The 57,199-nt window shown below is 65.6% G+C and carries 52 protein-coding genes; 15 read left to right on the forward strand and 37 right to left on the reverse strand.

The window, feature by feature from the left end:
* The 9 genes from V5F77_RS00005 to V5F77_RS00045 all read right to left on the reverse strand — a co-directional run.
* Nucleotides 1–394, reverse strand: a 394-nt coding sequence (locus V5F77_RS00005) for a DUF4142 domain-containing protein (protein ID WP_429003260.1), incomplete at its 3' end; no start/stop codon positions are given.
* A gap of 137 nt (nt 395–531) precedes the next feature.
* Nucleotides 532–1,209 (reverse strand): hypothetical protein, encoded by a 678-nt coding sequence (locus V5F77_RS00010; RefSeq protein ID WP_429003261.1) that lies wholly within the window; start codon nt 1,207–1,209, stop codon nt 532–534.
* Nucleotides 1,206–2,342, reverse strand: a complete 1,137-nt coding sequence (locus tag V5F77_RS00015; protein ID WP_429003262.1) for a hypothetical protein — start codon at nt 2,340–2,342, stop codon at nt 1,206–1,208. The genes V5F77_RS00010 and V5F77_RS00015 overlap by 4 nt, the downstream gene beginning before the upstream one ends.
* An 85-nt stretch (nt 2,343–2,427) precedes the next feature.
* Nucleotides 2,428–5,544, reverse strand: a complete 3,117-nt coding sequence (locus tag V5F77_RS00020; protein WP_429003263.1) for an efflux RND transporter permease subunit — start codon at nt 5,542–5,544, stop codon at nt 2,428–2,430.
* 11 nt (nt 5,545–5,555) lie between these two features.
* Nucleotides 5,556–6,209, reverse strand: a complete 654-nt coding sequence (locus V5F77_RS00025) for an efflux RND transporter periplasmic adaptor subunit (RefSeq protein WP_429003264.1) — start codon at nt 6,207–6,209, stop codon at nt 5,556–5,558.
* Entirely contained in the window at nt 6,137–6,646 is a 510-nt protein-coding gene (locus V5F77_RS00030) for a biotin/lipoyl-binding protein (protein ID WP_429003265.1), read from the reverse strand. Before V5F77_RS00030 ends, V5F77_RS00025 begins: the two co-directional genes overlap by 73 nt.
* A 103-nt stretch (nt 6,647–6,749) precedes the next feature.
* Nucleotides 6,750–7,361, reverse strand: coding sequence for a TetR/AcrR family transcriptional regulator (locus V5F77_RS00035; protein WP_429003266.1), 612 nt, complete (start codon nt 7,359–7,361; stop codon nt 6,750–6,752).
* A gap of 126 nt (nt 7,362–7,487) precedes the next feature.
* A complete protein-coding gene (locus V5F77_RS00040) occupies nt 7,488–8,057 on the reverse strand; it encodes an invasion associated locus B family protein (RefSeq protein WP_429003267.1) in 570 nt (189 codons plus the stop codon).
* 353 nt (nt 8,058–8,410) lie between these two features.
* Entirely contained in the window at nt 8,411–8,878 is a 468-nt protein-coding gene (locus V5F77_RS00045) for a hypothetical protein (protein ID WP_429003268.1), read from the reverse strand.
* 49 nt (nt 8,879–8,927) lie between these two features.
* Here V5F77_RS00045 and V5F77_RS00050 point away from each other — a divergent pair, with 49 nt between their 5' ends.
* The 5 genes from V5F77_RS00050 to V5F77_RS00070 all read left to right on the forward strand — a co-directional run bounded on the left by V5F77_RS00050 (nt 8,928) and on the right by V5F77_RS00070 (nt 15,936).
* Nucleotides 8,928–10,268: a lipopolysaccharide biosynthesis protein gene (locus V5F77_RS00050; RefSeq protein ID WP_429003269.1), complete on the forward strand. Its 1,341-nt coding sequence runs from the start codon at nt 8,928–8,930 to the stop codon at nt 10,266–10,268.
* A 191-nt stretch (nt 10,269–10,459) separates the two neighbouring features.
* Nucleotides 10,460–12,577 (forward strand): exopolysaccharide transport family protein, encoded by a 2,118-nt coding sequence (locus V5F77_RS00055; RefSeq protein ID WP_429003270.1) that lies wholly within the window; start codon nt 10,460–10,462, stop codon nt 12,575–12,577.
* A gap of 167 nt (nt 12,578–12,744) precedes the next feature.
* On the forward strand, nt 12,745–13,605 hold the full coding sequence (locus V5F77_RS00060) for a polysaccharide biosynthesis/export family protein (RefSeq protein WP_429003271.1): 861 nt from the start codon (nt 12,745–12,747) through the stop codon (nt 13,603–13,605).
* 109 nt (nt 13,606–13,714) lie between these two features.
* Nucleotides 13,715–14,557, forward strand: a complete 843-nt coding sequence (locus V5F77_RS00065; RefSeq protein ID WP_429003272.1) for a WecB/TagA/CpsF family glycosyltransferase — start codon at nt 13,715–13,717, stop codon at nt 14,555–14,557.
* Nucleotides 14,554–15,936, forward strand: coding sequence for an O-antigen ligase family protein (locus V5F77_RS00070; RefSeq protein WP_429003273.1), 1,383 nt, complete (start codon nt 14,554–14,556; stop codon nt 15,934–15,936). Before V5F77_RS00065 ends, V5F77_RS00070 begins: the two co-directional genes overlap by 4 nt.
* 8 nt (nt 15,937–15,944) lie before the next feature.
* Here the strand turns inward: V5F77_RS00070 and V5F77_RS00075 are convergent, their stop codons facing one another.
* The 15 genes from V5F77_RS00075 to V5F77_RS00145 all read right to left on the reverse strand — a co-directional run bounded on the left by V5F77_RS00075 (nt 15,945) and on the right by V5F77_RS00145 (nt 33,642).
* Nucleotides 15,945–17,588: an FAD-dependent oxidoreductase gene (locus tag V5F77_RS00075; RefSeq protein WP_429003274.1), complete on the reverse strand. Its 1,644-nt coding sequence runs from the start codon at nt 17,586–17,588 to the stop codon at nt 15,945–15,947.
* 286 nt (nt 17,589–17,874) lie between these two features.
* Nucleotides 17,875–19,026, reverse strand: coding sequence for an AGE family epimerase/isomerase (locus V5F77_RS00080; RefSeq protein ID WP_429003275.1), 1,152 nt, complete (start codon nt 19,024–19,026; stop codon nt 17,875–17,877).
* On the reverse strand, nt 19,023–20,261 hold the full coding sequence (locus V5F77_RS00085) for an HAD-IIIA family hydrolase (protein WP_429003276.1): 1,239 nt from the start codon (nt 20,259–20,261) through the stop codon (nt 19,023–19,025). Before V5F77_RS00085 ends, V5F77_RS00080 begins: the two co-directional genes overlap by 4 nt.
* A 34-nt stretch (nt 20,262–20,295) precedes the next feature.
* Entirely contained in the window at nt 20,296–21,336 is a 1,041-nt protein-coding gene (locus V5F77_RS00090; protein ID WP_429003277.1) for a GHMP family kinase ATP-binding protein, read from the reverse strand.
* A 332-nt stretch (nt 21,337–21,668) separates the two neighbouring features.
* Nucleotides 21,669–22,643 carry a glycosyl hydrolase family 18 protein gene (locus tag V5F77_RS00095; RefSeq protein ID WP_429003278.1) on the reverse strand — a complete coding sequence of 325 codons (975 nt, stop codon included), beginning with the start codon at nt 22,641–22,643 and terminating at the stop codon, nt 21,669–21,671.
* Complete coding sequence (locus V5F77_RS00100) at nt 22,643–24,085, reverse strand: exopolysaccharide biosynthesis polyprenyl glycosylphosphotransferase (protein WP_429003279.1); 1,443 nt, start codon at nt 24,083–24,085, stop codon at nt 22,643–22,645. Before V5F77_RS00100 ends, V5F77_RS00095 begins: the two co-directional genes overlap by 1 nt.
* 572 nt (nt 24,086–24,657) lie before the next feature.
* Complete coding sequence (locus V5F77_RS00105; protein ID WP_429003280.1) at nt 24,658–25,974, reverse strand: aspartate aminotransferase family protein; 1,317 nt, start codon at nt 25,972–25,974, stop codon at nt 24,658–24,660.
* 49 nt (nt 25,975–26,023) lie between these two features.
* Nucleotides 26,024–27,013: a phosphotransferase enzyme family protein gene (locus V5F77_RS00110; RefSeq protein ID WP_429003281.1), complete on the reverse strand. Its 990-nt coding sequence runs from the start codon at nt 27,011–27,013 to the stop codon at nt 26,024–26,026.
* 99 nt (nt 27,014–27,112) lie between these two features.
* Nucleotides 27,113–27,829 (reverse strand): cysteine hydrolase family protein, encoded by a 717-nt coding sequence (locus V5F77_RS00115; protein ID WP_429003282.1) that lies wholly within the window; start codon nt 27,827–27,829, stop codon nt 27,113–27,115.
* The gene (locus V5F77_RS00120) at nt 27,826–28,725 is read right to left on the reverse strand and encodes a proline iminopeptidase-family hydrolase (RefSeq protein ID WP_429003283.1); all 900 of its coding nucleotides are present in this window, start codon (nt 28,723–28,725) and stop codon (nt 27,826–27,828) included. Before V5F77_RS00120 ends, V5F77_RS00115 begins: the two co-directional genes overlap by 4 nt.
* 11 nt (nt 28,726–28,736) lie before the next feature.
* The gene (locus V5F77_RS00125; protein ID WP_429003284.1) at nt 28,737–29,549 is read right to left on the reverse strand and encodes a DeoR/GlpR family DNA-binding transcription regulator; all 813 of its coding nucleotides are present in this window, start codon (nt 29,547–29,549) and stop codon (nt 28,737–28,739) included.
* A complete protein-coding gene (locus V5F77_RS00130; RefSeq protein ID WP_429003285.1) occupies nt 29,546–30,346 on the reverse strand; it encodes an ABC transporter permease in 801 nt (266 codons plus the stop codon). The genes V5F77_RS00125 and V5F77_RS00130 overlap by 4 nt, the downstream gene beginning before the upstream one ends.
* 3 nt (nt 30,347–30,349) lie before the next feature.
* Complete coding sequence (locus tag V5F77_RS00135; protein ID WP_429003286.1) at nt 30,350–31,276, reverse strand: ABC transporter permease; 927 nt, start codon at nt 31,274–31,276, stop codon at nt 30,350–30,352.
* A gap of 3 nt (nt 31,277–31,279) precedes the next feature.
* The gene (locus tag V5F77_RS00140) at nt 31,280–32,368 is read right to left on the reverse strand and encodes an ABC transporter ATP-binding protein (RefSeq protein WP_429003287.1); all 1,089 of its coding nucleotides are present in this window, start codon (nt 32,366–32,368) and stop codon (nt 31,280–31,282) included.
* 125 nt (nt 32,369–32,493) lie between these two features.
* On the reverse strand, nt 32,494–33,642 hold the full coding sequence (locus tag V5F77_RS00145) for an ABC transporter substrate-binding protein (protein ID WP_429003288.1): 1,149 nt from the start codon (nt 33,640–33,642) through the stop codon (nt 32,494–32,496).
* 299 nt (nt 33,643–33,941) lie between these two features.
* Between V5F77_RS00145 and fabG the strand changes: the two genes are divergently transcribed.
* A complete protein-coding gene (gene fabG / locus V5F77_RS00150; RefSeq protein WP_429003289.1) occupies nt 33,942–34,724 on the forward strand; it encodes a 3-oxoacyl-ACP reductase FabG in 783 nt (260 codons plus the stop codon).
* A 67-nt stretch (nt 34,725–34,791) separates the two neighbouring features.
* Here fabG and V5F77_RS00155 read toward each other — a convergent pair whose 3' ends face one another.
* The 3 genes from V5F77_RS00155 to V5F77_RS00165 all read right to left on the reverse strand — a co-directional run bounded on the left by V5F77_RS00155 (nt 34,792) and on the right by V5F77_RS00165 (nt 36,943).
* Nucleotides 34,792–35,964: a site-specific DNA-methyltransferase gene (locus V5F77_RS00155; protein WP_429003290.1), complete on the reverse strand. Its 1,173-nt coding sequence runs from the start codon at nt 35,962–35,964 to the stop codon at nt 34,792–34,794.
* Nucleotides 35,965–36,152: 188 nt separating this feature from the next.
* Complete coding sequence (locus V5F77_RS00160; RefSeq protein WP_348844337.1) at nt 36,153–36,416, reverse strand: DUF2312 domain-containing protein; 264 nt, start codon at nt 36,414–36,416, stop codon at nt 36,153–36,155.
* A gap of 182 nt (nt 36,417–36,598) precedes the next feature.
* Nucleotides 36,599–36,943, reverse strand: a complete 345-nt coding sequence (locus tag V5F77_RS00165; RefSeq protein WP_429003291.1) for a DUF1244 domain-containing protein — start codon at nt 36,941–36,943, stop codon at nt 36,599–36,601.
* 135 nt (nt 36,944–37,078) lie between these two features.
* On the opposite strand from V5F77_RS00165, the gene V5F77_RS00170 reads away from it, so the two are divergent.
* The 3 genes from V5F77_RS00170 to V5F77_RS00180 all read left to right on the forward strand — a co-directional run bounded on the left by V5F77_RS00170 (nt 37,079) and on the right by V5F77_RS00180 (nt 40,258).
* Complete coding sequence (locus V5F77_RS00170; RefSeq protein WP_429003292.1) at nt 37,079–38,014, forward strand: DMT family transporter; 936 nt, start codon at nt 37,079–37,081, stop codon at nt 38,012–38,014.
* Between the two features lie 105 nt (nt 38,015–38,119).
* Nucleotides 38,120–38,674, forward strand: coding sequence for a DUF1036 domain-containing protein (locus V5F77_RS00175; protein ID WP_429003293.1), 555 nt, complete (start codon nt 38,120–38,122; stop codon nt 38,672–38,674).
* A gap of 105 nt (nt 38,675–38,779) precedes the next feature.
* On the forward strand, nt 38,780–40,258 hold the full coding sequence (locus tag V5F77_RS00180) for an FAD-dependent monooxygenase (protein WP_429003294.1): 1,479 nt from the start codon (nt 38,780–38,782) through the stop codon (nt 40,256–40,258).
* A 57-nt stretch (nt 40,259–40,315) separates the two neighbouring features.
* On the opposite strand, the gene V5F77_RS00185 is transcribed toward V5F77_RS00180, so the two are convergent.
* From V5F77_RS00185 to V5F77_RS00205, 5 genes are all read right to left on the reverse strand, one after another.
* Complete coding sequence (locus tag V5F77_RS00185; protein ID WP_429003295.1) at nt 40,316–40,462, reverse strand: hypothetical protein; 147 nt, start codon at nt 40,460–40,462, stop codon at nt 40,316–40,318.
* Nucleotides 40,463–40,491: 29 nt separating this feature from the next.
* Entirely contained in the window at nt 40,492–41,127 is a 636-nt protein-coding gene (locus V5F77_RS00190; protein ID WP_429003667.1) for a tetratricopeptide repeat protein, read from the reverse strand.
* A 189-nt stretch (nt 41,128–41,316) separates the two neighbouring features.
* On the reverse strand, nt 41,317–41,442 hold the full coding sequence (ykgO, locus tag V5F77_RS00195) for a type B 50S ribosomal protein L36 (protein WP_429003296.1): 126 nt from the start codon (nt 41,440–41,442) through the stop codon (nt 41,317–41,319).
* A 155-nt stretch (nt 41,443–41,597) separates the two neighbouring features.
* Nucleotides 41,598–42,302, reverse strand: a complete 705-nt coding sequence (locus V5F77_RS00200; protein WP_429003297.1) for a DsbA family protein — start codon at nt 42,300–42,302, stop codon at nt 41,598–41,600.
* A 114-nt stretch (nt 42,303–42,416) separates the two neighbouring features.
* On the reverse strand, nt 42,417–42,935 hold the full coding sequence (locus V5F77_RS00205) for a DUF721 domain-containing protein (RefSeq protein ID WP_429003298.1): 519 nt from the start codon (nt 42,933–42,935) through the stop codon (nt 42,417–42,419).
* Nucleotides 42,936–43,022: 87 nt separating this feature from the next.
* Between V5F77_RS00205 and mutY the strand changes: the two genes are divergently transcribed.
* The 5 genes from mutY (at nt 43,023) to nadC (ending at nt 49,155) form a co-directional block, all read left to right on the forward strand.
* Nucleotides 43,023–44,177 carry an A/G-specific adenine glycosylase gene (mutY, locus tag V5F77_RS00210; RefSeq protein ID WP_429003299.1) on the forward strand — a complete coding sequence of 385 codons (1,155 nt, stop codon included), beginning with the start codon at nt 43,023–43,025 and terminating at the stop codon, nt 44,175–44,177.
* A 156-nt stretch (nt 44,178–44,333) separates the two neighbouring features.
* Nucleotides 44,334–45,344 carry an NUDIX hydrolase gene (locus V5F77_RS00215; protein ID WP_429003300.1) on the forward strand — a complete coding sequence of 337 codons (1,011 nt, stop codon included), beginning with the start codon at nt 44,334–44,336 and terminating at the stop codon, nt 45,342–45,344.
* Nucleotides 45,345–45,737: 393 nt separating this feature from the next.
* Complete coding sequence (gene nadA / locus V5F77_RS00220; protein ID WP_429003668.1) at nt 45,738–46,700, forward strand: quinolinate synthase NadA; 963 nt, start codon at nt 45,738–45,740, stop codon at nt 46,698–46,700.
* A gap of 5 nt (nt 46,701–46,705) precedes the next feature.
* On the forward strand, nt 46,706–48,265 hold the full coding sequence (locus V5F77_RS00225; RefSeq protein ID WP_429003301.1) for an L-aspartate oxidase: 1,560 nt from the start codon (nt 46,706–46,708) through the stop codon (nt 48,263–48,265).
* A complete protein-coding gene (gene nadC / locus V5F77_RS00230; protein ID WP_429003302.1) occupies nt 48,265–49,155 on the forward strand; it encodes a carboxylating nicotinate-nucleotide diphosphorylase in 891 nt (296 codons plus the stop codon). The genes V5F77_RS00225 and nadC overlap by 1 nt, the downstream gene beginning before the upstream one ends.
* A 60-nt stretch (nt 49,156–49,215) precedes the next feature.
* Here the strand turns inward: nadC and V5F77_RS00235 are convergent, their stop codons facing one another.
* Nucleotides 49,216–49,971 carry a GntR family transcriptional regulator gene (locus V5F77_RS00235; protein ID WP_429003303.1) on the reverse strand — a complete coding sequence of 252 codons (756 nt, stop codon included), beginning with the start codon at nt 49,969–49,971 and terminating at the stop codon, nt 49,216–49,218.
* 387 nt (nt 49,972–50,358) lie between these two features.
* On the opposite strand from V5F77_RS00235, the gene V5F77_RS00240 reads away from it, so the two are divergent.
* Nucleotides 50,359–50,850, forward strand: coding sequence for an Lrp/AsnC family transcriptional regulator (locus V5F77_RS00240; RefSeq protein WP_429003304.1), 492 nt, complete (start codon nt 50,359–50,361; stop codon nt 50,848–50,850).
* A 194-nt stretch (nt 50,851–51,044) separates the two neighbouring features.
* Here V5F77_RS00240 and V5F77_RS00245 read toward each other — a convergent pair whose 3' ends face one another.
* The 4 genes from V5F77_RS00245 to V5F77_RS00260 all read right to left on the reverse strand — a co-directional run bounded on the left by V5F77_RS00245 (nt 51,045) and on the right by V5F77_RS00260 (nt 56,782).
* Complete coding sequence (locus tag V5F77_RS00245) at nt 51,045–52,235, reverse strand: xanthine dehydrogenase family Fe-S subunit (RefSeq protein ID WP_429003305.1); 1,191 nt, start codon at nt 52,233–52,235, stop codon at nt 51,045–51,047.
* Nucleotides 52,232–53,050: an FAD binding domain-containing protein gene (locus tag V5F77_RS00250; RefSeq protein ID WP_429003306.1), complete on the reverse strand. Its 819-nt coding sequence runs from the start codon at nt 53,048–53,050 to the stop codon at nt 52,232–52,234. Before V5F77_RS00250 ends, V5F77_RS00245 begins: the two co-directional genes overlap by 4 nt.
* Nucleotides 53,047–55,416 carry a xanthine dehydrogenase family protein molybdopterin-binding subunit gene (locus V5F77_RS00255; protein WP_429003307.1) on the reverse strand — a complete coding sequence of 790 codons (2,370 nt, stop codon included), beginning with the start codon at nt 55,414–55,416 and terminating at the stop codon, nt 53,047–53,049. The genes V5F77_RS00250 and V5F77_RS00255 overlap by 4 nt, the downstream gene beginning before the upstream one ends.
* Nucleotides 55,417–55,618: 202 nt before the next feature.
* Entirely contained in the window at nt 55,619–56,782 is a 1,164-nt protein-coding gene (locus V5F77_RS00260; protein WP_429003308.1) for an ABC transporter substrate-binding protein, read from the reverse strand.
* Between the last annotated feature and the right edge of the window lie 417 nt (nt 56,783–57,199).

The raw sequence follows: 57,199 nt of genomic DNA on the forward strand, positions 1-57,199 counted from the left end.
CGGCGCCGGTCTCACCCTTGAGGCGGGCGAGCGTCTTGTCGAAGTCGTCGCCGAGGCCGACGGGCAGAGTGAGGCCGGTACTGGCCTTGCCGAAGGCGGTGCCGAAATTCTTGCCTATCTTGGTATGATCCTTGATCATCTTCTTAGCAAAAGCGATGACTTGCTTGTTCTTGCTGTTCTGGAGCGCGACCTGGCTGGTCACGATTTCGAACTGGTTCGCGCGCGCGGCGGTGTCCACGAACGCCGCCGTGCTCGGCACGGTCGCCGCCTTGGCGATCTCGGCCGGTGCGGGCTGGGCGGCCGAGGCGGCCGGCATGTTCATGGTCTGAGCCGAGGCGCCTGGCAGACCTGCCAACAGGGCGGCGGCGACGAGGGCTATGGACAATTTAGACATCTTTGTGCGTCTCCCAAGAATACGGTCGTGCCGCAGACTGCCGGTGCAGCTTCACCGGCATATGACAGACTAGTCTTTTTTATATGTTTGCGCTGCCGCGCGCGCGGATAGCCAGGTGGAGCGCGTCGCCGCGAGTTCTAGGCGTTCGGTCCCGGAGCGGTTTCCAGCGGAAACGGCGTGCGCTCCCAGATCTTGCCGAGCTTGAGTTTCTCGACGCTATAGGCCTCCCATTCGTGCAGCAGGCCGGCGAGGGTGACACGATCCTCAAGCGAGAGCTTGTTGCCGAGCGCAAGCAGCTTCTCGTCCAGGCCGAGGCGCTTCAGATGCGGTAGCCAGACGTGGGCGGCGGACTCATACGTGGAGATCAGGTCTCGAGCGCTATCGAGGTCGCCAAGAGCTATATCGTCAAGCGCGTGCGCAGCGCCGTAATATTTTAGATATGCCTCCGACCTGGGCGTAGATTTGTCGATATAAGTATCAATATCATCCCCGCGACTCGACATTTCCTGAATCTGAACCTCAACTGCATCGCATAACATTTCAGATGTATCCGGAAGATCAAGAAGCCACGGCTTCTTGTCTTTTCTGAATAAATGCTGAGCAGGACTGAGTGAAATATCGTCATACCGACGATATAATTTCATCACAAGCCACCGAGGATCACAGGCTCGCGCATATACCGTCCGCTCCACAAAAACACCCCGAAGAAAATGACGGACCGGCTTGATGACAACGAGACGGCCGATGAGAGCAAGGTCATGGCGTCGATCCAGCAAAGGTGCGAGAAGTTGCTTGACTTCTTTTACATTCGTCATTTCTTTGGCCGTATTTCTGTTACGATAATTGTACGTGTATCTGGATAACGCGCAAAGACTGCCCGGGAAATTTCGGCCGAACGGCTGGCTGACAGACCGCGCTTCCCAGCCTTTATGTCATAAACACACGTGACCTGATCGCTTGCATGCTCCAGGACGTCAATGCGAATTGACCCCCTTTTGCCGTATTTTATTACATCTTCTTGTGACCTAATCGGTCTTGCCCCTACCTCTTCGACTGTTTTCAAGAAAGATACTTCGGTTCCGAAATTTGGATTGTTTTCTGCCTTTATCCGATCGCTCAATGCCCAATGGACTGCGGTTCCATAACTAGCGGTGGTGGAAAAGTTCGATCTATTTAGTGACGATGAAATGTCATCCGCATATTTCTGCACATCGCTTAGCCTACGGCACGCCTTCTCCACCTCCTCCTTCGTCAAAGCTCCGACATAAGACGGCATCATCTGAGGAGATTCGCCGGGAGCATATTCGCGCGTCGTAAAGGCAACCACCGGCTGCTCGCCTGTCAACGCCGCGCGCGAGGATAGCCAGGTGTAGAGGGCTGCCGCGAGTTCTATCGTCGTCGCCGCCGCCGCCCGGACGACCGGCGCCACGTAGGCCGGCTGGATGATCGCTTGCGGCTGTGGGCCGGTTTCGGTCCAGACGGTCTGGCCAAGAAGCCGGTCATCCCCGTCGTAGATTTCTTGCGTCGTGCCTCTGTTGAGAAACACGCCGGCGGTCCCGTCGGGGAGCACGACGCGGTGAACATCGGTCCATTGCGGGCTGTCGCCGGGTGCTGCGTAGCGCGAGACGATGAGGGTGCCGTCGGCCTGGGCCACCGATTGCTCGGCCAGACTGCCATCGGCACGATAGGTGCTTCGGTCAACGCGCGCGTGTTCACCGCTGCAGCTCACCCGCGTAACGGTTCGCGGCTCCCGGGCGAGACCACCCGAGCCACCCGCATCCGTCCACTGCCCGCCATCGGAATTGCCCGCGGGAACCCGCGGCTGTGCCGGGCTGAACCCTGCCTTTAGGGCAAGGCCATATCGCAACAATTGGACTTCGAACTTTAACGATGCCAACGCGCTGGCAATCCCCGCCAGCTCCAGACGATCTTCGCGAAAAGACGGCATTCCCCCACCCCCATGCGCAAGTGCCTGCGCGTGGGGTATAGGATTAAATACCTTTTATCAATTTATTCCTAGCTTGTCCTGCCGGTCACGCGGGCATCCCCGCCCCGTGGCCGGGCTGCGCCCGATCCGTGTCCGCAGCCGCACCAGAAGCCTCGGGCTCGGCCACCTTCACCCGGAAGAAGGCGGCATAGAGCGCCGGCACCACCAGCAAGGTCAGCGCGGTCGCCACCAGAAGGCCGCCCATGATGGTGATGGCCATGGGCCCCCAGAAGACGCTGCGCGCCAGCGGGATCATGCCCAGCACCGCCGCAAGGGCGGTCAGCACCACGGGCCGGGCACGGCGCAAGGTGGCATCCACGATCGCCTGCCCCGGCACATGGCCGGCCTTGATGTCGGTGTCGATCTGATCCACCAGGATCACCGTATTGCGCATGATCATGCCGGCGAGCGCGATCAGCCCCAACAGCGCCACGAAGCCGAACGGCTGATGCGCCGCCAGCAAGGCCCAGGTGGCGCCGATCACGCCCAACGGCGCCGTGCAGAGCACCAACACCAGGCGCGAGAAGCTCTGGAGCTGGATCATCAGCAAGGTCAGCATGACCACCAGCATGATCGGGAAAACCGCCGCCAGCGACTTGTTGGCCTTGGCGCTTTCCTCGATGGAACCGCCGGTCTCGATGCGATATTCGGGCGGCAGGTTGGCCTTGATGGCGGCGAGCTTGGGCAGCAGGCGGGTGGTCACGTCGGGGGGCTGGATGCCATCCTTCACGTCCGCCCGCACGGTCAGCACCAGGTCGCGGTCGCGCCGCCACAGGATCGGTTCTTCCGAGGCATAGACGACGCGCGCCACCTGCCCGAGCGGCACCGCGACGCCGTTGCGCATGCTCACCGTGAGGCCGGCGAGGTTCTGCAGGTCCGCCCGCTCCTCGGGCACCGCGCGCGCCATCACGTCGATGAGCAGATTGCCCTCGCGATGCTGGGTCACGGTGTAGCCGGAGAGCAAGGTCTGCAAGGTTTCCGCGACATCGCGCGGCGTGGTGCCGAGGGCGCGCGCCCGGTCCTGGTCCACCTGCAGGGTGACCGACTTCACCCGCTCGCCCCAATTGAGATGCGGATCGATGAGGGCGGGGTCGCCGGTCATCACGACACGCACCTGCTCCGCGATGTCGCGCACCTTCAGCGGGTCCGGCCCGATGACGCGGAAGTTCACCGGGAAGCCCACCGGCGGGCCGAACACGAAGCGATCCACCCGCACCCGCGCCTCGCTGAGCGCGCCGTCGGCGATCTGCTTCTCAAGCCGCGCCTTGATGCGCTCGCGGGCCTCGGTATCGCGCGCCACGATGACCACTTCGGCGAAGTTCGGGTTGGGGAGAACGGGGTTGAGGCCGAGCCAGAAGCGCGGCGTGCCCTGCCCGACGTAGGTGGTGGCGGTGGCGATGTCCGCATCCCCCGCCAGCATGGCCTCGGCCTTCTTGGCGGTCGCCTCGGTCACCTTGATGGAGGTGCCTTCGGGCAGGCGCATCTCAAGGAACAGCTCGGAGCGGGTCGAGTTGGGGAAGAATTGCTGCTGAACCAGCCCGAAGCCGGCGATGGACACGGCGAACAGGCCGAACGTGGTGCCGATCACGAGAAAGCGGTGCCGCAGGCAAAAATTCAGCATCCGCCGCAGCAGGCGGTAAAACCGCCCGTCATGGGCTTCGCCATGGGCATGCACCTTGAAGGTGGGCAGCAGCATGTAGCCGAGATAGGGGGTGAAGATCACCGCCACGAACCAGGAGGCGATGAGCGCGATGCCGACCACCCAGAATATGCCGCCGGCATATTCGCCCGAGCTGGATTTGGCAAAGCCCACCGGCAGGAACCCGGCGGCGGTGACAAGCGTGCCGGTCAGCATGGGAAACGCCGTCGAGTGCCAGGCGAAAGTGGCCGCGCTCGCGCGATCGAGCCCCTCCTCCATCTTCACCACCATCATCTCGATGGCGATGATGGCATCGTCCACCAGCAGACCCAATGCGATGATCAGCGCCCCGAGCGTGATGCGGTGCAGGTCCATGCCGGAGGAGAACATCACCAGGAACACGATGGCGAGCACCAGCGGCACGGAAAGCGCCACCACGATGCCGGTGCGAAAACCGAGCGAGAGGAAGCTCACCACCAGCACGATCACCAAAGCCTCGGCGAAGGTGTGCAGGAATTCGCCGACGGATTCGCCCACGATATGGGGCTGGTCGGCAATCTGCGTCACGTCGATGCCGACCGGCAGCTCGGCGATCGCCTTGTCCATTGCGCGTTTCAGATTTTCCCCGAGGGTCAGGATGTTGGCGCCGGCCGACATGGAAACGCCGATGCCCACGGCCGCATCGCCGTTCTGCCGCACGAGGAAGCTCGGCGGGTCCTCGTAGCCGCGCCGCACGGTGGCGACATCGCCGAGACGGAACACCGCGTTCCCGGCCAGCACCGGCACCGCCGCGATGGCATCGACGCCGGAGAACGCCCCTGATATGCGCAGGTTCACGCGGTCCGCATTGGTGTCGACGGCACCGCCGGAGACCACCGCATTCTGCCGCGCCACGCTATCGAAGATCTGCTGGGGCGTGATGCCGAGGGTGGCAAGGCGCGCGTGGCTGAATTCGATATAGATCCGCTCGGGCCGCTCGCCCACCAGATCCACCTTCTCCACATCCTGAACCCGCAGCAGATCCTGGCGGATGATCTCCGCCTGCCGCTTCAGCTCGGCCGGGGCGACATCCTTGCCGCTGAGCATGTAGAGGGCGGAATAGACATCGCCATATTCATCGTCGAAGAACGGGCCGATGACGCCAGACGGCAGGTTCCCTTTGACGTCGCCGACTTTCTTTCGCACCTGATACCAGAGGTCCTTCACGTCCTTCGCCTGGGTGGAATCGGCGAGATAGATCTGGATGAAGCTGACGCCAGGCCGCGAATAGCTTTCCACCCGGTCGAGATGCGGCAGGGATTGCAGCTTCTTCTCGATGGGGTCGGCGACCTGCTCCTCCATCTCGGTGGAGGTGGCCCCCGGCCACATCGCGTTCACCACCATCACCTTGATGGTGAAGGAGGGGTCTTCGGCCCGCCCGAGATTGAGATAGGCGAAGGTACCGGCGGCAGCCAGCATCAGGATTGCGAACAAGGTGAGCGTGCGGTGGGTGATCGCCCAGCGCGAAAGGTTGAAGCCGTCCATGCCAGCCCCCGTCACTTGGCCGCGACGGTGCGCACGACGCGCCCGGCATCCAGGGTCTGGGCGCCCATGGTGACCACCAGATCCCCATCGGCCACACCACGCGAGACCAACGCCGCATCGGCGGCATAACCGGCGATCTCCACCGGCCTGGCAATGAGCGCATTGGTCTTGGGATCGACCACATAGACATGCGGGCCGGCGCCCCGGTCGAACACGGCGGACAATGGCAGGCGCGCGACGTCAGTGGTTCCGGCGGGCCGCAGCCGCACGGTCGCGGTCATGCCCAGCGCCACCTTATCGTCCACATTCTCGAGCGAGAAACGGGCCGGATAGGTGCGGCTCGCGGTGTCGGCCTGGGGCGAGAGCTCGCGCAACTTGGCTTTGATCTTGCGGTCCGGCTCGGCCCACAGGGTCACACTCGCCTCGGCGCTGCGCGCGTCGGCGAGCGCCGTCTCGGGTAGCGCGACCAGCGCTTCCTTCTCGTCCAGGCGGGCGATGCGGGCGACCGTCTGCCCGGCGGAGACCACCTGCCCCGGCTCCGCAGCCGTGGTGGACACCACGCCGTCCACGGTCGAGAGCAGGTCGGTGTAAGTCAGCTTGTTGCTGGCAAGATCGAGCGCGCGCTTGGCCCGCTCCAGGCGGCCCACCGCCTCATCCTTCGCCACCGACTTACGGTCCAGATCGGCGGTGGAAGCAAACCCGCGCGCGGAAAGCGTACGATAGCGCCCGTCCCGGCCGTGGTCTGGGCAAGATTGGCTTGGGCGGCGGCCAGTTCCGCCTCCGCGCTTCCGAGTTCCAGCTTGAAATCCTCGGGATCGAGCTTGGCGATGACGTCGCCGGTCTTCACCCGCTGCCCGACCTCCACCAGGCGCTGCTGGACCTTGCCGGCGACGCGGAACGAAAGGTCGATCTCCCAGCGCGGCCGCACGATGCCGACGAACGTCTTGTCCGCCTCGACCGGGCGCAGGGCCACGGTCATGACCTGGACCGGGCGCGGCGGCGGCCCCGCCTGCTCGGCGGGCGCCGGGTCGCCGCAGGCGGAAAGAACCAGCGTACTGCCCAGAAGAGCGGACCAGGCCAGGATGCGAGGAGAGGACGACATGACTCAGATTCCAGGCTGTCGAGTTATGATTCAACACTGATGATTTTCAACTTTCGTCAGACAAAAGGCGCAAGATCACGCCTCGGTTGACGAAACCCAGGCATCACAACGGGCGGCGATTGACCTCGATAGCGCGGAGCATGAACCGAACCGTATCGCGCGCCTGGCCTTCCAGATCCTCATCGATGCATTGAGCCACAAGGATGGGATGGCAGAAGCGCACGCAGCAGCCGAGCAGCATGGCGCTGACCTGGTCGCAATCGTGGGGTTGGAACGTCCCGTCGGCTATGCCCTCGCGCAGCAGGGCGGCGAGATACCGGCGAATGCGCTCCTTATGGGCCTCTATGGCGGACCAATTGTGCTCGATCGCCACCAGGACCATGTCGTGCACGCGCCGTTCGACCAGAAAATTATCCCGATGATACCGCAGGATGGTGATGAACACCTGCTCGATACGCTCAGGTGCCGAGAGCGGCGCGCGCGCCACCGCGGCCACCTGCGCTTCCACTTCCGCGAGGCTGCGGTCGCAGATGGTCTCGACGATCGCGTTCTTGGACGAGAAGAAGCGATAGATATTGGCCGGCGACATGTCCAACTCGGCGGCGATGTCGGCCACCGCAGTCTTCGCGAACCCCAGGCGGCGGAACAATTCCTCAGCCGCGATGGCGATCCGCTCGCGGGTCTCGTCGATGGATTCTTTTGGGCGCACGCTCACGGATTTGGCTCAAATTCTGTTTCTGACGATTATCATAAATCATCAGAAATCAAATACAAGCGTTCTTCGCACGTCCCACCACCTCGTGCCATATACCTTCAAGGCATTGATATTAGAAGGTTTTTCTCACATCTTGTCGCGCGCCGCCAGGGCGGCGGAGAGACCATTGAAGGAGATCGGCAGCGAAATGGGGCTCTGGGCGCGATCGAGAAACTCGACTTTCCCGCTGCCCTTGGCATTGCCCAGGGCCGTGGCATCGGCGGCGCTCAGCTCGACGTCCGCGATGCAGGCGCGGATGCAGAACTTGTAAGCGGCGGCGACGGGCTTGGCCTTTTCGTCATAGGTGAAGCGGGTGCCGGCCGGAAGCCAGACGCCGGCCGGAAGTTGCAGCACCATCAGAAGCGGCGCGTCGGGCTTCAGCCGGCCGAACGCGATCTGCGCCATGAGGCCCTGCTGCTTGTCGCCGATCTGCAGGGTCTGGGAGACTTCGCACACCTTGGCGGGCGCGCCCTCGGGTCGCTCGCACCGCACCACCCAATCCTCATAGGTGGCGGTGGTGCGGCTGGGGCTGTCGTCGGTGGCGGGAGCGGCGGCGGCGGGGGCCGCCGGCTTGGCCGGAGCGGGCTTCTTCGGTGCCGCGGCAGCCGGAGGGGTGGCAGGAGCAGCAGCGCCCTGCGCCCACACGGGTCCGGTCATCGCGACAAAGACTAACCCCACCAAAGCATTGGTAGAGAACCTGCGCCGGCGCGGCGCGGCAGCGCGGACAGGGGAGGCGGAAGGCGACGATACACGGTCCGGCATGTCAGGCTCGCTCGGGAATGACTCTGGCCGGCCCCTGATAGCGTGGTGCCGCGCATCTGCCAACGGGGCGCCCGTTAAATGATACCCTTTCCGTCCGCAAAGGCCGCTCCGCCACCGCGACCGTTTCTCATGCCGTTTTCGGGTTCTCATGCCATTTTCGCGCCGGATTGGCGCGCGTGATACCGGCCAAACCGGCTGGAAAAGGGAGACCTGCGAGGCACCGCCGCAGCCGCCCGCCAGCGCACGCCTTACGGTCGGCAGGTCACGCCCGCCCATGTGGCATTCTTGTAATATGGCTGCAATTCGAGACGTTTGATGCCCTGCCAAAGTGTGCTATGCGCCTGCGGGCAGAGTCGCATAAGGGCCGATGTCGGATTGCCCTGCCAGCTCGCTGGAATGTGGACCGTGACAGTAAAGCCTTCGAGGCGGTATTCGGGCGCGCCAGACCACCAGAGAGTTGGAAGAACGCTTTGCAGATGCTTGTTGATTTCAAGACGGGCATCAAACGGGAACGGGTTGCTATCGCCGGTGATCCCGAGGCCGTGCGCCGATCCCTCATCCTGAGACAGGGCCGGGGCGGACACCAGCAGGCACGCGGCAAACGCGCAGGCCAAGGCAGGCACCAAGCCCACGGCAGGGACCGGGCGCAGGGCACGCGCCAAACCTGCCAAAGGCGTGCCCCCTGGACGGGCGGGACGATGGAACGCGGATTTCATTCGTGCAACGCTCTCCAGGTCCGATACGGCTGCGGCCCGAGGCCGGCGCGTGCGCATCATCATCAGTTCGCATCCGCGCCTCAAGGCAGAAGCGCATAACGGGGTGAAGCCGGTTTCCATGCGCCTCAGCCAGCTCGTCACCACTTATTGGGCCTATGCCGCCGCGCTCGTGGTGCGCGGGCTGGAACTGGTGGGAAAATTCGGCCTCTACATGCTGGCCGCGCGGATTCTCGGCGCGCATGAATCCGGCCTGTTCTTCTTGTGCATGACCTGGATCGGGCTTGTCGCCACCATCTCGCGGGCCGGCTTCGAGAAGGCCATCATCCGCCATATGGCCGGGGAAATGGCGCTCGGGCGAACCCGCGATGCCCGCCGCGCCATGCTGACGGGATTAGGCTGGACCACCCTTGGCGGTGTCCTGGCGACCGGCTTGACGATTCTGTTTGCCGAGCCGCTGTCCATCCATTTGTTCAGCGAACCCGACCTCGTGCTGCCCCTCAAGATCGCCGCCGCCGTCATCCTGCCACAGGCGCTCTGCGTGGTCGTCGGTAGCGCCCTGTCGGGCTATCATCGCGTGGTGGCGGCCCAGTTCATCCAGAACGGGCTCTGGCCGATCGTCACGCTGGCGGCCGTCGGGCTCGGCGCGCGTTCGCTGAACGCCATGCTGATGGCGCTCGGCGCCTCCTATGTGGTCGCCATCCTTGTAGGCGTCGGCCTGATCCTGATGCAAAAGCCGGCGGAGCAAGTGCAGGGAGACCTCGTGCCCGACGCCCTGCCCGCCCTATGGCGCACCGCCATACCACTCGGCATCGTCGAGGTGGTGCAGATGTCGCTGAACTCCATTCCCGTCCTCGTGCTGGGCGTGTTCGGCACGCCCACGGACGTGGGTGCGTTCAGCGTCGCAAACCGCATATCGCTGCTGATTTCGGTGCTCGTGGTGTCGATCGGCACCATTGCCGCCCCCTCCTTCGCCAGCCTGCACCGGCGCGGCGAGATCGTCGCGCTGCGCGCGCTCAACCGCCGGGTTCGCCTCGTGGTGGCTTTGTGCGGCGTTCCGGCCATCGCGGTGATGCTGCTGGCGCCGGTGCAATTGCTGCACCTGATCGGTCCCGGCTTCGAGATCGGCGCCAGCGCCCTGATGGTGATGAGCATCGGCCAATTGGTCTATTGCCTGTTTCCCAACCAGGACATCGTTCTCGCCATGACCGGGCACGGAAACGTGCTGCGGTGGCTCAACATCGCCCAGTTCGTCACCTGTTGCGCGCTCGCGTTCGCGCTGATTCCCCCGTTCGGCATGATGGGCGCTGCGGTGCTGGCCTGCATCGTGGTCTCGCAGGGCGCGCTCGGCACGGCCATCGCCTTGCGGCGCCTGCTGCCGGCGGCCTATTAGGCCGGACGGACCGCTCGGAACCGCCGCGCGCATGCCGGACACGAGGCATTAATGTTAAGATTTTTGCCGCTTTTTAGCGAATGGCCGCACCCGCATCCAGCAGCGACGCCCCGGCGTCCCGTGGGGCGCGCCGGGCGCGATGGTGAGAGCAAGCGGAGCGGCCATTGGCCGAAGTGGGACCGAGGATTGCGATGACGGTTACGCACGCCGCAGAAGTGGAAGGCACCGCTCCGATCTCGTGGAGCGATGTCCGCGCGCCCGCCTTTACCGTGCGCGACTTCCTGATCGCGACCGCATACCATATCCGCATCGTTCTCATCGCGGCTTTGCTTCCGCTCCTGGTGGGGCTCGCCGCCTCGCTTTCGGCAAAAACCGAATATACCGCCAGCAGCCTGCTGATGGTCCTGGTCAACCGCGAGGTGAATTCCCAGAACGTCACGGACAGCGGCCCGACCACCCTCTCCATCGAGGGCCTCAAGACCGTGGAATCCGAGGTCCAGATCCTCGAAAGCTCGGACGTGATCCGCGATACCATCGAGGCCATCGGTGTCGACCGGCTGTTTCCTCGCGGTCGGCTCGGATCGCTGCTCGCCTATCTGCGCTTCGGCAAGCCTGCCGAGGGTCCCTTGGACAAGGCCATCGAGCAGTTCCGCAAGAACATGCGCGCCTCGGTCCAGTCTGGCTCCAACATCATTCTGGTCACCTACACCTCCCCCGACCGGGCGCTGTCCATCGAGGCCACCGACACGGTCGTGAAGTTCTACATGCAACGGCGGCGGAGCATTTTCGACAATCCGACCGCGGCGATCCTCACCGTCGAGGTGGAGCGCTTCAAGCGGGATTTGCGGTCGGTCGATCTGGAAATCCAGGCGCTGAAGACCAAGAGCGACATCATCGATTTCACCCAGGACGCCCTGCTGGCGGCAAACCAGGTGGACAGCCTCATTCAACGCCGCCGTCAGGTCGCGGAACGGCGCGTTTCTGTCGTGGCGCAGTTGAGCGAGGCAGAGCGGCAGTTGAAGGGCCAGTCGGAGACGGTGTTCGACTTCAACCAGAAAAGCGACGTCACGCCCAATGACGAGGATCGCAACGTCCTCACCGGCCTGCTGGTGGAGCGCGACCGGCTGGTGCAGCAATATGCGCCGGGCAGCCCCTTGATCAAGGAAGCCGACCGCAAGATCGCCACCGTCCGCCGCGCCATGGCGGAGGCCGAGCTGCGCATGTTCTCGACCAATCGCGAGGTGCGCAATCCCTCCATCGCCTATCTCAACAACATGATCCTCAGCCTGCGGGTCGAGGCGGACGCGCTGCAGTTGCAGATCACCGAACTCGATGCGCAGCAGGCCACCGCGGAGAAGCGGCTGGCGGTGCTCCGCTCGACCGAAACCCGGCTCGTGGAGCTGACGCGCCAGCGCGATTCGCTGAACGAGGGGTACCGCGAATATCTGCGGCGGGCCGTTGCCGCCTCGATCGAGGAAACGGCAACCAAGGTCCGCGCGTCGAATGTGCGCGTGGTCCAGGATGCCAGCTCGGCGGTCACGAGCCGCAGCATGGCCATTCCCTTGCTTGCGGGCGGCATATTCGGCGGCCTGCTGTTCGGCGCGGCGGCCGGCGCGCTCGCCTCCGCCGTGCGCACGGTCTTCATCCAGCCGGGCGAAAGCGAGCGGGCCCTGCATCTGCCCGCTCTGGCGGAATTCTCCGACAAGCGCGACGCGCTCAATTCCGACCAGGACATCAGCGCGCTGGCGACCCTGCTGCTGGATACGGAGCTGGACGGCAAGCCGCTGCGAACCCTGCACTTCGTCACCCAGGAGCGGGACGACGACGTGCCGCTCCTGAGCCGCCGCCTGGCCGAGGAGTTCAGCATGCAGCGCGGCCTGCGCACCCTTCTGGTGGACTTGTGCTCGGCCACGCCCCATCCGCTCGAACCCGCCCAAACCGAGGTCCAGGGCGGCCTGATCGTCACCCCCACTTCGGTGCCGCTGCTCTGGTCGGTGACCGACGACACCGAATCACCCTTGTTGAGCGTGCGCCTGCCCCTGGTCGACGCGCGGCAAATGATGGAAGAGCTGGAGGAAACCTTCGATGCGATCGTCTTCTGCTCCATCGCACAAATGTCATCACCGGTCATCCAGCGCCTGAATCTTCTTGTGGATGCCAATATTCTGGTCATTCGCGCGGAGAGCACGCGAAAAGCAGCGGCGCTTCGACTGCGTTCAACCGTCCTCGAAAACGGTGGATTTATTCTCGGCTTGGTTTTCCTTGGCCGCAGATACTACCTGCCCGAATGGATTTACAAAAGAGCTTGAGGCGAAACTTTTCATTAACCATGGGGGTTTAGCGTTGCTTTACCACGTTGATCGGTTCAACGGTTCTGCTTCGCGCCTCCTTTTTCGCCGCATGGGACCTGTCGAAGGGCCCAAAGGGGAAGCGCGGTGGGGTCCTGGACCGGGTCGCCCATTAGGAGCCTTCCTCGATGCCCTCCCCCGCATGCGGAGCGACCCGTCGCGATCGCAGCCCGGTGCTGGGTGTGCCTCACGGCCTTTCCGTCGGGCCGTGGGCTGCCCTTCGGATGCCCCTGTTCCTGCTCCTCGGCAGTTGCGCTTTGGCCGGCTGCACCACCACGGCGAACCAGAAGCCCTTCCTGACCGGACAGGAAATCAGCTTCGCGGAAGTCAACCCGCAGGGCTTTCGCCCGTGGAACCCCATCGTGCCCGCCTATCGGATCGGGCCGGGTGACAAGATCAAGGTCAAGTATTTCCTCACGCGCGAGATGGACGAGGACCTGACCGTGACGCCCGACGGCACCATCGGGCTGCGGGCGGTCGGGCAGATCAAGGTGGAGGGGATGACGCTGACCGGTCTTCAGGAGACCATCCGCGTCGCCTCGCGGCGCGAGCTGACCGACCAGAAGGTGGTCGTCTCGCTTGAGGACGCGGCCTCCTCCAGCATCTATATCGGCGGCATGGTGGCCCATCCCGGCGCCTTCAAGCTTTCCAACATGCGCATGAGCGCCCTGCAGGCGATCCTGCTGGCCGGCGGCTTCAACGAGGAGGCGCGCCTCGGCGAGGTGGCGCTGATCCGCCGCGATCTGAACAACCAGCCGATGCTGCGCATCATCAACATGCTCGACATCATCGAGACCGGTTCGGATGAACGCGAGGCACCGCTGATGGCCGGCGACATCCTCTATGTCCCGCGCAGCAACATCGCCGAGCTGGACTTGTGGATCGACCAATTCATCAACAAGGTCGTGCCGTTCCAGCGCAGCTTCAGCTACACCATCGGCAGCTACACCACCGCGACCACCGGCGGCGCGGCGAGCATCATCCCCTGACCCCGCTTCAGGGCAGGCATCTTCGCGCATGCGGTTGCGGCTGGTATATGCAGCCCAAGCCGGAGCCGCTCGGGTGGCGGGCACCCGAGGACAGAGGGCGGAACACACCATGCAGACCCATGCCGATCCGGCCGCGGCGGCGCGGCCCTTCGACGAGATCACCTATCTCGGCGTGCCGTTCTCGCTCCTCGACGTGCCGGCCGCCGCCAAGCTGATCGCCGAGCGCCCGTTCGGGGCGCCGTTCGCCTATGTGGTCACGCCCAATGCCCAGAACCTGGTGCGGCACGGCCACCTCAAGGACCCGCGCTTCATCGACATCTACGCCCATGCCTGGCTGCGTCTGCTGGACGGCAAGGTGCCGCGCGCGCTGGCGCGGAAGGTGTTCGGCCTGCACATCCCGCTCGCACCGGGCAGCGATCTGACCGCCGATCTGCTGGACCACCACATCCGCCCGGAAGATCCCGTCACCATCATCGGCGGCGAGGACGAGATGCTGCGCCGGCTGAAGGCGAAGTACGGCCTGCAAACGGTCCATCATTACAATCCGCCCATGGGCTTCATCAACAAGCCGGCCGAGGTCGCCGCCTGCGTCGATTTCGTGCTGTCCCATCCCGCGCGGTACATCTTCCTGGTCGTCGGGTCGCCGCGCTCGGAATATGTGACGCAACTGATCTTCCAGCACGGCGGCGCCGTGGGCACCGCGCTGTGCGTGGGCAGCTCGCTCAATTTCGTCACCGGCCTCGCCAAGCGCGCCGGCCCGTTCTACCGCAAGCATGGCCTGGAATGGCTGCACCGGCTGATCGTGAGCCCGGAGACCCACATCCGCCGCGTGTTCGTGGAATCCATGCCGCTGCTGCTGATGGTGGCGAAGGCCAAGCTCGATCCGAAAGCCTTCGGCATGGATGGCGGCACACAGACCCGCACCGTGACGCGCGCGGAGACGCGAAAGTGAACCTTACCGGCGCACACGGCCTGCGCCGCGAGAGACTGTCCCCCGCCGAGCGCGCGGCCTCCCCCGCGCGGCTCGACGAAGGCGAACGCTTCCCCCCGCACGTCACATGGACGATCCTGCTGTGCACGCTGCCGATGTTCGGCCAGTGCTTCCATTATTACAACGAACTGCCGCCGACCTACCTGCTCTCCAAGGCCTGGCCGATCCTCACCCTGCCGCTGACGATCTACACCATCGCGCAGGTCAAGCTGCCGGCGAAGGGCATCTATCTGATCTTCCTCGCCTATGCGCTGGGGTTGACGCCGCTCATCTCGATCATCCACCTCGGCAACGATTTCATCGGCTCGATCGCGACGACGGTGAAGATCTGGCCCATCACCTATTATTTCGGCCTGTTCGCGATGCTCCTGTGGCTCGCGCCTACCGACACCCGCACCCGGGCCGCCTGCATCACGCTCGGCTATTCCACCTATGGCATCATGCTGATGCTTTGGCTGGTGATCCCGCCGTCCTGGTACAATGACGATTCCGCGCTCGGCAAATTGCTGCTCAACGAACAGGAGCGCGGAAACCGCATCTACATGCCGATGTTCTTCGGCATTCTGCTGCTGTTCTATCTGGTGCGGTCGTTCATGCAGAAACCGCAGGTGTGGAAAGTGGCGGCGGTGATCGTCGGTTTCATCCTGATGCTGTGGATCTACAAGCAGCGCACCGCGATCGCCGCCGCACTGCTGATCTGCGGCTACGGCATCGTCGCCTCCTCCCCCGACCGCATCCGCCGGCTGTTCATCGCCGTTGGATGCGTGCTCGCGCCGATCGCCGCCGTGGCCTTCTTCCTGTCCGCCGGCAACGTCACGGAATCCTTGGGCAACTCGCTCTCGGTGCGACAAAACTCGCTCAACATCGCCATCGAGTTCCTCGGCGACAATCCCTTGAGCTGGCTGTTCGGTGTCGGCGCCACCACGCGGTTCGGCACGGTCACGCTCAGCGACATCTTCCAGGATCGCAGCTTCTTCATCGCCGATCTGGGCTGGGCCGGAGAGATCTTCGAATACGGGCTGGTCGGCGCGCTGCTGATCTTCATCCTGCACGCCTGGGGCTTCTTTGCCGTGCATGCCGCCGCGCGGCGCAGCCGCGACCCCTTCGCCCAGGCCCTGGGGGACTACATCCTCTATCTGTTCGCCACCTCGGCCGTCTATCCGCTGGTGTTCACCCCCGGCGAGGTCGGCGTGGTGATGGCGGTTGGTGTCTATCTCGACCGGTATCGCAAAAAGCGACTGGAGGCTCCCCCGCAAGGCCCCCATCTGTCGCTGCGCACCGCCCGCAAGCGGGTGACGGTGGCGATCCCGCGCGCCGTGCGCGTCACCCGCTCCGGCTGAGGCCCGTTTCAGGCTCCCGGAAGCTCCTGCGCCAGGCGGCCGGCAAGGCGCATCGCGAGCGCCACGGCGGTGAGGGTCGGATTGGCTTCCGCCGAGGTCGGGAAGACGGCACTTCCGGCGACGAACAGATTGGCCGCGCCGAATACCCGGCAGTCCTTGTCGACCACGCCGGTGCCCGGCCCCTCGCCCATGCGCAGGGTGCCGATCTGGTGATGCCCGTCATAGCATTGCGACAGGATGTAATCGACGCGTTCCGCCTCCGGCACGAGCCATCGCATGGTGCCGGAGCCGCTGCTGCGGAGCCATGCGGCAAAGCAGTCGTGTCCCCGGATCAGCGGCTCCGCATCGGCCGCGCGATACCGCAGATCGATGGCGAGCCGCGGCACCCCATAGGCGTCGTGCTGATCGGAAAGGGTCACCCGCGAATCCGGATTGGGCAATTGCTCGGCATGGAAGCGAATGGCGTATCGGCGGCCGGCATTGCGCTGGAAGAAGCCGGGCTTGCGGTGCTTGGCGAGATACCGCCCATAGAGGAACGAGGGGATGAAGGCCGTGGTGCGCGGCAACTCCCGCAGCACGTTGAGGATGTGCGGCAGGCGCTGCACCGTGTCGCCGACATAATGCCGGCGGATCGATTCCGCGACGATCATCCGGCCCACCGGTGGCACGGAGAGCGCGAGATAGGCGAGGGACAGCACGCCGTTCCGGTGCGCGGGGTCGCGGATCAGCGGATAATCCGGCCACAGGGAGAAATTGGTCAGGCCCATGCGCGCCTGAAGGTCCGCGCTGGGGGTGAAGCGCCGGCGCACATAATAGCCCTGCGGGTCGGCGAAATAATCGATGCCGGCATCCAGCGTCTCGGACGTGAGGTCCATCTCGGCGGCGACGCCATAGAGGTGGCCCATGTAATAACGCCCGAGCGGACCCTCGGGACCGCCGAAGCGGCCAGGCGCATCGCGGCGCGCCAGAAGCAGCAGGCGCGTGGATTCCAGCGCCCCCGCCGCCAGCACGACGGCGCGCGCGGCAAATGACGCCTTGGTGTCGCCGGGTCCGCGCACGTGCACCCGCTCCACCTGCCCGTCGGCGGCGAACGACAGCCCGGTGACCGTCGCGCGCAGTCGCAGATCGATGGTCGCCGCCTCGCGCAGCTTGCGCTCATACATCACGGAGAAGCGCGGCTGCAGGCTCCAGCGCTCCAGCCGCTTGAAGTCGAAATCTCCATCGCCGCCGTCAAAGCCGGGCAGCGGGCTTTCGAACACCGGCGCGCCGCAGCCGATATAGTCGCAGGCGGCGGCCATGTGCGGCTCAACGTCGGCCATGGAAATCGGCCACCCGCTATGGGGAATGGCGGGGCGAACGGTGAAATCCACGGGATCAAACGAAACGCAGCGCCCGCCCCACAGGTTCGACGTGCCGCCGAGGCTGCGCTGAACCGCGATGTCCATCGCCACATGGGTCTTCGGATCGGCGATCTCGGCGTCCGAGAGGCGCTGCGCCTCGGCGGAGGCTTGAAGTTCGCCGGACTCCAGCAGCAGCACCGAACGCCCGGCCTTGGCCAATTCGAAGGCGAGGGAAATGCCCACCGGCCCCGTGCCGATGACGCAGACATCGTGGACCTTCCCGTCCAGCCCGGACACACCCGTCGTGATCATGGCTCGGAAGAACTCCGTGCTTCATCGGGCGCCCGCCCGGAAGGGTTGTCAGGATCGGCGCCGGAGCCCGGACAGGGTCGGACCGTGCAAGGCACGTCCCGAAAACCCGACGATGGGGCGAGGCCATGCCATAAGGGCTGCGGCTTGACAAGGCGATGGATCAACCCCGGAAAAACCGGCTTGCGCGCGCCCCGTGCCCCGGTCCTTGACCGGCACCGGAAGGGTTTCGCGCAAACGCCGCGCGGGCTGGGCCAACGGCCGATGTGCCGGTCATCGGCCGTTGGCTTCAGCCCTCGGTCATCACGTCGATCGCGCAGATGATGTGGTAGAGGCTGCTGGCGCGCGAGGGTTCGACGATGGGCTTGCCGTCGGCGCCGATATGCTCCCACCACGCGCCGGGAACCGGGTGCACGAAGAAGCGCATGAGGCCGCGCGCCGCCTCCGCCACCTTGGCCTCGGCGAAGGCGCGCTCCTGCGGGGTCTCGGCAATTCCGGCAAGGGCGGTGAAGGCCTTGATCCGCTCGGTCTGCGGCCACAGGCGGGCGCGGTCGTCGCGCACCGTGAGATCGGCATTCAGCTCGTTGATGGCGAGCCCGCGCGTGGTGTCCACGCCCTTGGTCTCGGCGAGATCGATCAGGCGGCGGGCCGCGGCGATGGCATCGCGGCGGCGGCGCAGCAGGCCCCAGCGGATCAGCAGCCATGCCCATTCGAACTGATGGCCCGGCTCGACCACGCTGCCCTCATGGTCGGTGAGCGCGGTCCAATCGCCGTCGTAGAATTCCCGGAGCGCGCCGGTTGCCGGATCGAGGAAGCGGGCGAGGCACAGTTCGGCGATCTCATCCGCCTGGGCGAGCCATTCCGGGTCGGGGCTGGTCTGGCTCCAGGCGAGGCTCGCCTCGAAGATGTGCATGTGCGGATTGGCCTTCAGCGGCAGCGTGCGCGGCTGGCTTTCCTCGAAACCCGCCGTCGGGTGGGCGAACTCCGACCGCATCCGCGCCAGCAAGGTCCGCGCCCGCGCCGCCAGCTCCGCCGGGCGCTCGCCGGCGGCATGGGCGGCGGCAAGGCCGAACAGGACGAAGGCGTGGTCATAAAGATCGAACGTGCCCACCAAGACCTTGCCGTCCGCATCGATCACCGAGCGCACGAGGCCGTTGGCGTCGAAATAGCGGGCTTCCAGCGCATCGAGCCCGTGGCGCACCAGATCGCGGGCGGGGCCATCCCAGCCCAGCTTGGCGGCCGTGGCGAAGGAGAAGATCTGGCGCCCCAGCACCCGGGCGCGGCGCGGATCCTCGGTGGGGATGCCGTCCGGCGTGAGCTTTTCGAAGAAGCCCCAGCGCGCCCGGTCCACGCCCACGGTGGACCACAGCGGCAAGGCCTGCTCGAACAGCCATGCGAGGAGCTGGCGACGCTCCTGCTCGCGCGGCGAAATGTCGGTCATGACTCCCCCTCAATCTGTGCCGTCGGATGGGCCGCGAGAAGCGGTGCGATGAAGGTGTCGAGATTGCCGCCGGGAAACAGGTGGCCGGGAATGCCGGCGGCCTCGGCGGCTTGGATATCGGTCGGCTGATCGCCGATCAGGAAGCTGTGGGCGGCATCCACGGGCCAGCGGCGCAGCAGGTCCAGCAGCATGCCAGGGCCGGGCTTGCGCCAGTCCGAGACCCGTCGATAGGCCGCGACGATGCCGTCGGGATGATCCGGGGCGAAGCGCTCGTCGTCGATGTGCGCGCCGATCTGCGCCAGCTCGTCCCGCATATGGGCGCGCACGACGCGATAGGCGGCTTCGTCATAATGGCCCTTGGCGATGCCGGCCTGATTGGTGACGATGAAGGCGTAATAGCCGGCCTGGTTGACCCGGCGGATCGCCTCCCGCGCGCCCGGCACCCATTCGAAGCGCTCCACCTGCCCGATATAGCCGTGGTCCAGGTTCAGCACCCCGTCGCGGTCGAAGAACACGGCGGGGCGACGGCGGCGGGCGGGAATCTCATATTGCGCGCGGGCATAATCGTCGGGAATGCCGATATCGATGAAATAGCCGCTGGCCGGCACGCCCCGCAGATGCCCCGCACGGGCAAGGCCGGGCAAGGCGTCCTGCTCCAGCGACCCCTTGGGTGTCAGGGCGGAGAGGATCGACCGGCGGAACAGATAGACCCCGGCGTTCACAAGGCCGGCGCCGGGATGCTCGGGGCGGGCTGCGAACTCGGTAATCACCTCGCCTTCCAGCCGGACAACGCCGAACCGGCCGGTATCCTCCAGGGCCCGCAGGCCGAGCACGCCGGCCACCGCCGCATCCGCAGGCAGGGCGGCCGCCAGACGCTCCAGCGGCACGTCGAACCAGGAATCCCCGTTCAGAAGGAAGAAAGTCTCGTCGAGATGCTCCCGCGCGTGCCAAAGCGCGCCGCCGGTTCCCGCCCGGTCGGGTTCGATGCACACCTCCACCTGGATGTCGGCTTCCAGCCGTCCCGGCAAGGTGGCCGCGAAGTCGCGCACCTGCTCGGATTCGAACGCGGCCAGCAACAAGATGCGATCGACCCCCTGCCGGACCAGCTCTTCCGACAGGATCTCCAGGAACGGCCGTCCGTCCACCGGCAGCAGGGGCTTGGGGCACTGGGCCGTGAGCGACCCGAGCCGGGTCCCGAGGCCACCGCACAAGATGGCCGCTTGACGTATTCTCATCGTTCAGCCCTTCGCTGCGCCATCCGGCCCGCGGTCAGAATTGCCATACCTCGCACCCGTTCTGGGTGAACTTGACCGGCGTCGCCGCGGCACCCGCGGCGGTGAGCTTTTCCACCAGGCGATAGCGGTTTTCCGGGTGCACCAGGAAGAACATGAAGCCGCCGCCGCCCGCGCCCGAAACCTTGCCGGCGATGGCGCCATTGGCCATGGCGAGGTCGAACAATTCATCGATCTTGTCGGTGGAAATGCCGGTCGCGGTGCGCTGCTTGGCCTTCCAGGAGGCGTTCAGCACCTCGCCCATGCGGTCGATATCGCCCACCAGAAGCGCGCGCTTCATCTCGCCGGCATCGGCCTTGAGCTTGTGGAGCGCGTCCAGGGTCTGCGGGCTGGCCGATTTGATGCCCTCGGTCTGCTTGTCGATGATGGCGGCGGAGCTGCGCGAGCGGCCGGAGAAGCAGACGATCAGCGAGGATTCCAGCTCGTTATTGACCGCGCCGCGCACCCGCAGCGGATTCACGATCACCCGGTCGGAGGGCAGGAACTCGATATAATTGATGCCCCCGAAGGCGGCGGCATATTGGTCCTGCCGCCCACCGGACAGGCCAAGATCATGGCGTTCGATTTCGAATGCGAGATGGGCGATGTCGTAATCGCCGAGCGGCGCGCCGAGCAGGGCGCCCATACCGCTGACCAGCGCCACCACCAGGGCCGAGGAGGAGCCGAGGCCGGACCCGGCCGGCGCGTCCACTGTGGTCTTGATGGTCAGGGGCAGGCGCACGCCCTCGTTGAACTCGGCGATCATGCGCTCATACACGCCGCGATGCAGGATCAGCTTGGCGGCGGAGAGGGGGGCATAGAGGCCGAACGTCTCGGTGGCGCCGGTATCGTCGGACTCGAAGGTGATGCCCTCATCGGTCCGGGGCAGGAACGAGGCGAACGCGAAGCGATCGATGGTGACGTTGAGCACCGCGCCGCCGAATTCGTCGCAATAGGGAGACAGGTCGGTGCCGCCGCCAGCGAGGCCAAGCCTCAGCGGCGCGCGGGCCCGGGTGCGTCGGAACGTCTGGGTGATCAAGGCTGGCTCCCGCGTGCGAATGAGCCCATCGACGATGTGGCTCGGACTGGTTGCGATCGGATGGGCCTGCTGGCGCCGACGAAACCGCCGGCCCCGGCCGACGCCGGCTGGAAAGGCTGGAGCACGATCCGGCCAGGTTGGTCCAACCTGACAGGTGAATCGCCCGCTCCGTCATTGATAGAGAACAGTTTCCGATCCGAATGCGATGCAATCCAACCGGACCGTCCTCTAGAGCGTTTTCCCCGTTTCATGGACTGGAGGAAAACGCCTTATCTCATAGTGCCGACGCGTTTTCTTTACGCGAACCGGTTTCCACTTCGCCCGAAAACGTCCTAGGGGATCGATGCGGCGCATCCCTCCCCGCCCAGGACCGAACAAATGGTGGCGGCAAGATAGCGGTCGTCCGGATTGTCCGGCCCGATGGGGCCGGGCGGCCGATCCAGCAGACCGTATAGCATCGCGCCGGCCTGCGGATCGCCGAGCACGGACAGCAGCACCTTACGGGTGGTGTCGACCGTGAAGCGGGGCCCGCCCGTGGTGTCTGGCAGCACCAGGATGCCCAGGGCCAGGGGCCCTTTCCACACCGCGCGATAGGCGCGGAACGCCTGGTCCGGCCGGAAGCGATTGCCGGCGTCATAGGCCATGATGGACACCAGATCGATGTCCGCCGCGACGCGGGACCGCAGCACCCCGAGCGAGGAGCCGGTGTAGCGGCTGCGCGGCTGGGCATCGGCGAAGGCGCCCTCGCCGAACGCGCCCACATGCTGGACCGCCAGAGTCACCACATAGGGTCGCGGCAGGCGCTTGCGGATCGCCTCGATCACCGAGATCACCTCCCGGTCCGCCGCGCAGGCGAAGCCGCCGGCGCTGGTGGTGATGCATCCCGGATCATGGGTTTCGAAATCCACATCCACGCCGTCCGCCCCGAGATCGCGCACCAGGCGCGCCAGGGCATCGGGGTCGAACCTGTCCCAGGCCACGTATCCGCCGCTGCCGACCGAGACCAGGACCTTCATGCCGGGATGGCGCGCCTTCAAGGCGGCGACCGCCGCCTTCAGCACCGCGCCGGAGAAGGGAAACAACAGGCCTGTGTCCTTGAGATCGAGATCGCCGGCATAGACGAGGTCGGGCTTCACGAAGCTGAGCGCCACGTGGGTGAAATAGCCCGGCAGACGGGCAAGGACGGTGCCTTCGCCGGTGGATGCGGGCACCTCGTTCCAGCTCAGATGATAGGCAAGAAAGGGCCGTTCCGGCGCCGCTGCAAAAGCGGCGGCGCTCCAGGACACCAGCCACGCCAGCGCGATCATCAGAAGACGTCGCGACCCGCCATGCCCTTGGTGATGGTGAGGAGCATGATCCTGATATCGAACCATATGGACCAGTTTTCTATGTAGAACAGGTCGAGCTTCGCCCCGCGCTCGGCCTTTTCCACGGTGTTGATGCCGCCGCGCATGCCGTTGATCTGCGCCCAGCCGGTGATGCCCGGCTTCATCCGGTATCTTGCCAGATATTCCCGGATCGCCTCATAGCGAACGTCCTCGGCCACCTGCATGTTGGGCACATGAGGGCGCGGGCCGACCACGGACATGTCGCCCTGCAGCACGTTCAGCAATTGCGGCAGTTCATCGATGGAGAGGCGCCGCAGCAGGCCGCCGATGCGGGTGATGCGGGGGTTGAACTTGGTGGTGCCGACCGAGCCGTCGTCATTGGGGTCCACGGTCATGGTGCGCAGCTTGAACACCGTGAAGACCTTGTTGTTCAATCCCACGCGCGGCTGGCGGAAGAAGATCGGCCCTGGCGAATCCAGCTTGATGGCCAGCGCCGCGAGCATCAGGATGGGCGAGACCAGGATCAACCCGATCACCGCCACGGAATAATCCTCCAGCGCCTTGAGCACGCCGAGCGACCCCTTGAGGGGCCGCTGCTGCACCTGCAGCGCCGGCTGGCCGCCGATGCTGGTGACCCGCGCGAAGCGCAGGTTGAAGCCGTCGGGATCCAATTCTACCAGCACGTCCGCGGCCACGCGGTGCAATTGCTCGGCGATGGCGCTGATCTTCAGAGGATCGTCCCAACTCTCGACGATCGCCACCACGTCCACGCGCGTGTTCTGCGCGAAGGTGAGGAAATCGGCGATGCCGCCCAGCACCGGGGGCGGGGCGGACGGGTCAGTGGACGGGTCAGCGGCCGCGCGAGGGGCGGCGTCGCCGGCGGCGGACACCTGCGCCTTGTCGTCGAAGATGCCGAGGAACACGAACAGCCCCTCGTCGTCCTCCTCCGCGCAGCGCAGGGCGAGGGCCCGCGCGCGTTCCACGTCGCCCACCAGCACCACCTGGCGCCGCAGCACCTCGTGGCGGCGCGCCAGCGACATGCCGAAGCGAACGATCACCAGGCGGCCGAAGATCAGCGCCACGCCGGTCACCATGCCCCAGGCGAGCAGGCCCCGCAGATTGGTGGTGTGGATCGGTACCAGGGCATAATAGAACACCACCACCAGCACCGCCGCGGGCACCCCGCCGACGATGAGATGGCCGATCTGGCGCAGCGAATGGCCATAGTGCTCGACCCGGTACGCACGCCCAAGTTGAAGTATCTGCGTGAAAACGGCGGCGCCGAACGCGCACAGAATCGCCACCTGACTCCAACTCGCGAAATGCCAGACAGAATAGGCCACGGCAGCCGCGAGCACGATCATTGCCACATCGCACAAAGTCACAAGGCGATTAATCAGGCCATGGGTCCAACGCGTCATAGCCACCAACCCCGAAAACTCGCGACGTCGCCGCGCACGCCGAGCCAGAACGGGTTCTGCGCAAGAAGCGCAGGGGGGTCAAGAGTGACTTTTGTGCCCAGCGTATCGCTGCATTTGTTTTGCCGCCGAATTAATCTAGCGACGCGCGCCTCCGCAGAGGAATGCCGCGCATCGCTGACGCCCCATGCTTTAATCATCCCCGCAGCCTTCAATAGAGCTTTGTCATTAGATGCGCCGCAGACCATTAACGGATGCTTGACTCAGCTCAATATTTGGCCGCAAGGGCATGCACAATTGCAGTCGAACTCTGCCCCCCTGTCGAGCCGATAAACGGGCACGCGATTCAGGCGGCCGGCACGCTCCCGCTTTCCCGTGACACGCGCCGCTCTGCCCGTCCAAAACCGGGCTTTGCAGGTTAAAAATCTCAAATCCGATCTATTAAACGCGTCATCTCAAATAGAAATATCGCGCACCCCTTGAATTGCGCCCTATCCCAAAGGCCCATCAATGTGCCTCAGCGCAACCCCTCTCCCCGTGGGGGAGAGGGGCATTTTCCAACCGCCTCTGAGGGATCAGGCTTGCAGGATCGCCTCCACCGCATCGACAAACACATCCGCCTGCGCCAGCGTGAGGCACAGCGGCGGGCGCACCTTCAGCACATTGCCGAGCGGCCCCGCCGCGCCGATGAGAATATGCTTGTCGCGCAGGGCGTTGATGAGCGCCGTCGCGCCCGCCGCATCGGCGACGCCGTCCGCGACGATGTCCACCCCGAGATAGAGCCCCGCCCCGCGCACCTCTCCGAGCGCCGGGCAGCGCGCCCGTGCCGCCTTCAGCCGCTCGGTGATATGGCCGCCCACCCGCGCCGCATGGGCGATCAGCCCCTCCTGCTCGATCACGTCGAGCACGGCCAAGCCCGCCGCCGCCGCCACCGGATTGCCGCCGAACGTGTTGAAATAGCCGAAGGCGTCGCAATAGCCCTTCAGCAATTCCGGCCGGGTGACCACGCCGCCCATGGGAATGCCGTTGCCCATGGGCTTGCCCATGGTCACCACGTCGGGCACCACGCCGTGACGCGCGAAGCCCCACATGCCGGAGCCGGTGCGGCCGAAGCCCGGCTGCACCTCGTCGGCGATGAACAGGCCGCCGGCCGCGTGCGCCGCATCCACCGCCTCCTTCAGGAAGCCCTTGGGATCGGCGAACACGCCGTCGCTGGAGAAGATGGTGTCCACCAGCAGGCCGGCGAATTTGATCCCGTCCGCCTCCAACGCCGCGATGGCCGCGCGCACCGCCTGGGCGAAGCCCGCGCCGAGATCGCCGGGGAAGGTGCGCGGATCGGGCGCCGGCACGGTGCGCACATATTTGGGCGGCGCGCCCACCTTGTAAGATGAGGGCGAAACCTCGGTCACGGCGGTCGTATTGCCGTGATAGGCGGTCTGCGTGACGATGAAGCCGGTGCCGCCGGTGGCCATGGCGACGATGCGCAAGGCAAGGTCGTTGCTCTCACTGCCGGTGCATGTCAGCGCCAGATTGGACAGCGGCACCGGGAAGGTGGCAAGCAGGCGCTCGGCATAATCATGGACGTTATCAAATAGATAGCGCGTGTGGCAGTTTAAGAGCGCCACCTGCTTCTGCACCGCCTCCACCACCTTGGGGTGGCAATGGCCCACCGAGGGGACATTATTGTAGAAGTCGAGATAGTCCGCCCCATCCGCCGTACGGATCGTCGCGCCGGACGCGCTGACCACATGCAGCGGCTGCTGGTAAAACAGCACGGAGGAGGCGCCGAAGCTGCGCCGGCGGCGCTCCACCAGCACCGCCACATCATCCGAAAGCCCTGCGGTTTCCCCCGGCTGGAAGGCATTGAGAGACAGGATCTGCTGGGTCTTCATGGGCTTGTTTCCGGTTCTCTTGGCTGTCCCGGCACGCGGCCGGAACGCGTCACACGCGGGCGGAAAGGAAGGCTTCGGCAAGAGCGACCGTGCCGTCCGTGTAGGGAATGCCCATGGCCTGCGCCGTCGGCGTCTCGGCATGGGAGGCGATCCAGGCGGTCAGCAGCATGCGGCGCAGCATGATGAACACCGGCAAGTGCGCGGCCTGCGCGTCCGCCAGGGGCAAGCGGGTGCGATAGCCGGCGATCCAGGCGTCCATCAGCGCGGGCACATAAGGCTCGTGCTCGATGAACGAGATGGCGGCGGCGAAATCATAGAGGAACCAGGAGAAGCCGCAGTCGTCGAAATCGATCAGCGCCAGCTTGTCGCCGTCCACCAGCAGATTGGCGAGCCGCAGGTCCGCATGGACGAGGCCGAAACTGTCCCCACCGGTGCCGATGGCGGCAAGCTCGCGCTCCAGCACCTGGGCGGTTTTCTCCAAGGTGGCGCGGCCCTGCGACGTGAGGCCGAGGCCGGCGCGCCAGTCGCCCCACAGCGGCGCATCACCCAGCATGGAGCGGAAGTCCCAGACCTTGCGGGTAAAGCCCTGCGGCCGCTGCCAGGCGCGGGCCTGGGCGTGCAGGCCGGCATGGATGGCGCCGAGCTTTGCGAACCAACCCACCAGATCGTCGCCCTCGTCCGGCTCCTTGCCCGACAGGAATTCGAACGCCACCACATGGCGCGTGGTGCCGGCATCGTCGATATCGGCGATCAGCGCGCCGTCCCGCAGCGGGATCGGCCGCGGGGTGAGGATGCCGCCCTCGGCGCGCAGGGCTTCGATCCAGGCCAGCTCGGATTCGATCTCGCGGCGGGTGTGATACTCGGGCCGGTGGACGCGGAACACCAGATCGCCGCCGGTGCCGGTGTTGCTCGCGCGGAAAGTGGCGTTCTCCGAAATGGTCAGCAGCTTCAGTTCGGTTTGCGGGGCGATGTCCCAGCGCGGCAGCGCGCCGCGCACGCCGTCTTCAAGCCGGGTCAGGAATCCGCCGTCATAAAGCACTGGTATTTCTCCCTCTGGTCCGATGGCGTGTGCCTGGACCTTCCCCCTGTAGGATCCTTTCGTGCAAGCGGACGCACGCGGCGCGCCGCGCACCCGCCCTCATCGCGCCGTCTCCTGGGCCGCCAGCAACGCCGCGAATTCGGAAAACTCCATCACGTTGCAATAGATCATGTTGAGGATCGCAAGTTCCTGCGTGTGCAGGTCGAGGCTCGCGGCGGCGCACAGATCCTCCAACACCACCACGTCGAAACTCTCGTCCGCCAGGCTGCGCACGGTGGAGGCAACGCACTGGTCGGTGAAAATGCCGACGCACACCACGGTGCGAATGCCGAGATTGTGCAGGATCAGCCGCAAGTTCGTGCCGGTGAGCGCGCTGTCGGTGGTCTTGGTGACGACGATCTCATCCCCCACCGGCGAAAGCTGCGGCACGATCTGGGAGGCGTGCTCATCCTTCGGCAGGAGAAGATTATTGAAGCCGGGCTTCTTCTGGCTGAGCGAGCGTTCCCGCCCGTCCTTGGTGCGGCACGCGATGCGGGCGAACAGCACCTCCATGCCCTTGGCGCGAAACAGCTTGAGCGCTTCGGCAATGCCGGGGATCACCTGGGCGTGCATGCGGTCGTGGAACGGCGTCCAGGCATCAAAATGGGCAAGCTCCGCCCCGCTCAAACCCGCGCGCGCCGGCCGCTCCAGATAGGTGTTCTGCACGTCGATCACGAGCAGCGCCGTGGTGGCGGGATCGAGAACGGGATCGTCCGGCGCGGGGGCGGTGGCGTAATAGAGCGAGCGGTTGCGCTGCTTCCAGTGCGACTTGCTCATGCGTTCACCCCTTGCGCCACGCGCTGGAGAAAGGACAGCAGCACCGCGCCGTGCGCCTGCGGCTCCTCATAGGCCGGCATATGGCTGGAATGGGGGAATTCGTGCAGTTCCGCCTGTGGTAATTGCCCTTTCATACGGGCGGCGCAGGCGGGGGTCTGCTCGTCATGGGCGCCCACCAGGATCAGCACCGGCACTTTGATCTGCGGCAGATCGGCGAGGCGCGACCAGTCCTTGAGATTGCCGATATAGAGGAACTCGTTCGGCCCCTGCATGGCCTCATAGGGGGCCATGTTCCAATCGGCCAGCGAGCGCATCACGGGCGCCGGCCAGTCCATCAGCCGGCACACATGGCGATAATTCAGCACCGTGATGGCGCCCTGATATTCGGGATGATTGAGCGTGCCGTCGGCCTCGTGCCGGGCCAGCATGGCGGAGGTCTCCGCGCCCAGCGCATCGCGCAGGCGATGCAATTCGCCCATCAGATGGGGCAGGTCGGCGGCGGTATTCTCCAGCAGCAGGCTCTTCACCGCGTCGGGGTAAGTGAGTGCATATTCGATGGCGAGCCAGCCGCCCCAGGAATGGCCGGCGAGATGCACTTGGCCGAGCCCCAGCGCCTGCCGCACCGCCTCCACCTCCGCGACATAGCGCGTGATGCTCCACAGCGCGGGATCGGTCGGCCGGTCGGAGGCGCCGCAGCCCAATTGGTCGAACGCCACCACGCGGAAACCATGATCGGCAAGGAAGCTGTGGGCCTCGCGCATATAATCGCACGGCAGGCCCGGCCCGCCGTTCAGCAACAGCACCACCTCGGGCCCGGTGCCGAATTCATAGGCGACGATGCGATGGCCCTGGATCTCCAGTTCCACCCGCCGGTCGGGCGTTTTTTCCTGCCACATGGCTTTCTTCCTCAGGCGCCGCGCTTGCGCGCCACAATGACGTCGACCCGCGCGCGCTGCAGGGCGCGGGCGATGGTGCCGCCCGGCACTTCGTCGGTGACAAGCCGGCCCACATCGGCCCAGCGCCCCCAGATGGCGAGCGCTTGCTGATCGAATTTGGAATGATCGGCCACCGCGATGGTCTGCACCGCCCGGTGCATCATCGCCTTATAGACCGAGGCGGCGGCCGCCTCGGCGTCCGAGAAGCCCTCGGCGGTGATGCCGGTGGCGCCGAGGATCGCCCAATTGGCGTTGTAGGATTGCAGGAACTCGATGGTTTCCGCCCCCGCGATCATGCCCTCGCGCCCGTCATAGCGGCCGGGACACATGAGCACGGAGATGGTGGGGTTCGGCGCCAGCACCGTCGCCACCGAGAACGAATGGGTGATGACCGTGATGTCCCGGCACTCCGCCGCCATGCGGCGGGCGACGTGTGTGGTGGTCGCGCCGGCGCCGATGGCCACGACCTCGTTGGGGCGCAGGAATTTCACCGTGGCGGCGGCGATCGCCTCGCGCTCCTCCACCAGCATGCGATGGCGCTCGGCGACCGACGGCTCGATGCCGAGCGGGCGCACCGCCCCGCCATAGGTGCGGTTGATGAGCCCGCGCTCGCCCAGCTCGAACAAATCGCGCCGGATGGTCTCGGTGGAGACGTCGAGTTCCCCCGCCAGCTCCGAAACCCGCAAGGTGGAATTGGTCCGCATCTCCGCGAGGATGCGCGCATGGCGATCCTTCTTGGAGAGCTTGACCCGCTCGCCCGCACCCGGGGTCGGTTCCTCGCTCATGCCACAGCCCGCCGCCGCAGCAGCCACAGCACCAGCCCACCGAGCAGCAGCGCGCTGGCGGCGCCGAGCGTGCTCATGGTTCCAAGCGCCGGCACCATGGGCGTATAGCCCGCCACCATCTTGGAATAGAGCCATTTCGGCACCGTGGAATCCGCGCCCGCCGTATAGAGCGAGAGCGGGAAATTGCCCCAGGAGAGCAAGAACGCGAACAGAGCGCCGGACCAGATGCCGGGCCACAGGATGGGCAGCGTGACTTCGCGCATCACCTGCCAGCGGCTGGCGCCGAGATCGAACGCGGCTTCCTCCAGCGAGGGATCGAAGCTGTAGACCTGGATCGCGATCACCAAGGTCACCACCGGCACGATCCACACCAGATGGGCGAACACCGCCGTCATCCAGGAGGTGGGCACGCCGATGGCGCTGAACCACAGCAGCAGCGCCAGCCCGAGCACCGGCTGGGGGAAGAAGATCGGCAGGATGACGATCTTCTGGAACAGCCGCCGGCCCTTCCAATCATAGCGGGCAAACGCCAGCGCACCGAAGAAGGCGACCACCACCGAAATCACCGTGACCAGCGCCGCCACCAGCAGCGAGGTTTGGACGATCATGCCGATCTCGATGGAATCCACCGTCTTTTCCCACCATTCGGAGGTGAAGGCGCGGATCGGGAAGGCGAAGTAACGGCCCTTGGAAAAGCTTGCCAGCGCCCCGCAGGCGATGGGCAAATACAGCAGGACCACGACGAAGGCGGTCCAAAGCCAGATGAAGAGGCGCGTGCGGGCCTTTTCCTGTTCCATGGCTCAGCGCCTCCCCAGCAGACGATCGAGATCGAGGCGCGAGAACACCGCAAGCGTGAGCGCGCCGATGAAGACTGTGACCACCACCGCCAGCGCCGAGCCGAGCGGCCAGTTCTGCGAATAGGTGAAGGCGATTTCGATATCGTGGGAGATGACGATGACCGATTGGCCGCCGAGGATCTTCGCCTCCGCCACCGCGCCGATGCCGAGCACGAAGGTCAGCAGCATGCCGATGAGGATGCCGGGCATGGCGAGCGGCACTTCCACCTCGCGCCAGATCTGCCAGCGGTTGGCGCCGAGATCGCGCGCCGCATCGATCAAATCGCGCGGCACCATGGCAAGGCCGAGGGTCATGGGAAACAGCATGAAGGGCAGATACACATAGAGCATGCCGGCCAGGATCATCGGCGGCTGGAACAAGATCTGCGGCCCGCCCTCGAAGCCGAGCATCTTCAAAGTGCCGTCCAGCACGCCGTTCTTGATGAAGAACAGCACCCAGCCGTAGAGCCGCACATTCTCCGACACGAACAGGGGAAACACGAACAGGATGGAGACCAGCGACGACCATTTCCCGAACACGCGGTTGAGGCCATAGGCGATGGGATAGGCGATCACCGCCAGCAAGGCGCAGGTGGCGAACGCGAACCCCAGCGACCACAGGAAGGACAGCCACACCGTGTTGCTGCCATTGAAGATCTCCGCATAATTCACCAGCGTGAAGGAGCGGAAGACTTCGAAGGTGCGGGGCCTTGCGAAGGAATAGGCGAAGATGGCAATGAGCGGCGCCACGAAGCCGATCGCCAGTAGCGCGATCACCGGCAGCGAACAGCGCGCGCCGAGCGAAAGCAGCGTGTCGCGCTTGGTGGGCGCGGCCGGCGCGGCCTCAAGCGAGACGGGGGCCGCGGGGTGGGAGAGCGAGGTATCCGCCATGGCTCAGGCCCGCACCGTGATGGCATCGGCGGCATCCCAGCCCACCGTGACGCTGCGGTCGGCGGCAATCGGCAGGGCCTTGGAGCGCGACAGCTCCACCAGCATCACCTTCTCGCCCACGCGCACCTGATACTGGATCCGCGAGCCGAGCGAATATTCGTTATAAACAGTGCCCTTCAGGCTGTTCTGGGCCGTGTCTCCCGCGCCGAGGAAGCGCAGATATTCCGGCCGGATCACCACGAACGCGTGGTCCGCTTCGGCATCCTCTTCCGGCGGGCGCACATGGAAGGCGCCGGGCACGTCGACCCCGCGCCAGGGGGCGCCGTCTTGCTCCTTCTTCACCTCGATGACGTTCACCTCGCCGACGAATTCGGACACGAAGCGGTCCACGGGATGATTATAGATCTGTTCCGGCGTGCCCACCTGCACCAGGCGGCCGGCGCGCATGACGCCGATGCGGTCCGACATCACCATCGCCTCTTCCAGCGAATGGGTGATGTAGATGAAGGTCTTGCCGGTCTCCTTGTGGAGATCCTTCAATTCCTTCTCCAGCACCTTCTTCAACTTGTAGTCGATGGCGGACAGCGGCTCGTCGAAGAACAGCACTTCCGGGTCATAGGCGAGCGCGCGGGCCAGCGCCACACGCTGGCGCTCGCCGCCCGAGCATTTCATGACATTCTTGGAATGATAGCTTTCCGGCAGACGCACCACGCGCATCAGTTCGAGCGCGCGGGCCTTGCGCGTCTTGGCATCGACGCCGCGCACCTTGAGCGGAAACTCGATGTTGTCGCCCACGCTCTTGTGGGGAAACAGCGCCAGCGACTGGAACACCAGGCAGGTCGGCCGCTTGTTGGGCGGCACCTCGTTGATGCGCTCGCCGTGCAGGGTGATGTTGCCTTCGCTCGGCTGGTCCATGCCCGCGAGCATGCGCAGCAGCGTGGTCTTGCCCGAGCCGGACGGGCCGACGATGGTGAGGAATTCCCCTTCGATCACGTCGAGATCGATCCTCTCGACGGCGACGAAATCATTGAAGGTCTTGCGCACCCCGACGAGTTGCAGGATGGGCAGTTTCGGCGCGGCTTCTTGGGTCATCGCGGGTCTCGGCAGGCGGAAAGACAAGGCGGGTGAAAGTCGGGGTGGCGCGCTCTCCGGCCGCGCCCGCTCCCTCCCCCCGCGTACGGGAGAGGGAGCGGGAACACGCAGGGAGCCCTAAGCCCCTACCCCCGCACGCGCTTGGCGGCGTTCATGAGATCGAGCGCCTTGTCGTAATCGGGCACGATGTCGTACTCGACCGAGCGGTCCATTTCCTCGTCCAGGCTGTCCCACTGGATCGCTTCCAGCTCCTTCTTGGTGAACAGCTTGTAGCAATCGGGATTGCCCATCTGGGCCACCGGATTGAACGTGCCTTCGGCGAACGCCACCGCGTGGGCCACATCCGGCGCCTGGACATATTTGAGGAATTCCACCGCCAGCGGGGTGGGGTTGGGATTGTTGACCGTGGACGTCACCTCGATCCAGGACACGCCGCCCTTGCCGCCGGGCAGCGGGCCCTTGAGCGGGGTGATGCCGCGCAGTTCGGGATAGCCGTCGGCGCGCGCCGCCGAGACCGAATAGGTGCCGCCGGTGAGATGCAAATCGATCTCGCCCGACACCAGCGCCTGGTTCATGGTGGCGATGTCGCCGATCAGCTTGGCGCCCTTGAACACCTTCTTCGCCGTCTCCTCGAACTTGGCGAGTTCCTCCGGCGTGTGGACCTTGAACGGGTCGATGCCGGCCACCAGGAAGATGTTGAACACGTTCCAGTCGTCGGATTCCAAGATGCCGTATTTGCCGGACAGCTTGGGATCGTTGAACAGGTCCCAGCCCGTGGTCTCGGCGGTCTTGCGGTCGATCTTCTTGGTGTTGACCACGAAGGAATAGGGCCCGAAGCGCTGGATCGAGCCAAGCAATTCCTTGCCGTCGTCGCTCATGGCCCATTTGTAGGGCCATTTGAACATGGGCAGCATCTTCGCGAAGAACGGCTCGAACTCATCCTTGGGGAGCGGCTTGATCAGCTTCTCCGGCCACATCACCTTGCGGGCCCAGGGATTGTTGACGTTGATCAGGTCCCACACATTGATTTCGCCGGCGCGCAGGCGGTTGATCATGGTGGGATCGTTGGTGAGGCTTTCCGCCTTCACCGTGGCGCCGGTCTTCTTGCGGAACGGGTCCAGCACCTGGGCGGAATTATAGCCCTCCCAGCACAGGATGTTCAGTTCCTTCTCGCGCGCCGCGAAGGCGGAACCGGTCATGGCGAACGGGCCGCCCGCCATCGCAAGGCCGCCGGCCGCCATGCCCTTCAGCACGGACCGTCTGGAAATGGTCATGGGAAATCCTCTGGAATGGTCTGGTGGTTTTGATTTCGCGCCCAATCTCAGGTCCGCCGGTCCCGTCGGCATAGCGGTGCCGGTGCCGTCCGAGGGGCTCGGAAGGCCGGTCGCTGCGCCGGAGGAATGTTGGACTTCTTGTTGGACTATGTTGGATGTTAAGCCCTGTTTCGTGGGCTTTACAACATTTTTTTTGCAGCGCATTCTTCGCTTCGCACCGCGGGACCAAGCGCCCGCCGCCGCCGCGCCGCCCTCGCGGCCGGAGCCGTAAAACCTATCCAGATCAGCAGGAGAAGCGCATGTTCAAAGCGCTCGCAGGACGTACCGTCATCGTCACCGGCGGCAGCAAGGGCATCGGGCGCGGCATCGCGAAGCGCTTCGGCGCGGCCGGGCTCAATGTGTTGGTGGTGTCGCGAAAGTTGGAAGAAGCCACATCGGTTGCCACAGAAATCGGCGCCCATGCCTCGGGGTTTGCGGCCGACGTCACCAAGGCGGACGACTGCCGCGCCTTCGCCGCCGCGGCGCTGGAGCGCTATGGCAGCATCGACGTCTTGTGCGCCAATGCCGGCATCTTTCCCGCCGCCAAGCTCGACGTGATGACGGGCGATGATTTCGACCTGGTCATGGACACCAATGTGAAGGGCACGTTCCTGTCGGTGTCGGCCGTGCTGCCGCATATGAAGGCGCGGAAATGGGGGCGCATCGTGCTCACCTCCTCCATCACCGGGCCGATCACCGGCTATCCCGGCTGGGCGCATTATGGCGCCTCGAAGGCCGCGCAAATGGGCTTCATGCGCACCGCTTCCATCGAGCTGGCGCCCTGGGGCATCACGATGAATGCGGTGATGCCCGGCAATATCCGCACCGAGGGCCTGGACGGCCTTGGCCCGGACTATATTGCCAAGATGGAAGCCTCCATCCCCTTCAAGCGGCTCGGCAGCGTGGACGATATCGCCAACGCCGCCTTGTTCTTCGCCAGCGAGGAAGCCGGCTACATCACCGGCCAGGGCATGGTGGTGGATGGCGGGCAGATCCTGCCCGAATCGCTCGGCGCCCTGGAGGAGATGGGCGGGCCGGTGTAAAACGCAAAACGGCCCCGGTGCGTCCGGGGCCGGCTGTCTGTTGCGAAGCTTCGCGAGGCGCTGGCGCCTATTCCGAGCGGATGCCCATTTCCGCGCGCAGGCGGGCGCGCAGCACGTCGATCGGATGGCGCCGGCCTTCCTGCTCCACATGCCAGAAGGTCCAGCCATTGCAGGCTTCCGCCCCCTGGGCGAGCGCGCCCATGCGGTGGATCGAACCCACGGTCGGCGCCCCCGCCATGCCGGTAAGGGCGATGGTGCCGTCGGCGCGCACCACGGCGCGCACATGGCCCTTGGAATCGGTGAGTTCGACACCGGGCGTCACCAACCCGCGCTCCACCAGCGCCGAGAAGGCGACGCGCGGGGCTTCGCGCGCGCTCGGCGGGGCGGCGAGCGCGGAATCGGGCAGCGGGACGACGGCGGCGATGCGCTTTTCCGCCGCCGCCGCATATGTCGTGTCGCGCTCGATGCCGAGATAATGCCGGCCCAGGCGCTTGGCCACCGCCGCCGAGGTGCCCGAGCCGAGGAACGGGTCCAGCACCACATCGCCGGGCCGCGAGGCGGCGAGCATGATGCGCGCGAGCAGGGCTTCGGGCTTCTGGGTCGGGTGGGTCTTGCGGCCGTTCTCGTCCTTCAGCCGCTCAGGACCGGTGCACAGGGGAAACAGCCAGTCGGATCGCACCTGCGTATCCTCGTTGCCGCCCTTCAGCGCCTCGTAATTGAACACATAATTGCGGGCGTCGGCGTCGCGCGCGGCCCAGATCAGCGTCTCATGGGCATTGGTGAAGCGCCGGCCGCGAAAATTCGGCATGGGATTGGTCTTGCGCCAGATCACGTCGTTGAGGATCCAGAAGCCGAGATCCTGCATGGTCGCGCCGACGCGGAAGATGTTGTGGTAGGAGCCGATCACCCACAGCGTGCCGGAGGGCTTGAGCACCCGCCGCGCGGCGGCGAGCCAGGCCTTGGTGAAGGAATCATAGGCGGCGAAGCTCTCGAACTGGTCCCAATGGTCGTTCACCGCATCGACGCGGCTTTCGTCGGGCCGCTTCAGCTCGCCCTGGAGCTGGAGATTGTACGGCGGATCGGCGAACACGAGATCGACGCTGTTGGCCGGCAAGGCGTTCATGGCGGCGATGCAATCGCCCACCAGCACGCGGTCGAGTTCCAGATCCGGCACTGCCGCGAGGGCCGCCCGGGATAGACGGGGCGCCCCTCGGGGCGCCCCTTTACGCACCACATTCATGACGCAACCCATACGCAACGCTTACGATGGGGGCAGTGTCGCGGCGCGGACTTAAGGGCAGGTAAAGCGGGAGGGGGCGACATCGCGATTTCGCGCAAATCGCCGCGCGCGGGCAACCGCGTCGCTCGTCGGCATGCGGGGCGCCGGCCGGTGGACCGCCGCGCCGGGCGCCTCGGGCGAAATCAATGTCAGGAGAAGATGCCGAGGGCCTGCATATAGAGGTCGACGATCGCCTCGTGTTCCTTGCGCTCGTCCACGTCTTCCTTGCGGATCTTCAGGATGGCGCGCAGCGCCTTCACGTCGAAGCCGTTGGCCTTGGCTTCCGCGAACACGTCCTTGATGTCGTCGGCAATGGCCTTCTTCTCTTCCTCAAGGCGTTCCACGCGCTCGATGAAGGATTTTAGCTGTTCCTTGGCAAAGCCCGCCGGGGCGTCCGATACATCTTCCGACACGTGGTGCAACCTCACAAACAATCCAGGGGGCGGATCAGGGGCAAGATACAGGGCGCAGGACGCCGTCGCAGTCAACCCGCTGTCCCCGCAATCCTCCCAATCCCCTGCCGTGCGCAGGCGCGCCTTATGGTAGCGCGCTTCGCTCAAACGCCACGCGGGCCGAAGGGCCGGCGCGTCGGCTCTCAATGGCCGTCGTGCGGGGGCTTGAAGGCGGCCGCCTGCTCGGGCGTCGCCTCGGTCTGATAGCGGCTTTTCCATTCCTCGTAGGGCATGCCATAGACCGCTTCGCGGCTCTGCGCCTTGCTCACCGGCAGGCCCTGCGCCTCGGCGGCGTCGAGATACCAATTGGAGAGGCAGTTGCGGCAGAAGCCGGCGAGGTTCATCAAATCGATGTTCTGCACATCGGTGCGCCCACGCAGATGCTCCACGAGCCGGCGAAAGGCAGCAGCTTCCAGCCGCTCGCGCTCCGGCTCCGACAATGAGGTGGCGCCGCCCTGCGGGGTGGGATTTGGAAGCTGCGTGCTCATGGCGTTTTGTCCTTTTGTCGGCTTCATGTGGCGTACCGGCATGCGGAGCGCAAGGACCCCGAGGGTCATGCCATTCGCCCCGCCGCACGCCGAATCCGCCACGGCACCCCTCCCCTTGAGCGGGAGCGCCGCGTGATGCCGCCCAAGAAAAATGCGCCGGCGAAAAATGCGCCGGCACTGAAACACGCGCAGGCCCTGGAACAGGCGCCGCCGCCGCTGCGGCGCGCCTTCGGTATCGCCGCTTTGGTGGTCGGCGCCTTCGCCATGGGGGCGTCGGTGCTGTTCGTGCGGCTGGCCGATGTCGGCCCGTTCGCCAGCGCTTTCTGGCGCACCGCGCTCGCCCTTCCGGTGCTGTTCGCCTGGGCGCTCGCGGCGGACGGGCGCCGGGCGCTCACCGCCGACCGCGCCTCGCTGCTGGCCGGGGTGTTCTTCGCCGGCGATTTAATCTTCTGGCATCTGGCCATTCTCGGCACCAGCGTCGCCAATGCCGCCGTGCTCGCCACCACCGCGCCGGTGTGGGTCACCTTGTTCGCCTGGCTGGTGCTGCGCGCCGCCATCGCCCGCGCCACCCTCGCCGGGCTGGTGCTGTGCCTCGCCGGCGCCGCCGCGCTGGTCGGGCACAGCTTTCGCCTGGAGCCGGCGCATCTCATGGGCGATGCAGCAGGGCTTGTGACCGCGCTGTTCTTCGCCGCCTATTTCCTGGCGGTGGAACGGGCGCGGCGCACCCGGGGTGCGGGCGCCGTCACCCTGGTCTCCACAGCCGCCACCACGCTGATCCTGTTTATCGTGGCGCTGGCGGCGGAGCCCACCCTCATTCCCGCCAGCGCCTCCGGGGCCGCCGCGCTGCTGGGCCTTGCCCTGGTGAGCCAAGTGGGCGGCCAAGGCCTGATGGCGGTGGGGCTCTCGGTGGTGCCGCCGGTCTATGCGGCGCTGGTGTTCTTCCTGGAGGTGGTGTCGGCGGCGGCGCTGGGCTGGCTGGTGCTGGGCGAGGCGCTGGGCGTGCTCCAGGGGGCGGGCATGGGGCTGGTCCTGCTGGGCCTTTGGGTGGCGCGGCCGAGGCGGCGGGGGTGATCCGCCTCGCTTTGGCCCCGATCACGCCCGAAAACGCGGCCTTGATGCTTCACTTGAGCATCCTCCATTGACGCCCCTGCCGAACGAAGGCTAACAGCGCAGCCCATGGTGTTCCCTCGACCGTTCGCTTCGAATGGATCTCCCGGTTTCCGGCGCGGCCTGTGCGCCCTGGCGCTTCTCGCCGTGCTGGCAGCCGGTGCGCTGACCGCGAGCGCGAGCCCGGCGGCGGCCGACTTCCGCTTGTGCAACCGCACCCCGAGCCGCATCGGTGTCGCCATCGGCTATAAGGAAAACGATGTCTGGACCACCGAGGGCTGGTGGAACGTGGCCGCGAATTCCTGCGAGACCCTGCTGCGCGGCGACCTCGTGGCGCGCTTCTATTATCTTTATGCGGTGGATTACGACCTGGGCGGGGAATGGGCGGGCAAGGCCTATATGTGCACCCGCGACAAGGAATTCACCATTCGCGGGGTGGAGGATTGCCTCGCGCGCGGCTTCGACCGGGCCGGCTTCCTGGAGGTGGACACCAAGGAGCAGCGCGGTTGGACCGTGCAATTGACCGAGGCCAACCAGTCCAGCCCGGGGGGCGCGACAGCGCTGCCGCCCCTCGGCGCCCCCATGCCCATGCCCCCGCCCAACCCGGCGAGCCGCGGAAAATAGCGCCGAGCTAGCCGCCAATTGGCGGGGCCGCCCAAGGGCGTGGTACGTCTTCCAAATCTGCGGCGCGAGGCAACAGCGCAAGCACCCGGTTCAGGGAGACGCAACATGGCTCAGGTGGGACGTGTTCTGATTGCGGGCGCGGGGCCGGTCGGGCTGACCCTGGCCGGCGAACTGGCGCGATACGGCGTGCCGGTGCGGATTGTCGACAAGGCGGCCGAGCGCACCGACAAATCCAAGGCCCTGGTGCTCTGGAGCCGGTCGCTGGAACTGCTGGCCCGTACCGGAACGGCCCGCGATTTCATCGCCTCCGGCATGGAAGTGTACGGCGCCCGCATCTCCCACGGCGATTCGCTGATCGGCGAGATCAATTTCGACGAGGCGGAGAGCCCTTTTCCCGCCGCCGTCATGATCCCGCAGAGCGAGACCGAGCGGCTGCTGGAAACCCATCTCGAATCGCTTGGCGTAAGCGTGGAGCGCTCCACCGAGCTTGCCGCCTTCACCCTGACCAGCGATGGCGTCGCCGCCACCTTGCGCGATGCCGCCGGCGGCGAGGAAGCGGTGGAGGCGGACTGGATCGTCGGTTGCGACGGCGCCCATTCCCTCGTGCGCCATACGCTGGGCATGGACTTCACCGGCACCACCCAGCCCAGCGACTGGGTGCTGGCGGACGTGCATCTCGAAGGGCTGGTCCCCGACAAGCTCGACATCTTCTGGCATGCCGACGGGATCCTGGCGTTCTTCCCCATCGCGGGCGGCCGCTATCGCGTGGTGGCGGACCTCGGGCCGGCGCACGGCGCGGTGCGGCCCGATCCCTCCCTCGCCGAGGTGCAGGCCCTGGTGGACACGCGCGGCCCCGGCGGCATCCGCATGCACGATCCGTTCTGGCTGGCGAATTTCCGCATCAACGAGCGCAAGGTGAAGGATTACAGCCTCGGCCGGGCGTTCCTCGCGGGCGACGCCGCCCACATCCACAGCCCGGCCGGCGGCCAGGGCATGAACACCGGCATGCAGGATGCCTTCAACCTCGGCTGGAAGCTGGCGCTGGTGGCCCATGGGCTGGCCCGGCCGGCGCTGCTGGACAGCTATTCCATCGAGCGTAGCGCCGTCGGCGAGATGGTGCTGCGCAATGCCACGCGCATGACCGAGATGGCGGTAATGCGCAATCCGGTGGCCCAGGCGGTGCGCAATTTCGCCGCCCACGTGGTGCTCGGCTTGTCCCAGGTGCAGCGGCGCGCCTCCCTGAGCCTCACCGAGCTGGAGATCGCCTATCCCCATAGCCCGCTGTCGGTGACAGCGCCCCATGCACCCCATGGCGATGCCCCCAAGGCGGGCGAGCGCTGGCCCCAGCTTGAGATGAACGCATCCCCGATCGGCGCCGGGGCGACCCCGCGCTTCGCCCTGATCGCGGCGGGGAACGCGGCCGGCGTGCTCGCGGCCGCGTTCGGCGACCTGGTGGAGCATCGCGCGCCGCCGATCGGCCTTGAGGGCCTCTGGGTGGTGCGGCCGGACGGCTATGTCGGGCTCGCGGCGGGCGCCACCGACCTCGCGGCGGCGGAAGCCTATTTCGCAGGTATTCTAGTGTGATTTTGGGTTGGAGTACGCGCCCTGCGCATCCGGCACCGCGGGGCTCGCCGCCGCAATTCATTCGCGCGCGATTATCTCGCCCGCGCTGATTTGTTCGCCATGCAGAACTTCTGCGGAAAACCGCAAATTACGACCCGAACAATGAGAAATTGCCGCAAGAACACCCGGTTCTTCTTCGCCGTCCGGATGTTTCACATGAAACATTCGGCCCGATCACAGGCGCGGCGGCGGGGCTAGATATCCCGCCCCTCCACCTTTTCCTTCAGCTCGGTTTCAATGTCTTTGGCTGCGGTGAGGTGCGGATTGACCGACAAAGCCCGCCGTGCCGCCTCCAAAGCCCTGGTGTCGTCGCCAATCTCCCGCATGATCAGGGAGAGGCCGAGCAGCATGGAATAATGCCGCGGCTCCCGCGTCAGCACTTCCCCCACATCGGCGAGCGCGGCGGGATAATTGTCCTGGAGATAATAGATGGTGGCGCGGCGGCTGCGGGCGGCGATGAAATCGGGATTGGCCTCGATCACCGTGCCGAGCAATTCCAAAGCAAGATCATACTCTTTAGCCTGCGTGGCGGCCTCCGCGCGCGACATCAGCAGGTCGGCGGAAGGACTGCCGGACTGGGCGAACATGGCCTCGATCCGGCCGCCCAATGCTGTGGCGGTCTCATCGTCCGGTGCCAGGCGCAAGGCCTCGAACATGGCATCGAGCTGCACCCGTCGGTCGCGCGGCAGCTTGGGCCGGGCGGGGGCGTTTTCGCCCACGCCATCCTTCGGCGCGGCATTGGGAGGCGCGGCATTCGGCGCGGACGAAGGCTTCTCGCCGGTGGTCTGGGCAAGGCCCACGCCGGTTCCGGCGAGCACCAGCGGCAGCACCAACGCCAGCGCAAGACGACGCCGGGGCCGGGTCGGGGAGGAACAAAAAGGCGGCAGATCGCGCATCATCATCGGCAAAGTGTGAGACGGCGCGCATAAAGCGTCAACCGCCCCACCCCTTTCGGGGGGAGCGGCGCGATCAACTCATCTCGATGAAGAGAGCTTCGCCCCCGTAGGGGCGAAAAACGCTCAGCCCTGGCGGGCCTTATAGCGCTTCTGGGTCTTGTTGATGATGTAGACGCGGCCCTTGCGGCGCACGAGACGGTTGTCCCGGTGACGGCCGATGAGCGACTTGAGAGAGTTGCGGATCTTCATAACCTACTGCCTTCGGCCGACCGCGGCGCGGCTTCACCGCGCGGCTCGTCGACACAATGTATTGGATCGAGCCGGTTCGATAAGGGGCGCGCGCCGCAATGTCAACGGCGCGCGCTGTGGACGGCGTGCGTTTTGCGCCCTCACTTGTGTGGCGTTCATTTGCCGGCGAGCAGCGGCGCCAGTTCCTTTTCCAGCTGCTCCGGGCTCATGGCGCCCGAGACCTTCTTGCCGTTGATGAAGAAGGTGGGGGTGGAATCAACGCCCAGCTCCTTGTTGCCGTACTGGGTGCCGGCCTGAATCTTCTCCGCCAGGTCCTTGTCGGACAGGCACTTCTCGAAATCCGCCTCGCTCATGCCCGCCTGCTTGGCGACGCGCATCAGCCCCTCGGCCGGATTGTTGCCGAACGCCCAGCTGCGCTGAGTCTCGAATAGCGAGGACACCATGGGGAAATATTTGTCGGCGGGCATGCAGCGCGCCAGCATGAAGGCGGCGGTGGCGACCGGATCGAACGGGAATTCCCGCAGGATGTAGCGCACCTTGCCGGTGTCGATGTATTTTTCCTTCAGCACCGGGAAGGTGCCGGTGTGGAACGCCGCGCAATGGCTGCAGGTCAGCGAGGCATATTCGATGATGGTCACGGGCGCATCCGCCTTGCCCATCGCCTGTTCGGGCAGCGGAGTGGCGGCGGGCGCATTGAGCTTGGCCGGGTCGACGGTCTGGCCTTGCGCCGGCGACTGGGCGAGCGCGCCCTCCGACAGGCCAGGAAGCATCCCGGAAAGCTGGAGCAGGGGGCCGGCGAGGGCAACGCTCAGGGCAAACTGGCCCACGCCCAGCAGAAAGGTACGACGATGAAGCGACATGGAGTTCTCCGGGACAGCGCCTTCGCGTTCAAGGGAGCGCGCTAGCATGGCGCGCTGAGGGCGCCAATCCCCCACGGCGGTCGCCATGATCAACATTTAACGATCAGGACGCGATCAGGCCTTGCGGCGCTCACGCCGCACCAGCGCACCGAGGCGCGCCAAAGAGGCGCCGAGCGCCTCGTCCTCGAACGTGCCGAGCGTGCCGCGCACCTGCGCCAACGCCTCGGGTTCCGGCTCCACGCGTGGCGGCGGGCCGCTATGGCGCTGGGGCACCGGGCCCTGCCGCAGCACCAGCCGGCCGACACAGCGCCAGCCGAAATAGGCATTGATGCGATCGATCACCACGGGCGCGGCATATTGCAGCTCAATGGCATAGGCGCCTTCCACCCGCACCACCAGGGTGGCCGGCTCGCTCGCCTGCCGGGCATCCTGGCGCGGCCACTGCAGCTTCACCGGCGTCGAGCGCGGGGCCAGGGCGGGGCCGACGATCTCGTCCCAATGGGTCACGATTTCCACCACTGAAAAGCCCGCCTTGCCGCACAGATCGGCAATGGACGGCCCCACCAGATCGGCGAGGGGGCGGGCGGCGGGCCGCCGCTTCCAAGGGGATTTGATGGGCGTATCTTCCGTCATGGGTGAATACGGGAACGAACAGAAGGCGCATCCGCGCCGGGCCACCGCCCCCTTGCGGGCGACGCGCGGCCCCGGCACGGTGCCGCCATGGACGACGCCACCCTATCAGCCCCGCGCCCCCGCAAGAAGAGCGGCGCGCGAGCGGCATCCAAAGCCGAGACCCAGGCCACCGCCGTCGCCGCGCCGGCGACGGGCGACATCTCGCAAGCCCTGCTCGCTTGGTACGACCGCCACCGCCGCCGCCTGCCGTGGCGGGCCGAAGCGGACCGGCGGGCGGACCCCTATCATGTGTTCCTCTCGGAAATCATGCTCCAGCAGACCACCGTGAAAGCGGTGGGACCTTATTTTTCCAGCTTCCTGCTGCGCTGGCCCAAGGTTGCGGACCTCGCGGCGGCACCGCTGGAAGAGGTGCTCTCGGCCTGGGCGGGGCTTGGCTATTACGCCCGCGCGCGCAATCTGCACGCCTGCGCCAAAGCGGTGGTGGCGCGTCACGGCGGCACATTTCCGGCCGATGAGAATGCTCTGCTCGATCTGCCCGGCATCGGTCCCTATACCGCCGCAGCCATCGCAGCCATCGCCTTCGACCTGCCGGCGAGCCCGGTGGACGGCAATATCGAGCGGGTGGTGAGCCGGCTTTATGCCATGGACGCGCCCTTGCCCAAATCCAAGCCGCGCATCAAGGCGCTGGCCGCCGCCCTCACCCCGCCGGCCCGGCCGGGGGATTTCGCGCAAGGCATGATGGATCTCGGCGCCACCATCTGCACGCCGCGTTCGCCGGCCTGCGTCCTCTGTCCCCTGACGGCGCCTTGCCAGGGGCGGGCGCAGGGTGATCCCACGCGCTTTCCCGTCAAGGCGGCGAAGGGCGAGAAGCCAGCGCGGGCCGGCATCGCTTTCCTGATCACCCGCGCCGATGGCGCGGTGCTGCTACGCACCCGCCCCGAAAAGGGGCTGCTCGCCCAGATGACCGAGGTGCCCTCCACGCCCTGGACGACGGATATTCCGGTAGCCGGCGCCCATGCCCCTGTCTCCCCGGGCGCCAAAGGCTGGCGTGTGCTTCCGGGGAGGGTGAGCCATGTGTTCACCCATTTCGCCCTGGAGCTGGAGGTCTGGCGCGCCGACTTGCCGCCCTCCAGCGCCGCACCCGCGGGCCATCGCTGGGTGCTGCCGAGGGACTTCGCCCGCGAGGCGCTACCGAGCGTCATGCGCAAAATATTGGCCCACGGTCATATTCCCGGCGCGTGAGGCCGCCAAAGAGCGGATCTTAAGACCCCGCTTGAGATATTCGAAAAGACGCGGGAGAAGCGCGCCTGTCTCAAAGGCTTCCCCCGCCGAAATCCGCATTGCCGCGGCGGCGCGTTCGCGCCATAGGATCGCTTCAGGCAACTCATGGCGGTGGGCATGCGCGACGACCGACCCCGCTCCTTCTCGCACCCCACATTGGGAGAAGAGAGCGATGCGCCGGCTGAATTCAGCATCGATCTGAGCGCCGCCGTGGTCGCTGTGACGGCGGAGGAACCGCGCGTGCTGGCGTTGCGCGTCGGCGACCGCCCCGCCCTGCCCTCCGGCCCGCTGGAAGAACATCACCGCACGCTGGAAGGCGGCCTGCGCAGCTGGGTGGAGCGCCAGACCCACCAACAGCTCAATTATATCGAGCAGCTCTACACGTTCGGCGATCTCGACCGGCACGACGGCGGCCCGGCACGGGCGCTCTCGGTTGCCTATCTCGCGCTGGTGCGCGAGGCACGCCCAGCCGGCGAAATGGCGGCGGCGTGGCTCGGTTGGTATGCCTGCTTCCCCTGGGAGGACTGGCGCGCCGGCCGCCCGGGCGTGCTCGATCGCATCGCCGCCGGCCTTGAGGCCTGGGCCTGCGCGGCCCCCGATTCCCGCACCGCCGAGGTACGCCGGCGCCGGCGTGTGCTTGCCTTCGGCCTTGAAGGGGCAGAAGAAATCTCATGGAACGACGAGCGGGTCCTCGAGCGCTATGAACTGCTCTACGAGGCCGGACTGGTGGCGGAAGCGGCCGCCGAGGATGGGGCACCGGCTGCACCGGAGGCGCTTCCCGGCCAGCCGCAGCTTGGCCAGCCCATGGCGCTCGACCACCGGCGCATCCTCGCCACGGCCATCAGCCGACTTCGCGGCAAGATCAAATACCGCCCCGTGGTCTTCGAGCTGATGCCGCCCGCCTTCACTTTGCTGCAATTGCAGCAGGCGGTCGAGGCGCTCTCGGGCATGCTGCTGCACAAGCAGAATTTCCGCCGCCTCGTGGAGAGCCAGGGTCTGGTGGAAGAGACAGGGGAGACCACCAGCGGCACCGGCGGGCGCCCCGCGCGCCTGGTCCGCTTCCGCCGCGACGTGCTGCTGGAGCGCCCCGCTCCCGGCGTACGGCCACAGGGCGTGCGGCGAGGCTAGGCTTTCCAGGGCTTCGGCTTCTCACCTCTGCGCTCAGCTTGGAGCGATGATGCTGCCAAGTCCCCCTCAGGTCCCCGCGCGTAAAGGATTGGGAGGGCAAGCGGCGGAGAGCGAGAAACGCAATTTTTTCAAATTCCCAAGCGACGCGATTCCAATCGCTTCCCGCAACGCACCTCGCCGAATGGTGCGGCGCCACTAAAAAAGTTGCGCCAATGCCAATTGACGCCCCTTATGCTCCGTGTAAGCATAATAAAAAGAAAGCCGGCTTTGCTCCGGCTATTTTTCGGCTTTTGATATGCTCATATCGAGCATATGGGGAGACATTCCATGCTCGATGCCCCGGTTTCGTCGGCCACCGATTTCGCGCGCGCCGAAGCATATGTCGCCCCGGCGATGCCCTTGCCCGACCTCTACGCCAAGGTCTCGCGCCATGTGCCGGCGATGGAATGGGCGGCGTTGGCGGACGATGTGGCTGCCATCCTGCGCCTGAAGAAGGAACGCAATGCGATCCTGCTGGCGCATAATTACCAAGCGCCCGAAATCTTCCACACGGTCGCCGACATCGTCGGCGACAGCCTTGCCCTGGCGCGCGAGGCCGCGAAGGCCGATGCCGACGTGATCGTGCTCGCGGGTGTGCATTTCATGGCCGAGACCGCAAAGATCCTGAACCCCGACAAGGTGGTCCTGATCCCCGACGAGCGCGCCGGCTGCTCGCTCGCCGACAGCATCACCCCGCAAGACGTGCGCGGCCTGCGCGCGCGCTATCCCGGTGTGCCCATCGTCACCTATGTGAACACCTCGGCCGCCGTGAAGGCGGAATCCGACGTGTGCTGCACCTCGGGCAATGCCAAGAAGATCGTCGAAGGGCTCGGCGTGCCGCGCGTCATCATGATCCCGGACGAATATCTCGCCCGCAACATCGCCGCCCAGACCGATGTGGAGATCATCACCTGGAACGGCCATTGCGAGGTGCACGAGCTGTTCTCGCCCTCCGATATCACCGACATCCGCGAGATCTATGCGGACGTGACCGTGATCGCCCATCCCGAATGCCCGCCGGACGTAATCGCGGCCGCCGACTTCTCCGGCTCCACCGCCGAGATGGTGCAGTTCGTGGCCGATCATCGCCCGGCGCGGGTGGCGCTCGTCACCGAATGCTCCATGGGCGATAACGTGGCGGTGCATTATCCCGAGATCGACTTCGTGAAGCCGTGCAATCTCTGCCCGCACATGAAGCGCATCACGCTGAAGAACATTCGCCGGGCGCTGGAAACCATGTCGCCCCAGGTCCATGTGGACCCCGCCCTGGTGCCCGGCGCCCGCGCGAGCGTCGAGCGCATGCTGGCGATCAAGTGACCGCCATGGCCCACGCAGCCAGCGAGAGCGACGCGGATCGCGTCATCATCGTCGGCGCCGGGGTGGCGGGCATCGCCTGCGCCCTCGCGCTCGCGCCCCTCAAGGTGCTGGTGGTGGCGCCGCAGGGTGTCGCCGCCGTTCCTGCCACCGCCATGGCCCAGGGCGGCATCGCCGCCGCGATCGGCGCGGACGATCATTTCGACCTGCACACCGCCGATACGCTCAAGGCCGGCGCCGGCCTCACCGATCCCGAAGCGGCCGCGCGCGTCACAAGCGCCGCCGCCTCCGTCATCGCCCGCCTCGCGGACTGGGGCGTCGCCTTCGATACCGATGCGGCGGGCGCCATCGCGCTCGGGCTGGAAGCCGCCCACAGCCGCAATCGCATCGTCCATGCCGATGGCGACGCCACCGGCAAGGCCGTGCTCGATGCGCTGATCGCCCGCGCCCGCATCAGCCCGCATATCTCCCGCCGCACCGACCTTACGGCCATCGACCTGCTGCGCGATGCCGACGGCCGCGTCACCGGCGTGCGCTGCATGGGCACCAATGGCGCGCGCACGGACCTCATCGGCCGCGCCGTGGTGCTCGCCACCGGCGGGCTCGGCGGGCTTTATGCCTCCACCACCAATCCGCGCGCCGCGCTCGGCAGCGGTCTGGCCCTCGCCGCGCGGGCGGGGGCGGTGCTGCGCGACGTCGAGTTCGTGCAATTCCACCCCACCGCGATTGCCGCCGCGCGCGATCCCATGCCGCTCGCCACCGAGGCGCTGCGCGGGGAAGGGGCGATCCTGCTCAATGACCAGGGCGAACGCTTCATGGCCGATGTGGCGGGCGCCGAACTTGCCCCGCGCGACGTGGTGGCCCGCGCCATCCATGCGGAGATCGCCGCCGGCCGCCGCGTCACGCTGGATGCCCGCGCGCGCCTCGGCGATCGGTTTGCCGCGCGTTTTCCCTCCGTTCACGCCCTATGCCTGGAAAGCGGCATCGACCCGGCGCGCGAGGCGATTCCCGTTCGCCCGGCAGCCCACTACCACATGGGTGGCGTGAAGGTGGACGCCAGTGGGCGAACCAGCGTTCCCGGCCTCTATGCCTGCGGCGAGGTGGCTTCCACCGGCCTGCATGGCGCCAACCGGCTGGCGAGCAATTCGCTGCTGGAGGCGATCGCCTTCTCCGGCTGGATTTCCAAGGCCATCTTCGCCGAGACCGCCCGCGAGGCCGGCACCGCCGAGGCGCCGGTACGCGCGATCAAGCCGGCGCTCGCCATTGAGACCCTGCGGCGGATCATGGATCGCCATGTGGGCGTGGTGCGTTCGGCGGCCGGGCTCGGCGAGGCGCTGCATGCGCTGGCGCCCTATGCCGACCACGACGATGCGGCGCTCGTTGCGAGCCTCGTCGCGCTCGCGGCTCTCAAGCGGGAGGAGAGCCGGGGCGGGCATTTCCGCGCCGACCATCCCGCGCCCGAACCGCAGGGCCGCCATAGCGCGCTTGACCCCGTGCAGATCGCCGCCGCCCTCGCCCCCTGGCAAGTTCCGTGGCAGGCCGAGCCCGCCTTCAAGGAAGCCGTCTGATGTCCGCTCTCGCCGCCCGCTTCGTCGCGGAAACCGCGCCCGAACTCTCGCCCTTGCCGGCCCTGCTCACCGAGGACGTCGTGCGCGCCGCCTTGCTGGAGGATCTCGGCCGCGCCGGCGACATCACCAGCGAAGCCGTGGTGCCGCCCGATGCGCGCTTCGCGCTCACCATGACCAGCCGGCAGGAGGGCGTGGTCGCTGGCCTCGGGCTGGCGGTGCAGGCGTTCCATCTGCTCGACCCGGCGATCGCGCTGGAAATCGTGCGGCCGGACGGCGCGCCGGTTTCCCCCGGCGACGTGGTGATGCGCATCGAAGGTCTCGCCCGGCCGATCCTGAGCGCGGAGCGTGTGGCGCTGAACTTCGTGTGCCGCCTGTCGGGTATCGCCAGTGCCACCGCGCATCTGGTTCAGGCAGCGCGAGCCAACGGACATGCCCGCATCACCTGCACCCGCAAGACCACGCCGGGCCTGCGAGCGCTGGAGAAATACGCCGTGCGCGCCGGTGGCGGCGCAAACCATCGCTTTGGCCTAGATGACGCAGTTCTCATCAAGGACAACCATCTGGTGGCCGCCGGCGGCATCGTGCCGGCCCTCACGCGCGCCCGCGCCCATGTGGGTCATCTGGTAAAGATCGAGGTGGAGGTGGACACCCTCGCCCAGCTCGAAGAAGCGCTCTCGGTCGGTGTTGATGCGGTGCTGCTGGACAATATGAGCCCCGAAATGCTGCGTACCGCCGTCGACATGGTGGCCGGGCGCGCCATCACCGAGGCCTCGGGCCGGGTGAACGCCCAGACCGTGCCGGCCATTTCGGCGTCCGGCGTCGATCTCATCTCGTGCGGCTGGCTGACCCACAGCGCGCCCATCCTGGACCTCGGTCTGGATGCAGCGTGAGGTGTGAGATGAATAAACCTGAGGTTCGCGCGCGGAATTCCGGGGGCTTAAACCCTGCCCTTAGCCGCGCTCGGACCTCAGCAGGTCGATCTGCAGTTTGATGCAATCACTGCGATAGACGATATCAGCGACATATATGGCGATGTTCTTGGAATCCACCACCACGCAATGACTTTCCACCGTCGCCGCACCGAGCGGGACCTTCATGAGGTCAGCCACCGTCGGATCGGCACTGCTGATGATCAGCGTCTGGTGAGCATCCTTCACCTTGATCTTCTTGAGGCCCGCGAGCGCCGGCAGCGCGGGGCTCGTTAGGAAGACGTGGCGGTCCATTTCAAAGACATGGCGGGCGAGCAGCAGGTTGACGATGGAATAGGGCTGGTCATCGCGGAATTGCAGGCTCTTGAGCGAAACATATTCAGGCGCAAGTTCGCCATCCTCGGGCTTAAGCACCGGGGGCGCGACATTCTCGGTCAAGGTGATGGGACGGGGCACATTTTCCTTCACCGAGGCGATGAGGCTGGCCCAAGTGGTCTCCAGCTTCAGCCAGTGGCGATCCGGCACGACGCTGGAGACGAAGGTGCCGCGGCCCTGGCGCGCGCTGACAAGCCCCTCGTCGCGCAGCATTTCCACCGCCTGCCGCACGGTGACGCGGGCGACCTGGAACTCTTCTTCAAGTTCCTCAAGCGTGGAAATCTTGTCGCCTATGGACCAATGCCCGGCTTGAATGCGCTGGCGGAGCACCGATGCGACCTGGATATAAAGCGGAACGCGGCTTCGATCGTAGGCTGCCGATAATTTGGACTTTGTTTGCATAAAGGACCATCGGACTCGGCGGCGCTCAAGCAGAAACCGTCTCCACCTTACGCCTAGGCAGTCAGTGTAGCCTCACAATGCCCAAAGGTGAATAGGCAATGCCCGCGGCTTGTGCATATCACCTCACCTTGACACGCTTGGCACAGAATTCACCCACCCCCACATGGCGCCAAAAACCGCCGAGCACAAAAGCAAGCCCCCTCGCGCAGGCGGATTCTGCGTTGATTACAAACATATTTTTGAAAATATTTCTTAAATTACATAAATATATTATGTTATTATAAAATTTAAGAAATATATTTGAAAATTATAGTATATTAATAATGTACAATGTAAAATTGAGTTGTATAAACTTAATATCTAAAAATTCAACCGCCCCGGTGTGTCATGGCATCTTATCTCGCAAATCAACGTGCAGACCTGGATGCCTTCGACCTCGCCATCCTTGCCATCCTGCAGAAAGACAATACCACGCCGCAGCGCACCATCGGCGAGCGGGTAAATCTCTCGGCAGCCGCCGTGCAGCGGCGCATCAAGCGCATGCGCGAGACCGGCGTGATTGCCGGGGATGTCACAATCCTTAACCCCGCCCGCGTCGGCCAACCGCTTACCCTGGTGGTGGAAGTGGTGGTGGAGAGCGAGCGCATCGATCTCGTGGACGCGGCCAAGGCCAATTTCGTCCGCTGCCCCGAAGTGCAGCAATGTTATTATGTCACCGGCGACGCCGACTTCGTCCTTATCGTCACGGTCGCCACCATGGCCGACTATGAAGACCTGACTCGCCGCCTGTTCTTCGAGAACAGCAACATCAAGCGCTTCCGGACCTTGGTGGTGATGGACCGGGTCAAGACCGGCCTTGCCGTTCCGTTGGAACGATAAGGCGAGCCGCAGAATGATCGAGGTGGCAGCATTTCTCCCCTCTTCAGCCCTTCCCCGCAAGCGGAAGCGGGGACAGCTGTACAAATGGGGAGCGCCCATTCGTCTTTTCCCGCGACAATGCGCACCCTTTGCCCCCTGCGGACGCGGGCTGGGAAGGGGACGAGGGCATAAAACCGTCGGCCGCCTGCAGAGCATCACCCCACAATCTTGCGCCATATCTCTTTCAGCCGCGATAGGAACACCGAATAAACGAGTGAACCGGCATTCAGCTCGGTCACAACAGGAGCCGACGGCGCACCCTCGCCCTGGCCCAGCCGTGCCTCCAGATTTTGCACGAACGCCGCTACGAGACGCCCGGCGATATCCTGCACCAGGCCGGAGCGGCCGAACTGGGCCAGCATGCCGGTGAGCGTATAGCCGATGCTCACATCCACCCGCGTCGCGCGGCCGTCCTCCACCGGTGTCAACGTGTAGCCGATAAGTCCGCGCGTCGCGGAATTGCTGCGCGTGTCACGCCCGCTCCCGGAAATGCGCCCGGCATGGAGATCACTGTCGCGAGTGATATCGGCCATTCCCTGAAACTCGGCCACGATCGGACCGACCTTTACGCGAATTTGCCCTTCCACATGTTCCGGGGTCGGCGTGCCCGTGAGGGACGCGCCCGGCAGGCAGGCGGCAACCTCATCCACGCGGCCGAAGAAGTCCCACACCACGTCCACGGGGTGAGCGACCACGAAGCTCTGGGGGAAACTGGTCTGCGGTACGAAATCGGCGTCCAGCTTGGCGGCCTGCGTGCCGGCGAGCCGGTTCACGGGCGCGGCCGTGGTGGTCTTCTGCACGCTCTCTACGCGCACTCCGGCATGACCGGCGCCAGCGGGGCCTAGCGCGGTGCGGATGTCCTTGCGGGGAGCTGCGCCACGCGCCCGCCGTTCCTCGATCACCGAGCGCACGGCGCGCACGATGCCCACATAACCGGTACAGCGGCACAGGTTTCCGCTCATGGCGACGCGGATCTCGTGCTCGCTGGCATCGGGCAGGCGCAGCACGACGTCGCGGGCTGAGACGATCATGCCTGGGGTGCAATAGCCGCATTGAAGGCCATGCTCGCGGGTAAAGGCGGCGCGCAGTTCGCCCGCGACCTCGTCGTCGTTGAGGCCCTCGATGGTCGTGACTTCGGCATTCTCGCAGGCGACGGCATATGTGATGCAGGAACGCACCGGCTCGCCGTCGACGATGATGGTGCAGGCGCCGCATACACCATGCTCGCAACCGATATGGGTGCCGGTGAGATCATGGGAGTCACGCAGAAAATCGGCGAGATTTGTACGCGGCTCGACATCGGCGCACAGAGTGCGGGAATTGACGGTGAGGGAAACCAGGGTCATGCCGCGTCCGCCTGCTCGAATGCGCGGCGCAGCGCCACCGCGTGCGTCCTGCGGTCCAGCAGGTCGCCCATGCCTGCGGACTGCGCCACCTCTTCCGCAGCGCCCGTGGAAAAGCCAGCCGGGCTAAACAGCGCCGCGCGCTCGGCAATGACGATCGGGCGCGTCTCGGTCGCCCCCATCACGGCACGAAAGACGCCGCGCTCCCCGTCGATCAGCACGGCACCGATGGCATGGGCGAATTCCCCGGTCTTGCGGCAGCTCTTGAAATAGCCCCAGCGCGCGGAAGCACTGCATTTGGGGATACGCACCGCCTCCAGCAATTCTCCGGGATTGAGATCGGCGGCGAGCGCGCCCAGCATATATTGCTCGACAGGCACTTCACGGACCCCGGTGGGCGCGCGCAAGATCACGCGCGCGCCCACTGCCGCAAGAATTGAAATCCAGTCGGCGGAAGGGTCGGCATGGGTCAAGCTGCCGCCCACCGTGCCGCGGTTGCGCACCGCACGATAGGCGATGCCCCGGGCAACTGCCGGCAGGGCCCCAGCCGTCACGTCCGGCACCCGGCGATCCTCGAAATCGGCATGGGTCACGCACGCACCGACGATGATGTGGTCAGCATGGTCTTCAATGCGCTTCAGAGCGGGAATGGCTGTGATGTCCACCAGCAGTTCCGGCTGCACCAAACGCATATTGAGCATTGGGCCGAGGGATTGGCCGCCGGCGATGATCTTCACCACCCGGCCCTCGTCCTGCAGCAGGGCCAAAGCGGCGTCGATCTCGACCGGGCGCTCGTAATCGAAACGGACGGGCTTCATGCGGCGCTCCCCGCAGGTTGAGCCAAAATTGGCCCGCGCGCCGCCTTGGCGGCCTCGATGGCTTCCAGGATGCGGCGCGGCGTGATGGGCGAATGCAGCAGTTCGGCCCCGAAACCCTTCAGCGCATCGTTGACCGCATTACCGATGGCCGCCGGCGGGGCGATGGCCCCACCCTCGCCGATGCCCTTCACCCCGAACTCGGTATAAGGCGCGAGGAATTCCATATGGTCGAGCCGCGGCTCCGGCACCTCAGTGGGGCCAGGCAGGAGATAATCGGCGAAGGTGGAGGCGAGTGGCTGACCCGAGGCGTCGAACTGCATTTCCTCGTAGAGGGCCGTACCGATGCCCTGGGCGAGACCGCCGTAGATCTGGCCGTCCACGACCATGGGGTTCACCAGCTTGCCGCCGTCCTCGACGATCACGTAGTCGAGGATCTCAACCCCGCCAAGCTCGGGATCCACCGCCACCAGCGCCACATGAGCCGCATAGGAGAAGGTGCCAGTATCGCGCACCGGCTTGTAGCCGACGGTGGATTCGAGCCCATGGGGATCGATGCCGGCCGGCAGGTCCTGCGGCCGGCGATACCAGGTGTGGGCGATCTCCTTCAAGGTCACCGAACCGGAGGGCGCGACGGCGCAGCCGTCTTTGATCACCACCTCCGCCGGGTCCGCCTGGAGCAGATGGGCCCCGATCTTCGCCGCCAGGGCTGCCACCTCCCTGCACGCGGTCGCCACAGCACCGCCCGCCATCACCATCGAGCGCGAGCCCCAGCTGCCGGTGGAATAAGGCGTGTATTCGGTATCGCCATGCACCAGCTTGATTCGGGCGGTGTCGATGCCGAGCACTTCGTTAGCCACCTGCGCGAAGGTGGTCTCCATGCTCTGGCCATGGGAATGCACGCCGACGCGCAATTCCAGCCCACCGTCCGGGGTCATGCGGGCGGTCGCCTGCTCATGGCCCGGCACCATGGGGATGCCCCAGCCGGAATAGACCGAGGTGCCGTGCGCCCCCTGTTCGCAATAGATGGAATGGCCGATACCGATCAGCCGCCCGTCCGCCTCGCCCTTCGACTGGCGCGCGCGCACCTCATCAAGCCGAGCCATGGCGATGGCGCGGTTCAGCGCCTGTGGATAGTCGCCGCTGTCGAAATGCTTCTTGGTGATGTTGTCGAACGGCATCTGCTCGGGCCGCACCAGATTCTTCAGCCGCAGTTCGTGCGGCTCCATGCCGATCTCGCGGGCAATGGCGTCCAGCACCAGTTCGAGCGCGAAACACACCCCGGTGCGCGCCACGCCCCGATACGGAAGGATCGGGCATTTGTTAGTGGCGACCGACCAGGTGCGGCAGCGATAGGCGGGGAAATCGTACGGGCCGGGCAGGATGCTCACCACCTGCGCGGCCTCCAGGCACGCCGAGAAGGGATAGGAGGAATAGGCGCCGGAATCGACGATCGCTTCGCAGTCGATGCCCCGCAGCGTGCCGTCGCGGTCGGCATAGGCGGTGATGGAATAATGATGCTCGCGGCAATTGGCGCCAGCGGTCAGGCTTTCGCGCCGGTCCTCGATCCAGCGCACGGGATGGCCGAGGCGCATGGCGAGCCAGGAGAGACAGATGTCTTCGGGCAGCAGAATTCCCTTGTAGCCAAAGCCGCCGCCGACATCGGGCGAGATGATGCGGATCTGCTCCTGGTTGAGACCCAGGCACTCGGCCAGACCATTGCGCACGATGTGCGGCATCTGGCTGCCGGTGTAGAGGACGAGCTGTTCCTTGCGATGGTCCCAGTGCGCGACCGTCCCGCGCCCCTCCATGGGCGCCATGCTCTGGCGCGCGGTGGATATGGTCCGGGTGATTTTGACGGGGGCGTCGAGCGCCTTCTCGATGTCCACTTCCATGAAGCTTTCAAGGAAGACGTTGTCGCCCCAATGCTCGTGCACCAAAGCGCTGCCGCTTTCGCGCGCCTTCACCATGTCGTGGACGGCGGGAAGCTCTTCCAAGTCCAGCTCGATGGCGGCGGCAATATCCTCGGCCTGGGCGCGCGTGGCGGCGACACACATGGCAAGCAGCTCGCCCACCTGGCGCACCTTGTCGGTGGCGAGCGGCCATTGCTCGGAGACTTTGAATCCCGGAAGCGCGGTCACTGCGCGTATCGGCTTGACGCCGACCATGGCATCGGCGGCGAAGGCGACGTCGCGATAGGCCTCGGGAATATGGATATCTTGGATACGGGCATGGGCCAGCGGGCTGCGCACGAATGCCACGTCCCTCAGCCCCGGCAGGCGGATATCCGCCACGAACTGGCCGCGTCCGCGCAGGAAGCGATCGTCCTCCTTGCGCGGGAGACGCGCCCCGACACCCTGCTTCGTCATCGCGTTCTCACCCTTGCGCCATGCCCAACCCCGGCCCGCGCATCATGGCCGGAGATATGTTCGTGCGGGCCGTCGCCGCATCCTGCGGCCGCCGTGAAAAAAGCGGGGCATCGACAGTGTCAGGCGCTGGCCTGCCGATGCCCCGCCCAGCCGGAAAGAGCGGGGGTTCAGGGGCCCCTTCCGGATCAGTGAACGACTTGGATCAGTGGGCGACCTGGATTTTGCCGTCCACGATCTTCACGATATAGGTCGCCGGGCTGCTCTGGCCGCTCTCGCGACCTTCGGGACCGGCCTTCGCGAACACGATCTTGCCGTTGAGGCCAGGCACTTCCACCTTCCAGAGGGCCTCGGTGATCTTGGCCGGATCGGCGCTGCCCGCCTTGGTGATGGCCGCGGCGATTACATTGATGCCGTCATAGCCGCGGAAGCTCTCGGTCAGGCCGGCCATAGGAAGGCCCTTCTTCTTCCAGGCTTCCACGAACGCCTTGGCGCGATCCGGATAAGGCGTGGCATCGGGCGACCAGGGCGTGAAGAACAGCAGGTGATAGGTGCCGTTGGCGGCCGTGCCAGCCTGTTCGGCAAGCTGGTCCGGGCTCTGCGAGCCACCGGTGGTAATGATCTGCTTCTTGAGGCCCAGCGCCTGGGCCTGCTTCAGCACCAGGGTTAGCTGCTCCACGGCGGTGGTTACGATCAGCGTATCGCTGTCGGACGCCTTGATCTTGGCGAGTTGGGCGCTCAGGTCCTGTGCACCCTGGTCCATGGTCTCCACAGTGCCAACCTGGATGCCCTTATCCTTGAACATCGCCGAGAAGTCGCTCGCGGTGCCACGACCCCAGTCGTTATTCACCACCAGAAAGTCGGCCTTCTTGATCTTGAAGCCGTCGATCACCTTCGCGAAATTCGCCGCTTCCAGCGACGAAGGCGCGGAGATGCGAAACACGTAGGGATTGCCCTGAAGGGTAATCTTGGAGGAGGAGGAGGTCTCCACCACCATTGGTATGTTGTACTGCATCAGCTTGGGCATGACGGCGAGGGTGAGGCTGGAACCCCAGGCACCAAGCATGACCGGCACCTTGTCGCGCACGATCAGCTTTTCCGCGACAGCGGCCGCCTCGGTGGGATTGCTCTTATTGTCCTCGACGATGAGGTTGAGCTTCTTACCAAGCACGCCGCCCTTGGCATTGATCTCCTCGACTGCAATCTTCGCGCCGTCCGCAACGAAATTGCCCGAAGCCGCGAAAGCGCCCGTGAGGGGCATGTTGACGCCAATGGAAATGTCCTGGGCCGCCGCCGGAAGGGCGACCACTAAGGACAATCCCAATGCGCAGGCGGCAGACGTCAGAAATCCGGATTTGAGCTTCGCCATGTCACCGATCCTCAGAAGGAAGTTATCTTATCTTTGTTGAAGCACTGACATCGTCTTGCTGCGATGAATAGGCGTTAAACGGCCCTCATGACACGCATGACGGACGTGTGCGCCGTCGGAAACTATCCGAAAACCAGCGTCGGACGTCAATCATTCTATATACCATCAGATAGGAAAACTCCTTCTGTCAAGACTCTCTTGCGTAATCCTCCAAGGAGGTGCAGCATTTTTTTAGGGCATATAGGGCATGAGGCGCCCCGGCTCACGGCAAACGCCTTGATAAATAATTGAAATTGCAAGATTTTCAGCGTCAGTTTTGGGGTTCCGAACAGGGACCAAATGCGATTGAAAAATTGAGTTGTCTTATCATTCTGTTTATAGCACCATTCGATTGTATCGAGACCTAAATCTCCTGGG

It is taken from the genome of Roseixanthobacter psychrophilus, assembly GCF_043195195.1.
GTDB lineage: Bacteria > Pseudomonadota > Alphaproteobacteria > Rhizobiales > Xanthobacteraceae > NCEH01.

Bases quoted from the DNA above. Each gene is read 5' to 3' on its own strand.
- V5F77_RS00010 (WP_429003261.1), bottom strand. From the start codon at position 1,209: ATGACGAATGTAAAAGAAGTCAAGCAACTTCTCGCACCTTTGCTGGAT.
- V5F77_RS00015 (WP_429003262.1), bottom strand. From the start codon at position 2,342: ATGCCGTCTTTTCGCGAAGATCGTCTGGAGCTGGCGGGGATTGCCAGC.
- V5F77_RS00020 (WP_429003263.1), bottom strand. From the start codon at position 5,544: ATGGACGGCTTCAACCTTTCGCGCTGGGCGATCACCCACCGCACGCTC.
- V5F77_RS00030 (WP_429003265.1), bottom strand. From the start codon at position 6,646: ATGTCGTCCTCTCCTCGCATCCTGGCCTGGTCCGCTCTTCTGGGCAGT.
- V5F77_RS00040 (WP_429003267.1), bottom strand. From the start codon at position 8,057: ATGACCGGACCCGTGTGGGCGCAGGGCGCTGCTGCTCCTGCCACCCCT.
- V5F77_RS00045 (WP_429003268.1), bottom strand. From the start codon at position 8,878: ATGAAATCCGCGTTCCATCGTCCCGCCCGTCCAGGGGGCACGCCTTTG.
- V5F77_RS00055 (WP_429003270.1), top strand. From the start codon at position 10,460: ATGACGGTTACGCACGCCGCAGAAGTGGAAGGCACCGCTCCGATCTCG.
- V5F77_RS00060 (WP_429003271.1), top strand. From the start codon at position 12,745: ATGCCCTCCCCCGCATGCGGAGCGACCCGTCGCGATCGCAGCCCGGTG.
- V5F77_RS00065 (WP_429003272.1), top strand. From the start codon at position 13,715: ATGCAGACCCATGCCGATCCGGCCGCGGCGGCGCGGCCCTTCGACGAG.
- V5F77_RS00075 (WP_429003274.1), bottom strand. From the start codon at position 17,588: ATGATCACGACGGGTGTGTCCGGGCTGGACGGGAAGGTCCACGATGTC.
- V5F77_RS00080 (WP_429003275.1), bottom strand. From the start codon at position 19,026: ATGACCGACATTTCGCCGCGCGAGCAGGAGCGTCGCCAGCTCCTCGCA.
- V5F77_RS00085 (WP_429003276.1), bottom strand. From the start codon at position 20,261: ATGAGAATACGTCAAGCGGCCATCTTGTGCGGTGGCCTCGGGACCCGG.
- V5F77_RS00095 (WP_429003278.1), bottom strand. From the start codon at position 22,643: ATGATCGCGCTGGCGTGGCTGGTGTCCTGGAGCGCCGCCGCTTTTGCA.
- V5F77_RS00100 (WP_429003279.1), bottom strand. From the start codon at position 24,085: ATGACGCGTTGGACCCATGGCCTGATTAATCGCCTTGTGACTTTGTGC.
- V5F77_RS00105 (WP_429003280.1), bottom strand. From the start codon at position 25,974: ATGAAGACCCAGCAGATCCTGTCTCTCAATGCCTTCCAGCCGGGGGAA.
- V5F77_RS00115 (WP_429003282.1), bottom strand. From the start codon at position 27,829: ATGAGCAAGTCGCACTGGAAGCAGCGCAACCGCTCGCTCTATTACGCC.
- V5F77_RS00120 (WP_429003283.1), bottom strand. From the start codon at position 28,725: ATGTGGCAGGAAAAAACGCCCGACCGGCGGGTGGAACTGGAGATCCAG.
- V5F77_RS00125 (WP_429003284.1), bottom strand. From the start codon at position 29,549: ATGAGCGAGGAACCGACCCCGGGTGCGGGCGAGCGGGTCAAGCTCTCC.
- V5F77_RS00130 (WP_429003285.1), bottom strand. From the start codon at position 30,346: ATGGAACAGGAAAAGGCCCGCACGCGCCTCTTCATCTGGCTTTGGACC.
- V5F77_RS00135 (WP_429003286.1), bottom strand. From the start codon at position 31,276: ATGGCGGATACCTCGCTCTCCCACCCCGCGGCCCCCGTCTCGCTTGAG.
- V5F77_RS00140 (WP_429003287.1), bottom strand. From the start codon at position 32,368: ATGACCCAAGAAGCCGCGCCGAAACTGCCCATCCTGCAACTCGTCGGG.
- V5F77_RS00145 (WP_429003288.1), bottom strand. From the start codon at position 33,642: ATGACCATTTCCAGACGGTCCGTGCTGAAGGGCATGGCGGCCGGCGGC.
- fabG (WP_429003289.1), top strand. From the start codon at position 33,942: ATGTTCAAAGCGCTCGCAGGACGTACCGTCATCGTCACCGGCGGCAGC.
- V5F77_RS00155 (WP_429003290.1), bottom strand. From the start codon at position 35,964: ATGAATGTGGTGCGTAAAGGGGCGCCCCGAGGGGCGCCCCGTCTATCC.
- V5F77_RS00165 (WP_429003291.1), bottom strand. From the start codon at position 36,943: ATGAGCACGCAGCTTCCAAATCCCACCCCGCAGGGCGGCGCCACCTCA.
- V5F77_RS00170 (WP_429003292.1), top strand. From the start codon at position 37,079: ATGCCGCCCAAGAAAAATGCGCCGGCGAAAAATGCGCCGGCACTGAAA.
- V5F77_RS00175 (WP_429003293.1), top strand. From the start codon at position 38,120: ATGGTGTTCCCTCGACCGTTCGCTTCGAATGGATCTCCCGGTTTCCGG.
- V5F77_RS00180 (WP_429003294.1), top strand. From the start codon at position 38,780: ATGGCTCAGGTGGGACGTGTTCTGATTGCGGGCGCGGGGCCGGTCGGG.
- V5F77_RS00185 (WP_429003295.1), bottom strand. From the start codon at position 40,462: ATGTTTCATGTGAAACATCCGGACGGCGAAGAAGAACCGGGTGTTCTT.
- ykgO (WP_429003296.1), bottom strand. From the start codon at position 41,442: ATGAAGATCCGCAACTCTCTCAAGTCGCTCATCGGCCGTCACCGGGAC.
- V5F77_RS00200 (WP_429003297.1), bottom strand. From the start codon at position 42,302: ATGTCGCTTCATCGTCGTACCTTTCTGCTGGGCGTGGGCCAGTTTGCC.
- V5F77_RS00205 (WP_429003298.1), bottom strand. From the start codon at position 42,935: ATGACGGAAGATACGCCCATCAAATCCCCTTGGAAGCGGCGGCCCGCC.
- mutY (WP_429003299.1), top strand. From the start codon at position 43,023: ATGGACGACGCCACCCTATCAGCCCCGCGCCCCCGCAAGAAGAGCGGC.
- V5F77_RS00215 (WP_429003300.1), top strand. From the start codon at position 44,334: ATGCGCGACGACCGACCCCGCTCCTTCTCGCACCCCACATTGGGAGAA.
- nadA (WP_429003668.1), top strand. From the start codon at position 45,738: ATGCCCTTGCCCGACCTCTACGCCAAGGTCTCGCGCCATGTGCCGGCG.
- V5F77_RS00225 (WP_429003301.1), top strand. From the start codon at position 46,706: ATGGCCCACGCAGCCAGCGAGAGCGACGCGGATCGCGTCATCATCGTC.
- nadC (WP_429003302.1), top strand. From the start codon at position 48,265: ATGTCCGCTCTCGCCGCCCGCTTCGTCGCGGAAACCGCGCCCGAACTC.
- V5F77_RS00235 (WP_429003303.1), bottom strand. From the start codon at position 49,971: ATGCAAACAAAGTCCAAATTATCGGCAGCCTACGATCGAAGCCGCGTT.
- V5F77_RS00240 (WP_429003304.1), top strand. From the start codon at position 50,359: ATGGCATCTTATCTCGCAAATCAACGTGCAGACCTGGATGCCTTCGAC.
- V5F77_RS00245 (WP_429003305.1), bottom strand. From the start codon at position 52,235: ATGACCCTGGTTTCCCTCACCGTCAATTCCCGCACTCTGTGCGCCGAT.
- V5F77_RS00250 (WP_429003306.1), bottom strand. From the start codon at position 53,050: ATGAAGCCCGTCCGTTTCGATTACGAGCGCCCGGTCGAGATCGACGCC.
- V5F77_RS00255 (WP_429003307.1), bottom strand. From the start codon at position 55,416: ATGACGAAGCAGGGTGTCGGGGCGCGTCTCCCGCGCAAGGAGGACGAT.
- V5F77_RS00260 (WP_429003308.1), bottom strand. From the start codon at position 56,782: ATGGCGAAGCTCAAATCCGGATTTCTGACGTCTGCCGCCTGCGCATTG.